Annotated in this window: 55 protein-coding genes, 1 tRNA gene and 1 pseudogene (1 of these 57 cut by a window edge); 31 read left to right on the top strand and 26 right to left on the bottom strand. The window is 56.5% G+C overall.

Annotation, left to right across the window (positions count from 1 at the left end):
- Positions 1 to 100: 100 nt before the first annotated feature.
- A complete protein-coding gene (gene ctaD / locus ACRZ94_RS02225) occupies positions 101 to 1,759 on the bottom strand; it encodes a cytochrome c oxidase subunit I (protein ID WP_480796579.1) in 1,659 nt (552 codons plus the stop codon).
- 308 nt (positions 1,760 to 2,067) lie between these two features.
- Here ctaD and ACRZ94_RS02220 point away from each other — a divergent pair, with 308 nt between their 5' ends.
- A complete protein-coding gene (locus tag ACRZ94_RS02220; protein ID WP_480796578.1) occupies positions 2,068 to 2,487 on the top strand; it encodes an HIT family protein in 420 nt (139 codons plus the stop codon).
- 313 nt (positions 2,488 to 2,800) lie between these two features.
- Here the strand turns inward: ACRZ94_RS02220 and lipB are convergent, their stop codons facing one another.
- Together lipB and ACRZ94_RS02210 are read right to left on the bottom strand one after the other, a co-directional pair.
- Positions 2,801 to 3,457 carry a lipoyl(octanoyl) transferase LipB gene (gene lipB, locus ACRZ94_RS02215; protein WP_480796577.1) on the bottom strand — a complete coding sequence of 219 codons (657 nt, stop codon included), beginning with the start codon at positions 3,455 to 3,457 and terminating at the stop codon, positions 2,801 to 2,803.
- 39 nt (positions 3,458 to 3,496) lie between these two features.
- On the bottom strand, positions 3,497 to 4,156 hold the full coding sequence (locus tag ACRZ94_RS02210) for a DsbA family oxidoreductase (protein WP_480796576.1): 660 nt from the start codon (positions 4,154 to 4,156) through the stop codon (positions 3,497 to 3,499).
- A gap of 143 nt (positions 4,157 to 4,299) precedes the next feature.
- Between ACRZ94_RS02210 and ACRZ94_RS02205 the strand changes: the two genes are divergently transcribed.
- Both ACRZ94_RS02205 and ACRZ94_RS02200 read left to right on the top strand, forming a co-directional pair.
- Positions 4,300 to 4,386, top strand: a tRNA-Leu gene (locus ACRZ94_RS02205).
- A 223-nt stretch (positions 4,387 to 4,609) separates the two neighbouring features.
- Entirely contained in the window at positions 4,610 to 4,837 is a 228-nt protein-coding gene (locus ACRZ94_RS02200; protein WP_480796575.1) for a hypothetical protein, read from the top strand.
- 99 nt (positions 4,838 to 4,936) lie between these two features.
- Here ACRZ94_RS02200 and ACRZ94_RS02195 read toward each other — a convergent pair.
- The 4 genes and pseudogenes from ACRZ94_RS02195 to ACRZ94_RS02180 all read right to left on the bottom strand — a co-directional run.
- Positions 4,937 to 5,908 (bottom strand): annotated as a pseudogene (locus ACRZ94_RS02195) (recombinase family protein); the annotation flags it as partial.
- Complete coding sequence (locus tag ACRZ94_RS02190; RefSeq protein ID WP_480796574.1) at positions 5,896 to 6,168, bottom strand: hypothetical protein; 273 nt, start codon at positions 6,166 to 6,168, stop codon at positions 5,896 to 5,898. The gene ACRZ94_RS02190 and the pseudogene ACRZ94_RS02195, both read right to left, overlap by 13 nt.
- A 254-nt stretch (positions 6,169 to 6,422) precedes the next feature.
- The gene (locus ACRZ94_RS02185) at positions 6,423 to 6,719 is read right to left on the bottom strand and encodes a type II toxin-antitoxin system RelE/ParE family toxin (protein ID WP_480796573.1); all 297 of its coding nucleotides are present in this window, start codon (positions 6,717 to 6,719) and stop codon (positions 6,423 to 6,425) included.
- Positions 6,716 to 6,967, bottom strand: coding sequence for a type II toxin-antitoxin system ParD family antitoxin (locus ACRZ94_RS02180; RefSeq protein WP_480796572.1), 252 nt, complete (start codon positions 6,965 to 6,967; stop codon positions 6,716 to 6,718). Before ACRZ94_RS02180 ends, ACRZ94_RS02185 begins: the two co-directional genes overlap by 4 nt.
- 64 nt (positions 6,968 to 7,031) lie before the next feature.
- Between ACRZ94_RS02180 and ACRZ94_RS02175 the strand changes: the two genes are divergently transcribed.
- The 3 genes from ACRZ94_RS02175 to ACRZ94_RS02165 all read left to right on the top strand — a co-directional run bounded on the left by ACRZ94_RS02175 (position 7,032) and on the right by ACRZ94_RS02165 (position 8,925).
- Positions 7,032 to 7,769, top strand: a complete 738-nt coding sequence (locus ACRZ94_RS02175) for a hypothetical protein (RefSeq protein ID WP_480796571.1) — start codon at positions 7,032 to 7,034, stop codon at positions 7,767 to 7,769.
- Positions 7,770 to 7,921: 152 nt separating this feature from the next.
- Complete coding sequence (locus tag ACRZ94_RS02170) at positions 7,922 to 8,347, top strand: hypothetical protein (RefSeq protein ID WP_480796570.1); 426 nt, start codon at positions 7,922 to 7,924, stop codon at positions 8,345 to 8,347.
- An 8-nt stretch (positions 8,348 to 8,355) separates the two neighbouring features.
- On the top strand, positions 8,356 to 8,925 hold the full coding sequence (locus ACRZ94_RS02165) for a hypothetical protein (protein ID WP_480796569.1): 570 nt from the start codon (positions 8,356 to 8,358) through the stop codon (positions 8,923 to 8,925).
- Positions 8,926 to 8,934: 9 nt separating this feature from the next.
- Here the strand turns inward: ACRZ94_RS02165 and ACRZ94_RS02160 are convergent, their stop codons facing one another.
- Entirely contained in the window at positions 8,935 to 9,903 is a 969-nt protein-coding gene (locus ACRZ94_RS02160; protein ID WP_480796568.1) for a hypothetical protein, read from the bottom strand.
- A gap of 116 nt (positions 9,904 to 10,019) precedes the next feature.
- Between ACRZ94_RS02160 and ACRZ94_RS02155 the strand changes: the two genes are divergently transcribed.
- Positions 10,020 to 12,311 (top strand): AAA family ATPase, encoded by a 2,292-nt coding sequence (locus tag ACRZ94_RS02155; RefSeq protein WP_480796567.1) that lies wholly within the window; start codon positions 10,020 to 10,022, stop codon positions 12,309 to 12,311.
- Positions 12,312 to 12,354: 43 nt separating this feature from the next.
- Here the strand turns inward: ACRZ94_RS02155 and ACRZ94_RS02150 are convergent, their stop codons facing one another.
- Entirely contained in the window at positions 12,355 to 13,194 is an 840-nt protein-coding gene (locus ACRZ94_RS02150) for a hypothetical protein (protein ID WP_480796566.1), read from the bottom strand.
- Positions 13,195 to 14,148: 954 nt separating this feature from the next.
- Here ACRZ94_RS02150 and ACRZ94_RS02145 point away from each other — a divergent pair.
- Complete coding sequence (locus ACRZ94_RS02145) at positions 14,149 to 14,655, top strand: antirestriction protein ArdA (RefSeq protein WP_480796565.1); 507 nt, start codon at positions 14,149 to 14,151, stop codon at positions 14,653 to 14,655.
- An 81-nt stretch (positions 14,656 to 14,736) separates the two neighbouring features.
- Here the strand turns inward: ACRZ94_RS02145 and ACRZ94_RS02140 are convergent, their stop codons facing one another.
- Complete coding sequence (locus ACRZ94_RS02140) at positions 14,737 to 15,564, bottom strand: hypothetical protein (RefSeq protein WP_480796564.1); 828 nt, start codon at positions 15,562 to 15,564, stop codon at positions 14,737 to 14,739.
- Between ACRZ94_RS02140 and ACRZ94_RS02135 the strand changes: the two genes are divergently transcribed.
- Positions 15,563 to 16,231: a recombinase family protein gene (locus ACRZ94_RS02135; protein ID WP_480796563.1), complete on the top strand. Its 669-nt coding sequence runs from the start codon at positions 15,563 to 15,565 to the stop codon at positions 16,229 to 16,231. The genes ACRZ94_RS02140 and ACRZ94_RS02135 overlap by 2 nt on opposite strands.
- A 282-nt stretch (positions 16,232 to 16,513) precedes the next feature.
- Here ACRZ94_RS02135 and ACRZ94_RS02130 read toward each other — a convergent pair whose 3' ends face one another.
- Complete coding sequence (locus ACRZ94_RS02130; RefSeq protein WP_480796562.1) at positions 16,514 to 17,086, bottom strand: hypothetical protein; 573 nt, start codon at positions 17,084 to 17,086, stop codon at positions 16,514 to 16,516.
- Positions 17,083 to 18,177 carry an ROK family protein gene (locus ACRZ94_RS02125; RefSeq protein ID WP_480796561.1) on the bottom strand — a complete coding sequence of 365 codons (1,095 nt, stop codon included), beginning with the start codon at positions 18,175 to 18,177 and terminating at the stop codon, positions 17,083 to 17,085. Before ACRZ94_RS02125 ends, ACRZ94_RS02130 begins: the two co-directional genes overlap by 4 nt.
- Before the next feature lie 96 nt (positions 18,178 to 18,273).
- Between ACRZ94_RS02125 and ACRZ94_RS02120 the strand changes: the two genes are divergently transcribed.
- Complete coding sequence (locus ACRZ94_RS02120) at positions 18,274 to 18,450, top strand: LuxR C-terminal-related transcriptional regulator (RefSeq protein WP_480796560.1); 177 nt, start codon at positions 18,274 to 18,276, stop codon at positions 18,448 to 18,450.
- 162 nt (positions 18,451 to 18,612) lie between these two features.
- On the opposite strand, the gene ACRZ94_RS02115 is transcribed toward ACRZ94_RS02120, so the two are convergent.
- Together ACRZ94_RS02115 and ACRZ94_RS02110 are read right to left on the bottom strand one after the other, a co-directional pair.
- Positions 18,613 to 19,227: a relaxase/mobilization nuclease domain-containing protein gene (locus ACRZ94_RS02115; protein WP_480650658.1), complete on the bottom strand. Its 615-nt coding sequence runs from the start codon at positions 19,225 to 19,227 to the stop codon at positions 18,613 to 18,615.
- Positions 19,224 to 19,580: a hypothetical protein gene (locus ACRZ94_RS02110; protein WP_480650660.1), complete on the bottom strand. Its 357-nt coding sequence runs from the start codon at positions 19,578 to 19,580 to the stop codon at positions 19,224 to 19,226. The genes ACRZ94_RS02115 and ACRZ94_RS02110 overlap by 4 nt, the downstream gene beginning before the upstream one ends.
- Before the next feature lie 284 nt (positions 19,581 to 19,864).
- On the opposite strand from ACRZ94_RS02110, the gene ACRZ94_RS02105 reads away from it, so the two are divergent.
- The 5 genes from ACRZ94_RS02105 (at position 19,865) to ACRZ94_RS02085 (ending at position 25,933) form a co-directional block, all read left to right on the top strand.
- Entirely contained in the window at positions 19,865 to 20,848 is a 984-nt protein-coding gene (locus ACRZ94_RS02105) for a glycosyltransferase family 2 protein (RefSeq protein ID WP_480650662.1), read from the top strand.
- 5 nt (positions 20,849 to 20,853) lie between these two features.
- Complete coding sequence (locus tag ACRZ94_RS02100) at positions 20,854 to 21,795, top strand: hypothetical protein (protein WP_480650664.1); 942 nt, start codon at positions 20,854 to 20,856, stop codon at positions 21,793 to 21,795.
- Positions 21,792 to 23,807, top strand: coding sequence for a tetratricopeptide repeat protein (locus tag ACRZ94_RS02095; protein WP_480650667.1), 2,016 nt, complete (start codon positions 21,792 to 21,794; stop codon positions 23,805 to 23,807). Before ACRZ94_RS02100 ends, ACRZ94_RS02095 begins: the two co-directional genes overlap by 4 nt.
- 112 nt (positions 23,808 to 23,919) lie before the next feature.
- Positions 23,920 to 24,918, top strand: coding sequence for a glycosyltransferase family 2 protein (locus ACRZ94_RS02090; RefSeq protein ID WP_480650669.1), 999 nt, complete (start codon positions 23,920 to 23,922; stop codon positions 24,916 to 24,918).
- A gap of 31 nt (positions 24,919 to 24,949) precedes the next feature.
- Positions 24,950 to 25,933, top strand: a complete 984-nt coding sequence (locus ACRZ94_RS02085; RefSeq protein WP_480650671.1) for a hypothetical protein — start codon at positions 24,950 to 24,952, stop codon at positions 25,931 to 25,933.
- A gap of 3 nt (positions 25,934 to 25,936) precedes the next feature.
- On the opposite strand, the gene ACRZ94_RS02080 is transcribed toward ACRZ94_RS02085, so the two are convergent.
- Complete coding sequence (locus ACRZ94_RS02080) at positions 25,937 to 26,242, bottom strand: DUF6476 family protein (protein WP_480650673.1); 306 nt, start codon at positions 26,240 to 26,242, stop codon at positions 25,937 to 25,939.
- Here ACRZ94_RS02080 and ACRZ94_RS02075 point away from each other — a divergent pair.
- Together ACRZ94_RS02075 and rpoH are read left to right on the top strand one after the other, a co-directional pair.
- Positions 26,241 to 27,296 carry an RluA family pseudouridine synthase gene (locus ACRZ94_RS02075; RefSeq protein WP_480796559.1) on the top strand — a complete coding sequence of 352 codons (1,056 nt, stop codon included), beginning with the start codon at positions 26,241 to 26,243 and terminating at the stop codon, positions 27,294 to 27,296. The two genes, ACRZ94_RS02080 and ACRZ94_RS02075, sit on opposite strands and share 2 nt — an antisense overlap.
- Positions 27,297 to 27,420: 124 nt before the next feature.
- Positions 27,421 to 28,317, top strand: coding sequence for an RNA polymerase sigma factor RpoH (gene rpoH / locus ACRZ94_RS02070; protein ID WP_480650676.1), 897 nt, complete (start codon positions 27,421 to 27,423; stop codon positions 28,315 to 28,317).
- A gap of 48 nt (positions 28,318 to 28,365) precedes the next feature.
- On the opposite strand, the gene ACRZ94_RS02065 is transcribed toward rpoH, so the two are convergent.
- Positions 28,366 to 29,547, bottom strand: coding sequence for a dipeptidase (locus tag ACRZ94_RS02065; protein ID WP_480796558.1), 1,182 nt, complete (start codon positions 29,545 to 29,547; stop codon positions 28,366 to 28,368).
- A gap of 151 nt (positions 29,548 to 29,698) precedes the next feature.
- Here ACRZ94_RS02065 and ACRZ94_RS02060 point away from each other — a divergent pair, with 151 nt between their 5' ends.
- The 3 genes from ACRZ94_RS02060 (at position 29,699) to ACRZ94_RS02050 (ending at position 32,229) form a co-directional block, all read left to right on the top strand.
- Positions 29,699 to 30,676 carry a Gfo/Idh/MocA family protein gene (locus ACRZ94_RS02060; protein ID WP_480796557.1) on the top strand — a complete coding sequence of 326 codons (978 nt, stop codon included), beginning with the start codon at positions 29,699 to 29,701 and terminating at the stop codon, positions 30,674 to 30,676.
- Positions 30,677 to 30,735: 59 nt separating this feature from the next.
- On the top strand, positions 30,736 to 31,005 hold the full coding sequence (locus ACRZ94_RS02055) for a DksA/TraR family C4-type zinc finger protein (protein ID WP_480650682.1): 270 nt from the start codon (positions 30,736 to 30,738) through the stop codon (positions 31,003 to 31,005).
- A gap of 174 nt (positions 31,006 to 31,179) precedes the next feature.
- Positions 31,180 to 32,229 carry a cytochrome-c peroxidase gene (locus ACRZ94_RS02050; RefSeq protein ID WP_480650684.1) on the top strand — a complete coding sequence of 350 codons (1,050 nt, stop codon included), beginning with the start codon at positions 31,180 to 31,182 and terminating at the stop codon, positions 32,227 to 32,229.
- 81 nt (positions 32,230 to 32,310) lie between these two features.
- On the opposite strand, the gene ACRZ94_RS02045 is transcribed toward ACRZ94_RS02050, so the two are convergent.
- The 3 genes from ACRZ94_RS02045 to ACRZ94_RS02035 all read right to left on the bottom strand — a co-directional run bounded on the left by ACRZ94_RS02045 (position 32,311) and on the right by ACRZ94_RS02035 (position 35,467).
- Positions 32,311 to 34,131 carry a M3 family oligoendopeptidase gene (locus ACRZ94_RS02045; RefSeq protein ID WP_480650686.1) on the bottom strand — a complete coding sequence of 607 codons (1,821 nt, stop codon included), beginning with the start codon at positions 34,129 to 34,131 and terminating at the stop codon, positions 32,311 to 32,313.
- 101 nt (positions 34,132 to 34,232) lie between these two features.
- Entirely contained in the window at positions 34,233 to 35,177 is a 945-nt protein-coding gene (locus tag ACRZ94_RS02040; protein WP_480650688.1) for an alpha/beta fold hydrolase, read from the bottom strand.
- Positions 35,177 to 35,467, bottom strand: coding sequence for an SCP2 sterol-binding domain-containing protein (locus ACRZ94_RS02035; RefSeq protein WP_480650690.1), 291 nt, complete (start codon positions 35,465 to 35,467; stop codon positions 35,177 to 35,179). The genes ACRZ94_RS02040 and ACRZ94_RS02035 overlap by 1 nt, the downstream gene beginning before the upstream one ends.
- Before the next feature lie 30 nt (positions 35,468 to 35,497).
- Here ACRZ94_RS02035 and ACRZ94_RS02030 point away from each other — a divergent pair, with 30 nt between their 5' ends.
- From ACRZ94_RS02030 to ACRZ94_RS02005, 6 genes are all read left to right on the top strand, one after another.
- Positions 35,498 to 36,106 carry a tetratricopeptide repeat protein gene (locus ACRZ94_RS02030; RefSeq protein WP_480796556.1) on the top strand — a complete coding sequence of 203 codons (609 nt, stop codon included), beginning with the start codon at positions 35,498 to 35,500 and terminating at the stop codon, positions 36,104 to 36,106.
- Between the two features lie 16 nt (positions 36,107 to 36,122).
- A complete protein-coding gene (locus ACRZ94_RS02025) occupies positions 36,123 to 38,921 on the top strand; it encodes a helicase-related protein (RefSeq protein WP_480796555.1) in 2,799 nt (932 codons plus the stop codon).
- Between the two features lie 6 nt (positions 38,922 to 38,927).
- A complete protein-coding gene (locus ACRZ94_RS02020; RefSeq protein WP_480650696.1) occupies positions 38,928 to 39,296 on the top strand; it encodes an RNA-binding S4 domain-containing protein in 369 nt (122 codons plus the stop codon).
- A 59-nt stretch (positions 39,297 to 39,355) separates the two neighbouring features.
- Positions 39,356 to 39,694: a ferredoxin FdxA gene (fdxA, locus tag ACRZ94_RS02015; RefSeq protein WP_480650698.1), complete on the top strand. Its 339-nt coding sequence runs from the start codon at positions 39,356 to 39,358 to the stop codon at positions 39,692 to 39,694.
- A 286-nt stretch (positions 39,695 to 39,980) separates the two neighbouring features.
- Positions 39,981 to 40,490, top strand: a complete 510-nt coding sequence (locus ACRZ94_RS02010) for a CarD family transcriptional regulator (RefSeq protein ID WP_170381457.1) — start codon at positions 39,981 to 39,983, stop codon at positions 40,488 to 40,490.
- 112 nt (positions 40,491 to 40,602) lie between these two features.
- Positions 40,603 to 41,373, top strand: coding sequence for an ion channel (locus tag ACRZ94_RS02005; RefSeq protein WP_480796554.1), 771 nt, complete (start codon positions 40,603 to 40,605; stop codon positions 41,371 to 41,373).
- On the opposite strand, the gene cobS is transcribed toward ACRZ94_RS02005, so the two are convergent.
- Positions 41,370 to 42,134: an adenosylcobinamide-GDP ribazoletransferase gene (gene cobS, locus ACRZ94_RS02000; RefSeq protein ID WP_480650702.1), complete on the bottom strand. Its 765-nt coding sequence runs from the start codon at positions 42,132 to 42,134 to the stop codon at positions 41,370 to 41,372. The two genes, ACRZ94_RS02005 and cobS, sit on opposite strands and share 4 nt — an antisense overlap.
- Before the next feature lie 79 nt (positions 42,135 to 42,213).
- Between cobS and cobT the strand changes: the two genes are divergently transcribed.
- Positions 42,214 to 43,227 carry a nicotinate-nucleotide--dimethylbenzimidazole phosphoribosyltransferase gene (cobT, locus tag ACRZ94_RS01995; RefSeq protein ID WP_480650703.1) on the top strand — a complete coding sequence of 338 codons (1,014 nt, stop codon included), beginning with the start codon at positions 42,214 to 42,216 and terminating at the stop codon, positions 43,225 to 43,227.
- Positions 43,228 to 43,254: 27 nt separating this feature from the next.
- Here cobT and ACRZ94_RS01990 read toward each other — a convergent pair whose 3' ends face one another.
- Together ACRZ94_RS01990 and ACRZ94_RS01985 are read right to left on the bottom strand one after the other, a co-directional pair.
- Positions 43,255 to 45,135, bottom strand: a complete 1,881-nt coding sequence (locus tag ACRZ94_RS01990; RefSeq protein ID WP_480796553.1) for a monovalent cation:proton antiporter-2 (CPA2) family protein — start codon at positions 45,133 to 45,135, stop codon at positions 43,255 to 43,257.
- A gap of 19 nt (positions 45,136 to 45,154) precedes the next feature.
- Entirely contained in the window at positions 45,155 to 45,610 is a 456-nt protein-coding gene (locus ACRZ94_RS01985; protein WP_480650707.1) for an Lrp/AsnC family transcriptional regulator, read from the bottom strand.
- Positions 45,611 to 45,755: 145 nt separating this feature from the next.
- Here ACRZ94_RS01985 and hppD point away from each other — a divergent pair, with 145 nt between their 5' ends.
- Positions 45,756 to 46,853, top strand: a complete 1,098-nt coding sequence (hppD, locus tag ACRZ94_RS01980; protein ID WP_480650709.1) for a 4-hydroxyphenylpyruvate dioxygenase — start codon at positions 45,756 to 45,758, stop codon at positions 46,851 to 46,853.
- A 44-nt stretch (positions 46,854 to 46,897) separates the two neighbouring features.
- Here the strand turns inward: hppD and ACRZ94_RS01975 are convergent, their stop codons facing one another.
- Entirely contained in the window at positions 46,898 to 48,796 is a 1,899-nt protein-coding gene (locus ACRZ94_RS01975) for a hypothetical protein (protein ID WP_480796552.1), read from the bottom strand.
- A gap of 164 nt (positions 48,797 to 48,960) precedes the next feature.
- Here ACRZ94_RS01975 and ACRZ94_RS01970 point away from each other — a divergent pair, with 164 nt between their 5' ends.
- A complete protein-coding gene (locus tag ACRZ94_RS01970) occupies positions 48,961 to 49,656 on the top strand; it encodes an SIMPL domain-containing protein (RefSeq protein WP_480796551.1) in 696 nt (231 codons plus the stop codon).
- Here the strand turns inward: ACRZ94_RS01970 and ACRZ94_RS01965 are convergent.
- From ACRZ94_RS01965 to ACRZ94_RS01955, 3 genes are all read right to left on the bottom strand, one after another.
- Entirely contained in the window at positions 49,612 to 50,370 is a 759-nt protein-coding gene (locus ACRZ94_RS01965) for a GNAT family N-acetyltransferase (protein WP_480796550.1), read from the bottom strand. The two genes, ACRZ94_RS01970 and ACRZ94_RS01965, sit on opposite strands and share 45 nt — an antisense overlap.
- A 3-nt stretch (positions 50,371 to 50,373) precedes the next feature.
- A complete protein-coding gene (locus tag ACRZ94_RS01960) occupies positions 50,374 to 51,666 on the bottom strand; it encodes an O-acetylhomoserine aminocarboxypropyltransferase/cysteine synthase family protein (RefSeq protein ID WP_480796549.1) in 1,293 nt (430 codons plus the stop codon).
- A 73-nt stretch (positions 51,667 to 51,739) separates the two neighbouring features.
- Positions 51,740 to 52,735, bottom strand: a complete 996-nt coding sequence (locus ACRZ94_RS01955) for a hypothetical protein (RefSeq protein ID WP_480650718.1) — start codon at positions 52,733 to 52,735, stop codon at positions 51,740 to 51,742.
- Positions 52,736 to 52,888: 153 nt separating this feature from the next.
- Here ACRZ94_RS01955 and ACRZ94_RS01950 point away from each other — a divergent pair, with 153 nt between their 5' ends.
- Together ACRZ94_RS01950 and ACRZ94_RS01945 are read left to right on the top strand one after the other, a co-directional pair.
- The gene (locus ACRZ94_RS01950; protein ID WP_480650720.1) at positions 52,889 to 53,521 is read left to right on the top strand and encodes a cupin domain-containing protein; all 633 of its coding nucleotides are present in this window, start codon (positions 52,889 to 52,891) and stop codon (positions 53,519 to 53,521) included.
- 158 nt (positions 53,522 to 53,679) lie between these two features.
- A protein-coding gene (locus ACRZ94_RS01945; protein WP_480650722.1) for an NAD(P)-dependent oxidoreductase crosses the window boundary here: on the top strand, positions 53,680 to 54,877 show its 5' portion. The gene runs 137 nt beyond the window's last position; 1,198 of the gene's 1,335 nt are visible here — the first part of the coding sequence; the start codon lies at positions 53,680 to 53,682; its stop codon lies off the right edge, out of view.

Genomic DNA, 54,877 nt, shown 5'->3' with positions numbered 1-54,877 from the left:
TCACCCACAGGATACCCGATTTTTGGGCATCTGGCGAATGCCTGCGTCACAAAGAAAAAACCCCGCCGGTTTGGCGGGGTTTTCTTTGGCTTTGGCGGGATCAGTGCGCGTGGCCCTTGTCCCAGTCTTCCTGCTTTGGCAGCTGCTCGAACGTGTGCTCGGGCGGCGGCGAGGGCAGGGTCCATTCCAGCGTATCCGCATATTCGTTCCACGGGTTCGGACGCGTCTCTTTCGCGCCGCGGAACAGCGCATAGAAGACAATGCCGAAGAACAGCAGGAACGAAGCGAACGAGATGAACGCGCCAATTGACGACACAAAGTTCCACTGCGCGAAGGCCTCAGGGTAGTCGATGTAACGGCGCGGCATGCCCTGACGACCCAGGAAGTGCTGCGGGAAGAAGGTCAGGTTGGCGCCAATGAAGAACAGCCAGAAATGAACTTTGCCCCAGAATTCCGAGTACTGACGGCCCGTCATTTTGCTGAAGTAGAAGTATACGCCCGCAAAGATCGCGAACACGGCACCCAGCGACATCACGTAATGGAAGTGTGCCACCACGTAGTAGGTGTCGTGATAGGCACGGTCGATACCGGCCTGCGACAGCACCACGCCGGTCACACCGCCAACGGTGAACAGGAACAGGAAGCCGAAGGCGAACAGCATCGGCGTCTTGAACTCGATGGAACCGCCCCACATGGTCGCGATCCACGAGAAGACCTTAACGCCTGTGGGCACCGCGATGACCATCGTGGCCAGCATGAAGTAGGCCTGCTGACGCAGCGACATGCCAACGGTGTACATATGGTGCGCCCACACAACAAAGCCCAGAACACCGATTGCGATGATCGCCCAGACCATCGGCAGATAGCCAAAGATCGGCTTGCGCGCGAAGGTCGCAATCACGTGGCTGATGATGCCGAACCCGGGCAGGATCACGATATACACTTCCGGGTGTCCAAAGAACCACAGGATGTGCTGATACAGGATCGGATCGCCGCCGCCGGACGGGTCAAAGAAGGTGAAACCAAAGTTGCGATCCATCAGCAACATGGTGATCGCGCCCGCCAGAACCGGCAGCGACAGCAGAATCAGCCATGAGGTGACGAAGATCGACCAGCTGAACAGCGGCACCTTGAACAGGGTCATGCCCGGGGCACGCATGTTCAGGAAGGTTGTGATCATGTTGATCGCGCCGAGGATCGAGGAGGCGCCCGATACGTGCACGGCGAAAATCGCAAGGTCCATGGACATGCCGCCCTCGGTCGTGGACAGTGGCGGGTAAAGAACCCAACCAACGCCCGAGCCGAGCTGGTCATTCCCGCCCGGAGACAGCAGCGAGGCCACACCCAGCGAGGTACCAGCCACGTACAGCCAGAAAGACAGGTTGTTCATCCGCGGGAACGCCATATCCGGCGCACCGATCTGCAACGGCATGAAATAGTTGCCAAATCCGCCGAACAGGGCAGGGATGACCACAAAGAACATCATCAGAACACCGTGATAGGTGATCATGACGTTCCACAAGTGTCCGTTGGGGGTGCACGGGTCGGCCATGAAGCCTTCGAGGCACATGTACTGAACGCCCGGGTGCATCAGTTCAAGGCGCATATAAACAGTCATCGCAACCGAGATCAAACCGGCCAGCGCCGAGACGATCAGGTAGAGAATGCCAATGTCCTTGTGATTGGTCGACATGAACCAGCGCTGGAAAAAGCTGCGCTCGTCCTCATGGTCGTGACCATGAATGGCTGCGTCTGCCATTATTAGGTGCCTCCTGTTGCATATGCAGCGCGCATTCGGACCTCTCCGACGCGCGGGTTTCCTGCTGGTTTTAGAATGCGAAAGGGACGCCTTCAATGGTCGAGTTTGATCTGGATCAAGAATAATTGTCGCGGGTCGGAGGAAAACCCGCGAAATCTTGGCCATCAACAGGGTGTATCTGGCAATGAGCCCCCGAATTTCAAGAGGCCCCGAGGGTGATGCGCGCCGCCATCAGCAGAGTTCCGCCTTGACCCTTTGGAATAGGGGGCGCAGAACTGTGCGCAACAGCCGAAATTCGGAGACAGAACATGGCCGCTTATGATCCCGAAAACATCTTTGCCAAGATCCTGCGCGGAGAAATCCCCTCGACCCGCGTCTATGAAGACGATGACACGTTTGCTTTTATGGACATCATGCCAAGATCCGACGGACATTTGCTGGTGATCCCCAAAACGCCCTGCCGCAATCTGCTGGATGCATCACCCGAGCAACTGGCTGCCGTGACCGCGACAGTTCAGAAACTGGCCAAAGCGGTGATCAAAGCATTTGACGCGGACGGTGTCACCGTCCAGCAGTTCAACGAGGCCGCAGGCGGACAAGAGGTGTTCCACCTGCATTTCCACATTCTGCCGCGTCACGAAGGCGTAACGATGCGCCCGCCTGGCAACATGGGAGATTTCGACCTGATTGCAGCTCATGCGGAAAAGATCAAAGCGGCTCTGGGCTGAATTCGGGTCAGGCATGGGCCCTGAAATGGAATTGCCGTTCCGATTTGGGGTCGGAACGGCAGACTCGTAACCAAACACTTGTCCGAATACCCGGTTTACCCAGGATCACCGGTTTAACACACCACTCACTCTAGAACGGTCGTTATAGGATAACGTGAAAGACGCGGCTTGTATCGTTTTGAGTCTGCTTTTCGACAATTTTGCGCAATTTTATAGAGACGGCGGGCGCATTACGGCCAGCTTAGGAAACAAAAGGGTTTTAAGGGCGCGGATTGTTACAGCCTCTTTCGGGGTTTAGCGATTCGATGCTGTCTCAGGCGGTGATGGGCTGGAAGTTTTCGGCAAAGGTTTTTTGCAAGGCAACATCAACATCGTCCAGTGTCACTGGCAACCCAAGGTCAATCAGCGAGGTCACCCCGTGTTCGCTGATGCCGCAGGGAACGATGCCCGAGAAATGCTCAAGATCAGGTTCGACATTGATCGAGATGCCGTGAAAGCTGACCCATTTGCGCAGACGTAGGCCAATGGCTGCGATCTTGTCCTCGGCGGGCTGGCCCGAGGCGGTTAACGGTTTGTCATGACGCTGTACCCAAACGCCCACACGCCCGTCGCGGATTTCGCCCTGAACGTTGAACTCGGCCAAGGCGGCAATCACCCAATTCTCAAGCTGTTTGACGAATCCCCGCACGTCCTTGCCGCGCTTGTTCAGGTCCAGCATCACATAAGCGACGCGCTGACCGGGGCCATGATAGGTGTATTCGCCACCGCGCTTGGCCTCATAAACCGGAAAGCGGTCTGGATCAGTCAGATCCTTGATCCGGGCCGAGGTGCCTGCGGTATAAAGCGGGGGATGCTCCAGCAGCCAGACGCATTCATCCGCCTCGCCCGCAGCGATCGCGGCGACCCGCGCCTCCATAAAGGCGACGGCGTCGGGGTAGTCGACAAGCCCTTCGGTGATCTTCCATTCCATGGCGGTTCCATATCGCGCGGGGTCGCTAAGGAAAAGGGGTCAGGCGGCCTCGGCCAGACAGCGCTGCAGGATCTGGGCATAGGCATCCGCACCTTGCGCGCCGGTCAGCAGGTACTTGCCCCCAAAGACCATCGACGGAACGCCCGAGATACCCCGGCTGGACCAGAACTGCTGCTTTTCCCGCACGGGCGCGACGTGGTCCCCTGAGCTGAGCGCGGCCTTGGCGGCCTCAGGGTCCAGACCCGCAGCCGCCACCGCCTCTAACAGGACATCGTGTTCAGAGACATCCTTTTGGTCGGTGAAGTAAGCATCGAACAACGCCAGTTTCAGCGGGTGCTGACGCCCCTGGCTTTCGGCCCAATCCAACAACTGATGCGCCGCAAACGTGTTCACGATCCGGCTGTCCTCATCGAAATTGAAGGTAAAGCCCATTTCCGCTCCAATGGCCGTCAACCTTTCGCGGGCCTCCTGGCTTTGTTCCGCGGTCGAGCCGTATTTCTCCATGATATGCTCGCGCAGGTTTTGACCTTCGGGCGGCATGGTCGGGTTCAGCTCAAACGGGTGCCAGCGCAGCCGCGCCAGCACGTTTTCCTGCTGCAAGGCCTGATCCAGCTGCCGGAACCCCACGATGCACCAGGGGCAGACCACATCCGAGACAACGTCGATCTGCACAACAGGGCGAGGGTCGGGGGTGGTCATGATTGATCTCCTGGCGTGGGGAAAGGGGTGGAAGACATCCTTACAGATATGAACGTTGGATGGGAATTCAAACCGGCGTGTTTTTGCCTCTTCACATCCGGATCATCACCGTCTATACGCCCCTCTACCAAGTCACAGGCAGTGCGGTCGTGGCGGAATTGGTAGACGCGCAGCGTTGAGGTCGCTGTGGGGTAACTCCCGTGGAAGTTCGAGTCTTCTCGACCGCACCATTTCACATTTTGATGTGAAATCCGTTAAAAACTCAAAGATTACAGATGTTTGCGGAGTTCGATAACCGTTTTGGCGGTCGTATGCCAATGGGGCTTTGAAGGCTGCATTGAGGATGGTTTTCTTCACGACGAGCGATCCGTTTTCATAGATATTCCAAGGGTTTGATAGGAAGTTCCTCAAGAGTTCGATAATTTCACCAATGCTGCGTGTGGGTTTCGTGGTGTGGGACAGCTTATCGGTCAGCAGCAGTTTGTCCTCTTCCAGCTTGGCGATTTTGCTTTCAAGCGCCGCCATCACTTTTGGATTCGAAGTCTCGATCATGCGCTCAACGAGCGCATCTTGTTGCTTGTCCAACTCTTTGTGCTGGCGTTTGATTTCGGCCTTAGCTTGCTTGGCCTGATTACCGCGCTGATCCCATGCGTCTTTCAACATGGACATCGCGATATCTAGCATGTTTTTGCTCGGGGTCAGAGACCGCAAGATCGCCTCAAAGCCTGTGTCGATCTTCTCGGCACGAATGCCTTTGCGATATTCAGAGCACCCCTTCGTCTGACAGTTGTAGTAGGGGTAGCGTCTGCCTGTGGCGCTCCGTGCGTGATACGCGGTCATGGGCTTGTCGCAGCACGCGCAGTTCACCGCACCACGTAGAGGGAAGTCTTCGTTGATGTCAGGACGCTTGGCCGCAACGCTTCTGCCATTTCGTCTCTCTTGAATGAGCTTGTAGGTTTCCAGCGAGATCAGAGCTTCATGATGGCCTTTGCGGCGTGTGATGCCCCAAGGTTCATGCTCAACATAGCCCGCATAGATCACGCGGTTTAGCATGTCCGTGACTTTCTGCTGACGGATTTTCCCATCCGGCAGGTCTTTGGGAAAGTCAGGCTGGCTTTCTAGGAAGCGTCGCACATCCGCCTGTGCCGAGAACCGACCAGAGGCATAGCCTTCCAATGCTTCCTTGATGATGGTGGCAATGGGTTCAACACGGGTGAGAAGCTTGCCGTGTGAGCCTGTCTTCTTGTACTCGTAGCCGATAGGAGCGGCGAAGACGGAATAGCCGTTCATCATGCGACCCTTCATTCGATTTGAGGTTTGTTCCGCGTTCTTCTCGCGCTGGTGCTGCGCGACCGAGGCCAGCATGTGTTCTACAAGACGCGAGTCGCTGTCCTCCCCAAACTCAATGGATGGGCTTTCCAGAATGCCGCCAGCGTCCGACAGAGTTTCGCGCAGGGCAATATGGGCCTGCACGTTACGGGCAAAACGGCTGATGTCGTCAATGATGACAACAACACTGTCTTTGGGGTGCAGACGCAGGAAGGCCAGCATGCGATCCATTGCAGGGCGGCGTTCGAATTTGCCCGACATATCGTCCATGAACACTTCAACCACATCATAGTCTTTGTAAGTGGCGTATTCCCGACAACGGTTTTCCTGAGAGGCGAGACCATCGCCTTCACGCACCTGCTTTGCCCCAGATACACGCGCATAGATCACGGCCTTTGTTGGTTTTGGTGTTACTCCTGCCATTGGTCCTCCTCTGCGCGGGTCTGCGCCCATTTGTTGTTCAACAAGGATACCAAATCCGTGGAATCCTGATCCAATGCTTCCTCATTTTCTCCACAGCTTTGCGGGATGGGGTGCAGGTCGTAACCGAGATCGACAAACATCACGACGATGGACCACAGAGTTTCGATCAGTTCTTGCTGCTGATCCAACGGCATATCGCTGTCTTCCAGCATGGCTGCATAGACTTCCCAGTCCACGGCGAGGCTGGGTCGAATAGGCATATCTATTTTATCTGGCGGACAGGTCATGCACGCGCTCCTTTCTTCAAAATGTTTGGTGATGGGTTCGTTCCACTATGGTCTCGCCATAAATTGGAATGAGAACAAATATAGAACATATAACCACATCATCTTGCACCACGCAAGAATAATTCTTCAATCATCCTATGCGCTTAGATGTGACCTTACCGTGGCAGGCCCACGGTGATCTCAGGTGAAAGGAGGGTGTAAACGGGTGATCGAGAGTACTGAAACGATTACCCAATGGGGTTTTCGGGCCAGTTCTCACGGCCATGACGCACACGCAAAATTCTGACCATCCGGTTATCGTCAACCAGATAGATGATTACATGCGCATGCACCGGATGGACTCGGATGGGTGGCGTGATCTCATCCCGCAAACGTGCCATCTCAGGATTATTCGAGATCAGTTCAATCGTTTGGTCGATCTTGTCCTGATAGGCTTCGGCCTGCACGACGCCAAAGTCTTGAACACCATCAACATAGATTTGGATCAGATCGGCTTCCGCCTTTGCAGAAAGGCGATAGTTCATTCTGAGGCTGTAGTTCCTGCCTGTTGTCTGGCGATGGCACGGATTTCGGCGAGGGATTTACCACTGTCTTCGCTGGCCATAGCCTCATCGACCAGACGTTGCATGGCTGCGATCTTGGAGGCACGATCCTGATCATGGCGGATGAGGTCACGCATGTATTCGCTGGCGTTGTCGTAACGCCCGGATTTCATTTGCTGTTCCACCCAATCCCGCATTGGATCGGGGAGGGAAATATTCATGCTGGCCATATCTGGTCCTCCTACACATAGTATGTCAGAAAATGACAAATATTGCCATAGGAACATAGTCCTCATGTCATTTGACCCAAAGAACAAAGCGCATAAAGCGAAACTTTACAAAGCATTAGTAGCAGCGGCGGAACTGACAAATGAACGATTTGATCAGTTCCTGCAAACGCCGTTCGATCCGCCTTGGAGCTTGGCCGATAACTATCGGCGCAATCTGCAAAGAGGGGAATATTCAGCGATACGGGCGAAAGTCCTGTACGACTTTCTGCTCAATCTTCACTTCAATGTCGCGCATCTGGAAGCACCGGAGATATTCCCACAAACGCCCGAGATGAGGTGGCGAGAGATATTGGATGAAATGGCGACATCAGATCGGTTTCGAGTGGCCATGGTGTCCACGGCGATGGGGATCATTGAACGTGAAAGCCAGTTGAAATCAGCGGACACTGCTATTCGGCTTGGTGAGCGCTTTTGCTTCGAGCTAGATAGTGAGGCTGATGGGCACGTGGTTGCATTCCAAGGTGTGAGGGGTCAATGGCATAACATCCCACTCGGCTCAGACGGTGAACCATGCGCTGAAATTCAAGCGGGTCAAAACCGCCTGCCAAAAACGATGGAAGGGAAACTTGATCCCTTGAGAGAAAACCACGATGAGGGCCTGCACGATTTTGCATTAGTCACTGCGCAGACAGACGACATCCCAACTGATCTAAAAAACCTCATCACTTGGGTTGCTGACAACCCGTGCAACTTGCACCGCGTCACGGTTCAGGTGGTAAGTGGATTTACTGATATCAGTTAACCGATGTCGAACGTTCACAAGACGGCCTTGCCCTCAGTCTGGCCATCAATTTGAAGAGTACCTACGCATGTATGTGAGATTTGCACATATCAACTGAGGTAAGCTAAGCTCCTCGATTGCTCATTCTAAGTGTAAGATTTAAAGGAAGAATAATGCCAGATAGTAAGGTGCAGGAAAAAGAACTGCTCAGGCGTTTTGAAGTCAAAGCCATAGCTGTTTTAGTGATATTGCTAGGGAGTGTAGGTTTCGCTTTTGACTTCCTGCTGCGGGCCAAGGAATACCCGCAATTAGCGCTGGTTATGCTGGGAACGATTGGTTTGGTTATCGGCTTTGTCTGTTTGATTTCCGCCTTCTATATGGCTTTCGTTCTGAAAGTTAGCCTTGATGAAGCCGACGAGGCCACTGCCGAAAACACTCGTTTGATCAAGCTCAAGCGAGGCATCTGGCGCGGCTTCGTGATCGCGCTTGGTTTGTGTTTTCTTATCGCTGGCTATCTGACATGGGATGTAGCATTCCAAAATTTCGGGAAGCACTTGAAAGCTCTACGAGTGCATATTGAAAATCAAATTACTGACTAGAGGCTGCTATGGATACAAAACAAAAATCAGAGCAGGTTCTAACTGTCAAAAACCATATGGAGCGAGACCCAAGGCTCGACGTATGGAGCGTTCATGGTATCGGCCCTTATACCCATCCAACCGAGGAATGGGTCAGGATGTTTCTTTCGGTGACGATTGATGTTGAACTTCCTGAATACTTGCAGGAGATGTTTGACCGTGCTCAAGCTTGTATTGTGTATGGCTGCTATCACTATCCTCTTTTCACACTTGGTATCGAAGAACTGTTTCGTTTTGGCGAGAGCGCTTTTCGCGAGGCGATCAAGGAGACTCGGCCGTCAAAGTCGGTTCTCAGAAGAACTTATGCTGAATTGCAGAAATGGGCATGCGAACAAGGGATACTTGATGATGTTGCCGCCAAACGCTGGGGCGCATCGCGTGATTTGAGAAACTCAGTCAGTCACAAGGACGGACCACACTTACAGGGACCCAACGATGCTTGGTCTCAACTGACGGTCACTAAAGAAATGACCGAAGCGCTCTTTCAAAGCTGTCGGGATCACGCAAATAGAAACCGCGTGTCTCAAAGCGTAGGGTAGACAGAGGCTCTAAGTTCTAAAGTGACCGCCCAAGATCGGTTTGAGAGCTTCATTGCAAGGCCAGAGCTTTGCCCACTCCTGAGCACCTTGGGTTTTAAGTTCGCCATATCGTGAAGGATCGCCCAGTTTGGCGATTTCCAAGTCTTTGAAAAAGTCCTCAGAGTTGCCGAGATCATTTGTGATGGAAACGGCACTAGTCGCTTGCGCCAATCGAACGGCATCAAAAAAACAGGGGATGGTCGCGTCTCGCGAGAATGCTTGCAGTTCTTCTTCTTCGGGGATGAGCGATGAATCGTGATGGACTTGCGCCAGCACCAAAGGCATTTCTGCCACATGCCCCAAAAGCTGGAAAATCCGTGTCGCCGCCTTTGGGTGTGTGTGGCCTTCGAAATCGTTCTTCGCATCTTCAAGTTCGATCAGCATCATCATGCCAGAGATTGCCAAAACCTTCTCACGCAACTCATGCCAACCATCAGTAGAATAAGCACCTAGTAACGTGTCTGTAGCTTCATGATCCGCCTGCATTTCGAGACAATGGGGCGCTAAGTGGCGAAGGTCGTATCGGATGGCATCAATAGTATGGACATCCTGACGGGACCGTTGCGCAACGCCAAATTCGTTCGCCAACTCAAAGTGACCCAAGTCCAAATGGCCAAGCTCATGTAGTATCAGCCAAGTCAGTGAGTGATGCAGTCGCTGTTCGGCTCGATTGGCTGTTTCTGTGAGTGGAACCGTTCCAGAAAACACCTTATGAATGTCGCCACGCCAAAGTCTAAAAGCTAAGGCGATTACTTCTGTACTGAGCCGTAATTCGCAAGTCTTGTGCTGCCATACAACAGAAGCCCAGAAGCGGCTGTCTTCTACCAATTCTACCCGAGGTAAATTGCCGTGCCTTACTTGAGAATCCGCCTTTTGTGCGAACAAAACCTTTTCAATACATGCGTTTGTATGTTCGATGGCGTCGGTCAATGACAGCATACTACCTGCACCTTAATTTTCGGCAACAACGCATCACGACTCTCGCATAAGTAGTTGGCGTTGTGCTGTCACCCTTGTAGTATCGGATTGAGTTAATTGATTTCAAACACGGCAAGATGAGCACTCTTAAAACCCCCAAGCCAACACTTAAGATTCAAGCCCAGCACATAGGGCCAATCATGAGTTTGGATGCGCCCCTATCCAGCGAAAAGCAGAACTTGATCTTTGCTAGGAATGGTACTGGAAAGTCCTTCTTGGCACGTTCACTCCGACTATTAGACGATGAGGCGACCTTAGGGTTGGATGAACACGAGATTCCCAAGCTACTTGTTTCAGAGGAGTCTGCGAACAGACAAGGTTATTTCCAGCTTTACGAAGATACTACGTGCGTTGGTTCTCTTGGTTTGAACGCTCACCTCGACAGCGTGAACAAGTCTCAATCAGCATATATTTTTCACGTTTTTTCCGAAGATTATGTCGATTTCCATTTACGTCAAAAGGGGTATACGCCTGATGGGGACATTAGCCATGAGATCATTGTCGGCCAAGACAACAGCGAGCTAGACGAAAAACAAACACAGCTTAACTCGACGAATGAGCAGTTCGCGCAAAAGCGGTCGACTCTAGATGAGCAGTTCTCTGAGCAAAAGGAAGCATTGAGAAAAGACTTCCAGATCAATAGGCAGTTGGGTGCATATAAATCTTTGTCCAGCAACGCTTTTTTTGAGGTAACGCCCTATGCGGTATCCGAAGACAGCGAAACGGTCAAAAAGCTTCTCTCCGACTACACTGACTTCAAAAGCCTACCGCCAGATGCTGCAGTAGCCGAATTTCCCAAATGGGAAGACCCTTCGTTGAATCTGGAGGCGGTATCCGAATCTCTTGGTCGAGTAACTTCACCATCTGTCGTAGCAGAAGCATTCAAAGAGAAAATTCAGACTGACCCAACTTTCTTTGAGCTTGGCGCTGCTAGGTACCAAGAAAAATCGACGGAATGTCCATTCTGTACCCAAACTCTCTCATCCAACGCACTCCAAGCCGTGAACGCCTATGTGGACTATTTCAACGATGCCGAGGCAAAAGAGAAGTCCAACATAGAACGTTTGATTAGGAAAATCGACGCTGAGATTGCCGCTTTGGATGGCTGGCAAAATAGGTGCTTGGCAGCCAAAGAGAGTTTTGATGACCTAAAGCAATATTTTCCTTCGATGCGGGACAAACAATATTTGGAGGTCTCATCTCATTGCGGGCAGGTTAGTGAGTATTTTGAGGACCTTAAGCGAGAGCTTCAAAAGAAGTTGAGCGACCTTACACAAGTTCTCACACTTCCTACCGACACGTCCGCTGTGGCGGTAAGCGCGATTGAGACCGCTGCAACAGGGAACAGATCGATTGCCTCAGATGTCGCAAAACTGATTGATGACTCCGGAGCCGAACGACGACGTATCCAGAACGCAGCCTGTATTGCGTTTGAGATAGAATTTGCACGGACAAAGGACGCGGAGGTCTTGGAAGTGCGTGAATTGTCCTCGCAAGCGGCCTCTCTCGAAGCCGAGATTGTGGAGCTGAAGAAGACACAAGGCGACAAAGCGGACGCTCGCGCAAGAGTGGCAGATACATTTAGGGAACTGCTCAAGCGTTTCTTTGGAGACAAGTATGTCTTCGATGACAAAACCTTCGTCGTATCACGCGGCGATACGGCGGCGTTGCGGAAAATTGATCGCACGCTCTCAGATGGTGAGAAGGCCGTTATGGCGTTCTGCTATTTTCTGGCTCAATCGCACCTTCGAGTAGAGAGCAACGAGGACTATGAACGCCTGTTCTATGTGTTTGACGATCCGGTAACCTCTATGTCGTCCGATTTTGTTTATACGATTGTTCAAACACTCAAGTATCTTAGGGTCGGGCCATTGGGAGAAATCGTGTTTGACCCGAACTCGCCCCATCCTCGACCAAGAATGTTGATCCTTACTCACAACAACTATTTTTATAACGTGGCAAGCAGCAATCGAGCTATTAAGCCAAGTGGGTTGTTTCAACTCGTGCCAAACGCGAGCGGTCATATCCTGTCCAGTCAAAAGGGATTTGCAACGCCACATCAACAGCAGCTAAAACATGTGCTTGCTGTTAGTGAAGGCAAAGAAACTGCGGACTATCGGACCCCAAACTGTATTCGATCTGTGATTGAGGGAATGTGGAAGTTTTGCCGTCCTGATCTGGTGGACTTCGGAAGGTTTACCGAGGTGCTTATCAACGATTACAACATCGAAATTAAGAGTGTGATGATCAACGACCTTTCGCACGGGGGCAAATTCGATGATCCGCCTCACAAGGAAGAGGATATCGTCCTTGCCGCAAAAGAAGCGATTGATTTTGTCAGGTGCTTCGCTGCTGGACAGCTAGTTTAGGTTTTACTTACGGACTCGTCAGCTCAGCCTATGTTTGAGCGGATTAGAAAATTAGGTAGAAAAGAAAGACCCCAAACGCTCCCCAGCCAACAATGCTAAATAAGGAGGTCGAATCGTTTTGCGTGTCAGGTGGAATGCCTTTTTCTAGAGATTTGATAACACGCCCCACGCGTTTGTTCCAACCGTCAGGTAGTTCGAACACTATTTGATGGGTTATCACAAGTGTTTCATCTGAATCCGACTCTGAATGCTTAAAAGCTTGTTCAAGTGCGTTGTCTAACATGTCTGGAATCGTCGCTAGCCTTAGTGCCTGTGAGCCCAGAATACCTGTTACAACGTCTTTACATTCCTGATAGTCGTTAGAAACAATAGTCGCATACAAGCGTTCTTCATATTCGGCAATCTGGTGAATCCACCGTTCTAATAGCAAGCATGTGTGATGGATTTCATCAATATCACCTGCCTCGCCTGGTTGCCCCCAACTGTTCGTGAGGCGTTCAAGCAGCTTTGTTGCTGGTTCCACCATCGTAGACATCTCACGGACGCGAACTCTTAACCAATCGAGTAAGTGATCATCGTGGATATACTCGCCAACGGTGTTGTACATACCGTTTTGCAAATCATGTAGTTTTCGAAAATCACCTTCTGTGAGGTGTCGGAACAACTCAGCCGTGAGTAAAAACTCCCATCCCTCAGGTTTGTCTAACACGATACGTCTTACTATTGCTGGATACTTGGAAAACTGGCTGACTTCTTCGCTGTCTATCTCAGCCTGAATTCGATCAGTTTCTGATCCTAGTTCTCCCAGAATTTTCTGTTCGTGCCGCTCCCTCCAAATGTAGAGCAGTTCTGCTGAATACCTGTCCGCGTCGGCATCGATCATTTTATGACAGTTCCGACAAAGCCATATACTGTTGGTGACCGCTGATCTCGCAGAGTCGGTCTTGCTTTCGTCATATCGTGGGGATCCCAAGCGAGCGCCAGATATGTGTGCGGCCTCTCCTATGACCGTGGCTTTGTCGATACTCAAATTCGGGCCGACGGTCGCAACTCTACAATCTGGATTGGAGCATCTATAGCCGGCTCTCTTGGCGACGGTATCTACTGTTTTCTTTGAAAAATCGGGTTTCATTGATAGTCAAGTTACTGCTCTGTTTTTCTAACTATACCGAACTCAATGCCAGTAGTCGTTGACGATTGGAACTCTATCCAAAGAAAACTTGCGCGACCTGACAACTAAGTCATGCCGCGAGATGTGGTTCATCCCGACCCGATACTGCTGCGACCCATTCGGGTACCTTACGGCATTGATGAATACCGCAAGATGTGTGCGGTAGTACCGCACATCTTGGCAAGGGGGTCCGCTGCGCGCCCCCGTTGCATCCCCCTAGGCCGTGGCTGGAGCAGGGCATTGAACCCTAATCCAGCCAGCAAACATATCGGTGTTTGATCCCTCGTCAGGGAGAAGTCATCTCTCCCCAACACCCCATAAATCAACCCTACGCGGTTTGAATGCCGCCAGCTTGTCGAAGCTGAACCCGAGCAGAGAGATTTCGCTCTCCCTGCACCCATCGACTTGAGAGGCTTTCCTGCCCCCAAGACCCCAGACCATGTTCATGGAGACCAAACGGTTCATCCCGTTGGATTGCTGTCTCAGGGCTGCCGCCCCCAGCGCGGCACAAAGGGTGGGTCCTCGCCATGCTCGCTTCATCTGCATTGCAGCTGCGCGTGGCTCTGGTCCCGCGTAACCGCGCCTTTGTTCCTTGCACCCCCGCTCCTCGGCGGAAGCCAGACGGTTGCATGCGCAACCCGTCATGAATGAGAGGAGAAAAAGACAATGCCGCAACTATACGCACAACCATACGATATTTCCGCCACTGGGTTCTATTTTGAGAGTTTGGACGAATTCAGGGGGAAGGCTAGGGCAAACAAAAACGGCCACGGCGATACTGTCGAGGAATACGAAATCCAGTTCATTGATGGGGAACGTATCGACTGTGATCTGGCTAAGGCATGGGGGATCAGTCAGGCCAACACCGGGTCATATTTCGATGCCTGTGACGATTGGGAACCATTCCAGAAGATGATCTTTATCATCGCCGTAGGTGAAGTTGGATACAGCTTCGACCCTGACGATGTACATCCAGAAGAGTTTGACGTTGAACTGTATCATGTGGACAGCATGAAGGAGCTAGCCGAACAAATGATTGATGAAGGGCTCTTTGGGGACATACCGGATCATTTGGAGCGTTACATTGATTTTGATGCTATCGCCCATGATTTGTCCCACGACTACACAGAAACTGAAATTGCTGGAGAATATCTGATCTATCGAGCGGCGTAGTGCATTCCATATACGGCTTACTTGATAATAGCTGGAATGCCCCCAATTTTGGGGCATTCTATGAAGGCCTGATGGATTCAATCACTGCTGGCGTTTGGTCTTTTTCCAGCGTGACAGGCTGAGACATCCAAAGAGGATAGCCAGAGCCAGGAACACAAAGAATCCTGCCTTGTCCTCGGGAAACGCGTTCTCAAACCCGCCGTGGCGTTCTGTGAAGGAATAGACGTTGTGTGCGAGGAACCCGAAACCACCACACAGCACAGCCAGCGTACCGGGATGTTTGAAAAACCGTGCCAATGCTTCCCCGGGATCACCCTCAATCAATGTCTTTGATTTATCCGACCTTGGACTGGCTGACGTATTTTGCATGTAGTGTGGAAAGTCGATCTTACGCCCCTCGACCTTGCCCATTTCAAAAAACTGGCTGACGGCCTCGAAGGCTTGAACGCGACTGACATCTTCGGGGATTGGAATGAACACCTCGGGATGATCCAGAGATTTCAGCCGAATACGAAGACCAGACCCTTTCTTTGCTTTGCGTTTGGCGAGGACATTTGCAATGCCTGTGCCTGCTGCATTGCCGACGCTCTCACTGGATGCCAACAAACCACGCCCCAAATAGGCGGGCGATTTGATGATCGCATCCGGTTCGATCAAGCTCACGTCACGACAATCTTCATACGCCGCCTCAATCATGGTCCATGACCCATCACGCTCTTTCGAAAAGATCATGAGTGTTGATGTATCGTTGCGAATGGCCAACCCACCAGTCTTGCGAACAACGGCATAGTCACGCGCGGTGACGGTGTGGAAATCGAATTTACGATGAATGTTCAAAGCAATCCCTTTCGTCGCTTGAGTCGTCGGATTGCCGGGGCCGAAAGGGGTCCCTTTTTCTACATTTATCATGACTGACGCGCCAAATCACTCAGGCGTTGATTATCCACAGAAATCTCAGATCAATGAGATCACCAAACTCAACCTCAGAGCGGCTTTGCAAAGGGACCCCTTAAGACAAGGACTTTTTGCCATGAAAACCGCTTGTTCGATGGATTTCACCTGTCACACTGGGGAGGTGAAACGGATTAAGCCAAAGAAAAATGTACCCCTTCAATATGAAACCCAGCAGGGAGTTAAAGTTGGTTATGTTCGCGTCTCTGATGCGGACCAGTCAGAAGCCCTTCAGATCGATGCGCTGAAAACTGCGGGCTGTGCGAGGCTCTATACGGATCACGGTGTATCGGGGGGCGAAGCAGCACGACCTGCGCTCGATCAGATGCTGAGCGATCTGAACAGGGGAGACACCCTAACTGTCTGGAAGTTGGACAGGTTGGGTCGATCAACGATCCATCTGCTAACGATCTTGGAAGAGCTACAAGCTCGCGGCATCTACTTTCACGCCATCACTCAAGGTATCGACACAACAACAGCAGTGGGGCGGATGATCTTTGGTCAACTCGCAGTTTTTGCAGAGTATGAGCGGTCTCTGATCTCCGAGCGCACGAAGGCAGGAATGAAAGCCGCAAAGGAGCGTGGTGTCCATTTGGGAAGACCCAAAAGGTCTCCCCAAACGTAGATCGTTTGAACGTATCACAGCTCTGTCCGCTCAGTTGTTTCCGTGGATTTTTCCGTCCGGTGTCTGAACTTGACCTTTCCCAACGTTGATACCCTGCACAACAGTTCCCCCAATGTTAACGTGCCCAGTTCCACCGTTGATACGCTGTTCCCCCGGAATCGGTAGGGGGGTTCCAGTGCCTTTGCTGCTCATCGCTTTGTCTCCACTATAGGACACGGCACCATGCCGAGCCTTAGAAGACCTGATAAATCACTTTTGCCACAAAGTCAAACAGTAACGTTTTTATTTATCCAAGCTTCGAGAGCGCAGGTGTTTCCTTGTTCGTTCTCGTTGCTTCTCTTTTCGCAAAGTAAGGATTTCGCTGTCTGACATGCCCACGTAACGAGCCGCCTTGCCGCGTGCAGTAGGGAGCGCGGTGTCTAAGTCAGCAGGGATCCCGTGCTTGTATAATGCCCGATAGGCGGATTCATCGACAATGCGTAGCACCGGTCTTGGTAGCCCGCCGGGTTGACTCAGCCATGGTTTGTAAACGCGGCGCACAAACGCATCTGGCTTTTCCTTTCGATCTTTTCGGTTTTTGTAGAGTTCAGGGGCGACTTCGGGTAACGGAAGTTTCGGTTTGCTCAATCGCTCAAAAATGGCTTGAATTGCTTGAGTACGATTTGAGCCACTGATCGCATTGTCGTCTAATTTGCTCTCCGCAAACTCTATAATTTCTTGAATTACCTTATCTTCCAAATCCCAATCAGTATAATATTTCTGACTAAAATAGTCAAATTTAGGTTTCTGATCCAAGGAAGCTTCGGTATCCTCGGTGATCAAAGAAGAAGGCTGGGTGTTTTCTGTCGGCTTCATAGGGGTTGGATTCCTCTTTGATAAGCTTCAAATTGAGCAACGCTTTCGGGTTTTGATTTCCGAATTAGCCGTTCGACAATACGCAGCCCACCTTTGACGCCCGAGTCTCTGTCAGCTTGGGGCACAATGAACCGAGACAAGTCTTGCATCTGGGGGTAGCCCGGATAAACCTCTTCTAAATTTTCGCGATCTAACAAAAGATTGTGAAAGTGCCGCCTCAAAGAGTCATGAAACATGGTGTTGTCAGCAATGCGCCCCCCTACAACAATCTTTACGGGCGATGTCATAAGCACGAAATCTGAGAGCATTTGTGCAACATAGAAGGCAATCAAAGAGACGGCATGAAAGTCGTCAGTGCCAATAAACACATCAGAATTCATGTTTGGCCATCGTTGTTTTATCGCTCTCAGTGACGCTAAGCTATCCAGGCATGGGCGATTTGGGTGCGCGGCACATATGGCGTAATCTGACAATGCAAACTCGTCCCTCGGAGCGGGGAGAACTGCATGATGACCAGTGTTAATAGTCGATAACCCGTGAAAAGGTTCGCCTTCTACTATCAGCCCCGCTTGTATTGACCAATCAGCTATTACAAACAGATGATTTCCTATTTTCTTGAGTTCGCTCCCTAGAGTTCCAGCCTCACGTGCTGCAAGCATTCTAGATTGGTACATAGTTGAGAACTCACCGGTAGCTGTAGCACCACCTTGATTGTAGAGGTAGATTACAACCTCATCCGCGTTTTGGCTTTTCGCAGCCCTAAGATGCTTCCGGAACATAGTGATAGCGTTTTTGTTTCGCCAATGCGGGACTTCTGCGTTGCGCCCTATGAGGCCGTATTTCGGGTCATCTTTGTCAATGGTACGAAATGGCCCCGGGCAGATTAACCCAACACCCTCCAGTGTTGCTCCGTCCGTAAGCGCAGCTATTCCAAGTGCAGCTTGCCGGAGATCGCGGTCCATTTTCTTTGTATCTGGACCTGTTGATGCATCAACACGGTCCACGTGAGTACAGGAGGGGTCGTCGCGGTCACGAACCGCAAATATTACATAGTCAGCCGCGAAATAGGCTGAAGCAATTGCACGTTCCATAGTGGTTTGTCGATGCCGTTTCAAAAAAAGTCAACACAGAACGCGTTTTGTTTTCTGCTTTGTGAATAGTTACCTTGATCTCACCAGTCATCTGCCATGCGAGCGCGTATGGACACGTTCAACACAGATCGTCTGGCCGACATAGCAGACAGGCTCAAGATCAGTGACTCAGCCGTCAATCTGTATCTCGCCAATCTGCGCAACAAACTGAACGTCAAAACCAAAGAACAAGCGTTGGCGATGGCCATCTCCAACGGATGGATTGAGCCCTGAGACGTGACCAATATGGAGAATTCTCCATATTGAAGTCATACGCTTTGAAGCCTTTTCTGGAAGCCACGTAAGGTCTTAGCGAGAGGTTCGGTCAACCTTTGATGCAGAAAACTCAACTGCTATCTCTGCCGTTTCCTTTCGCGTTCTTCGTGAAGAAACGCCTTATTTCCTTACAGTTTTCAAAGAACGGAACTCTCTATGTTTAATTCCGGTTACCTGCTGGAACGCTTGCTTGATCTCGCGTGGGTCAAGATTCTGGTGTTTAGCTTGCTGCCATTCTTCCAATGTGAAGTTTAGGGGGGACTTGTTCCCATAGGTTGCCAAACCATCAGGCAAGTTCCATCCATGATCCAGAAACAGGTCTCGCGACACATCCCGCAGCTTGTTCTTGAAATGGGGCAAGTTGATTGCCTTCATTTCGTCCGCGTCAATGCGTGACCACACCACATGAGCGTGGCGGCGGCCTTCTTTATCATGGAGGATGATTGCGCGGGGTTGGTTGCTCAGGCCAAGCTGTTCTTCGGCGCGATCCGCCGCGTTGATAAACGCATCCTCAGTGACGTCATGCCCAGTAGGTGGGTTTAAACTCAGTGAAAACATAAATTGCTTGCATTGGGTTGCTTTGGAAATCGCGTGTGTCTCGGACAAGGCACCATGAAGTTGTTCAGATAGAAATCCCCTCAACTCTAAGCAAAAGACATGATCATTGTCACGGTCGTTCATCAGATGATCGGCCAGAGCTATAGCGCCACCGCGTTGGGAGCCTTTGAGGATCATGATTTGACCCCCAATGCTTCAATCAACCTAGCCCGCATCCACGCGACCTCAGCGACGGCGCGCTTGAGGTCATCCTCCAATTCCTCGTCAAGAATCAAAGTCCCTTGGTTCAGATGTTTGGCGATTTGATTGAGGTTGCTGGATGTGCGGGTTTGGCCAAGACGTGCAAGAACCTCGGCCAAGAGCTGTTGCTCCGCAACAGGTGGTTTTTTCCGCCTACGGTATTTGGGGGCCTCGTCGGCAAAAACCACAGACTTGATGTATGATGCCAGCGGCATAGACCCAGCTTGGGATTCCAGTCGCTTGCGTTCAGCATGGGTCAATCTCAAAGAAAACGGGGCAGGGCGTGTCATGGGCGCGGCCCCCGCAGAAACGATTTGTCGTGATCTTTCAGGATGTCATGCCAGCGCTCTAGCTCGTTGAATACCTCATCCAGATCAGGGGTGTTTTTGTCATCAGAACAGTTCGAAGTCGCTCTTTTCGAGCGCACCATTTTCCCGAAAGCCGAAGTTTCGCCACAGCCTTCTGGGGCTGTCCTGCACCAGTTAGTGTGCTGTTGACGATAGACGCAATTCCGATCTCGCCCCTTCCGAATAGGTTGTGTATGACGAAGGGCAACGAAAATCGGGAAATATCGATGTCGCAGGCCATTACCGTATTCACCACGATGAAAAACGAAGGCCCCTATATGCTCGAATGGGTCGCGTTTCATAAGACGTTGGGGGTCGATCATTTTGTGATCTTCACCAATGACTGCGATGACGGCACCGATGATATTGCCCTCCGGCTGCAAGAGTTGGGGCTGGCCACGCATGTCTCGAACGAAGTGAAAGAGGGAGGCAACCCGCAGCATCAGATGCTGCGCCGGGCAAGGCGTCAGCCAAAGGTGAAAGAGGCTGATTGGTTGCTGTGTCTGGATGTGGATGAGTTCTGGAACATTCGGCATGGGGATAACAGTTTCCACGCACTGATCGACGAGGTTGAACACCGGGCAGGGCAGCCTGTGGACGCGATCTCATTCGCTTGGAAACTATTCGGCAGCGCCGGGAATATCAGCTTCGAAGACCGGCCCGTGACCGAGCTGTTCGGGATGGGTGATCAGGAATTTCCCTATCACTCAAGCCGGGCCTTTGGGCTGAAGACACTGTTTCGCAATAACGGAAAATTCACGCGTTTCGGGCCTCATCGACCGAAAGGGATCGAAGAGGGCAAGGAAGGCGACATCGCCTGGTCGGATGCAGGCGGCAAATTGTTTCCGGCCCAGGATGTCGGATGGCGGGCCTGGCGCGGGTTTGACCACTCGTTGGGGCGGTTGCATCATTACTCGGTGCGCTCGATGGACGGGTTCCTGATTAAGCGGGACCGGGGGCGGACAAACCACATCAAGGTGGATCAGGGACAGTCCTACTGGCTGGACATGAACGTCAACAAAGAGGCCGATAGCTCCATCCAGCCCATTGCCGGGCGCGCGGCCCCGCTGCTGGCGGAGTTGAAGGGCGACCCGAAACTGGGCGAGTTGCATGCGCGAGCCTGTGACTGGCACAGGGCCAAGGTTGCTGAAATCAAACTGCGTCGGGATTGGGTGGATTTTCGGATGTGGCTGGCGGATAATCTTATCTGAGGACCATGGCAAACGACCTATCGAAAGAACAGCTGAAGCCCGAGCACCCTGATCGCAAGACAGGGTATGAGCGTATTCTGACCGACCCCGCGCCGCCGTGGTTTGTCGAGCTGTATCCCGGTGGGGACGGGGCCGGGTTTCTGCAAAAGCTGGAGCGGCATTCGGTTCTGTTTCACCAGCGGGCAACCTCTCAACTGGTTGTCAGTTTTGACAATATCGCTAATGCGAACGACCTGTCCTTTGCCCGCGAACCCTGGGGGTGGAAGTTCTTTCGCGATGAAGGTTGGTCACATATGGGGGTCTTTGCGCGCACAAAGGCCTGGTATCGCGACCCCGAAATTATCTCATATTTACAGAATCGCGCGGCCGAAGGGTTTTTCGATCAGTTCGATCAGGTTGCATTTGCTGGCGCCTCAATGGGTGGCTTCGGGGCGTTGACCTTTTCCGCGCTTGTACCCGGTTCAACGGTCGTCGCCTTCAATCCGCAGACATCATTGGATGAGCGTTTGGTGCCGTGGGAAACCCGCTATCGCTTTGGGCAGGTTCAGGATTGGGATCTGCCGCTGAGCGACGCCGCCCAGACGGTCAGAAAGGCGGGCAGGGCCTATGTGTTTTATGATCCGCATTTTGAATTGGACCGGATGCAGGTCCAACGCCTGCAAGGGGACAATGTCCTTTTGCTCAAGACCTGGCATGCCAATCACTTTGCGGCCCCCATGTTGCGCAAGATGGATATCCTCAAGCCGGTCATGAAAACAGCAGTCAAGGGTGAACTGGAGGCCACGGATTATTACCGCATGGCCCGCGCGCGTCGCGGTTTGCCCATGGTGATGCGCGGCATCGAGGCGCTGGCAGGTGAGCGTCATCCTACGCTGACACAACAGGCGCGCCGAAGGTTCCGCCGTATGCGCCGGGCCGCGTTGGCCGAGGCCGAGAAATCCTCATGACGGGGTCAAAGGGCGTGTTCATCGGGCAGCGCAAAGACCGAATGGGCGCGCGCCTGCTGATGATGCTGACCTGCATCCGTCTCGCCGAAGATTTTGACACCGGCTACAAGGTGAACTGGTTTCCGCAGGGGGCGGATGCGCCCGAGTTGGACGAGCCTCGGGAATTGTTCACGCAAAGCTGGATGGACGAGCATTTCCTCGGCGGTAAGGCCTTTGACAAGCTCACCAAGGGTGCGCTGCCGATCTGGTCCTTTCAGGGGGACAAGGCCCCCGACCGCCTGATCGCCCATTTGAATGCGGGCCGCTCGGTTTTGGTTGAGGAAGGATTCGAGGTTCTGGCTTTTCCGTGGGAGGATATCGAGGCCATCCGCCCGCGTTATCGCGATTTCATTCACCAGATCGGGTTCACGCCCGAGATTCGGTCGATCATGGATCGTGCCGATGAAAAGCTGTCGGGGCAGGGCGTGTCGGCCTACCACATCCGGCGCGGTGATATTTTGAACACGGCCCCGTGGAAGCACACCACCTGGCCAGCCAAGATCGAACCAGAAGAGCTGTACGAAGCCCATCTTGCGAAAAACGCGGGGCAAACAGCGATCATGTTTTCTGATCAGCCGGAACTGATCAGCCGGTTTCAGGAAAAGTTCCCGCAATTGCTTCGGATGTCGGATATTGCCGATGTCTCGGGCATGACCCGCGCAAAGCGAGACTTTCTTGAACTCTATACGATGTCGCGGGCAGATCAGGTCATTGCGCCTTTCATTTCAGCGTTTTCAATGGCCGCGGCACGCATCTCGGGGCGACAACGCTTTGTTTTCAGGGATGTGTTATCCGAGGAAGAAATGGCGCAAGCCAATGAGCGGATGATTGATCGCTTGCGGGACGGGCCAGATAGGTATTTGAACCCGTCAGAAGCCGCCCATGTATACTCAAAGGCTGCTTTTGTTCTGCACGGTCTTGGTGCTGGGGATCGGGCTGAGGAGGCACTGAATCTTTTACAGCCGATTCTGGAGACGGGTGCCGATAACTCGTTTCTGCCTTTGCTGCAGGCGCTGAACTACTTCTATCTCAGACGCTGGCCCGAGGCGCTCGGGTTGATTGATGAAGCGCTAGCCAACCCTGGGCTTTGGCCCGAGGATTACGCGGTCGCCACTGCTATTCGGGCAGCGGTTTTGGGCGGCATGAAAAAACGTTGGATCGCTGCTCAGACCTTTAGTCGGGCGTATTGGACAAAACCGATGCGCCCTGATGTTATCATCTTGGGTTCAAGACTGGTCTATCGCGATCAGATTTCCCATCGCGCGTTGCCTCCTGTTGATTGGGTTATGTTGAAGAGCGTTCGGCGACCCTGGTTCAACTACAATGCGCATATTGCACAGCGAAAGGTTCTTGTGCGGCTGCCCTGCAACTTTGATTTGATATTGTTGGATTGGTCGTCGCTGTCGATTGACCAGAAAGCAAAGCGGCTGACGGCAAATTCTGCGCGAATGTCCACGCTTTTGGATGGGCTGCACAGCTCAACCCAACTGCCCGAGGATGTGGCCCTTTCGGAAGATTCTCCGGGATTTCAAAGCGTGAAGTCACTTTTGAAACTAAGCATTGGCGAGATTCCGGTTCACAACGCGATAGATACCGCCAGACATGCAGTGCGGGCGGTTCCAGATTATCCTCTTTTTCACAAACGGCTGGCAGAGATGTATGAAAAGGAAGGGGATTTTGCGAAAGGACGGCTGGCCATGGCTGATGCCTTGTCTTGCGATCCGGGCAATCCGTTCTTGGTCTTTGCCATGGGCGACTTCCTCGCGCGAAATGGGGCCGAAGATCAGGGGCAAACTCAAATCATTCAGGCTGCGGATATGGATGATGGCACCGCTGCAATTCAGGGTGAGGCCGGGCGAGTCCTGTTGCAGAGGGGCGAAAAGGAAAAGGCGAGGGGCTATCTTCAAAAAGCGCGCGACCTGTGCCCCACCTACAAGCGCTTTTCAAATCAGTTAGAACGGGCAGGTGGATAAGCGGTGGAATTTACTTGGTTGCGCGGGCAAAAGAACGTAATTTAGCCGCGATATTCGAGCGTTATCCTCCGTTGGTTTGGGGGCAACAACAAGACGGACAGAGCAGTCAATCATGAGCGAACAAGACCCCCGATATATCAGCGTGACCCCGATGAAGAACGAAGGTCCTTTCGTTCTGGAATGGGTCGCCCATAATCGCGCCATCGGTGTCGATCAGATCGTGGTGATGACCAACGATTGCACAGACGGCACGGATGCCTTGCTGCAGCGGTTGGATGAGCAGGGGATCGTCACCCATGTCGACAACAACTCGCGCCGCCCCACGAGCCCGCAAAAACGTGCCTACAAGAAATTCCTCAAGATGGAGGTCGCGCGGCCTCAGGACTGGGTGGTTGTGATCGACGCGGATGAGCATATCAACATCAAGACGGGTGATCATACGCTGCGTGCGCTGACCGATGCCATCCCGGATGCAAAAACGATCTCGATGACATGGCGTTTGTTCGGAAACGCGGGCGTTGTTCGCTATGAGGACCGTTTTCTGTCAGACCAGTTCCGCCGTGCCGCCGAAGAGCAAAAATACCGCCCTCCGCAGGCCTGGGGTTTTAAGACCATGTTTCAGCAAGAGGTTTGGGGTGCGCTGGGCGTTCACCGCCCCAAACGCCCGACGGTTGAAACCATGGCAGAATGCCATTGGTACAATGGATCGGGGCAACTGATGCCCGAGCGGTATTTCAACGCCAGCTGGCGATCGGCGCGGGATTCCATCGGGTATGATCTGGTGCAGGTCAATCATTATGCGCTGAAGTCCTGTGAAAGCTATCTGGTCAAGAAAATGCGCGGGCGGGCCCACCATCTGGGGGAAAGCCTGGGCATGGACTATTGGAACATGATGAATCACAACGCCGAAGAGGACAGCTCGATCGACGTTGTGCTCGATCGCAAGCGTGAACACTATTACGACATGCTGTCCGATCCTGAAACGGCTCGTCTGCATCATGCGTGCTGCGACCTGCATAGACAAAAGATCAAGGACCTGCGCGAGCAGCCCGAGATGCAGACCCTGATGCAAGAAATGACAGCAGGTTTCGCGGCCAGCCATCAGGAATGAGCGCGACCCGATCTGATACAGGAGACCTCTGATGCTTTGGCTGCATATGGGCATGCCCAAGACCGGCACGACCGCGCTGCAGGCATATGTGCGCAAGAACAAGGACCCGCTTGCCAATAGCGGTCTGCGCTATCTTGAGGCCGGCCGGCGCAGGCTGGGGGGTAAGGGACGGTTGGCGATCAGCCACAACATCATCGCCTTTCACATCAACCAGACAGACGAGCCCATGGACACGCTGCGCGAGGCTGTGGCCCTGGAATATGACGCGCATAGGGACCAGAACTGTCTGATGTCATCCGAGATGTTTCTGTCGTGCGACCTGAACAGGCTGGCTGAGGTTTTTGCCGAGATTCCCGCGCGCGACTTGAGGATTCTGTTCTATTGCCGCCGGTATTCCGATTTCTTTGAGGCTGATTACAAACAGCGCGCCAAGAATGGGCGGCTAAAGGTCGGCGCTTCGGAATATGTCCGGGATCGGCTGTCCCGCATAGAAAGCGATCCCTCATCATTTTCTTTCACTGAGAAAACCCATCGCATTCGGCAGGCCTTTCCCGGCGTTCAAGTGATACCGATGCTGTATGATCGATCCTCAATGGTGAACGGACATGTGGTTGACGATTTCATGTCTCATATCGGGGTGTCTGTTCCGCAGGACGCTCAGGCGGACCGGCCCGCGAACACGTCGCAATCCCGTGCGGCCAGCGAAGCGTTTGGCATTGTCTCTCGCGCGATGGGTCGCAAGGAAAGCCGCAGGCTGCGCCGTATAGTCAGTGATGATCCGGTGATGATCCGACGCCGCGACGTTCTTGAAGCGGATGAGAGGGTCTGGCTGGATTCGCATATGGCAGTCCATGATGCCCCGTTCCAGCAGGAGTTCTTTCCTGATCGCCCCCAGCTTTTTACCCCTGTCGATCTGAGCGACGACGATCGCGCGTTCCGCCGCGACACAGCAGAGGAATACTTAGCCCTGCAGCGCGCCACCGAGATCGTTTTTCGAATGGCGCTGTCCGCCTAGATTTCAGGGTGCGATCTGGACTTCCTGACGCTGGCGGCCGGTGGTTTTATCAAAGATCAGCACACGGTTGTCATCCGTGACCACCGCATACCAGTTGCTTCCGATCGTCACTGCCTGTGCCTTGGCGCCATCGGGCAGCTGGATCTGATCGGGCAGGGTGGGGGTTCGGTCCGATAGCCGGATGACAATCAGTGCGAATGTCACTAGAACCCCGCCAATCATCACCGCGGTCAGCAACATGACCATGCGCCGCAGCAGTCGAAGCTGTGGCGTTTCCTGCGGTTCTTGGGGTTCGGAAGGGACAGTCATGGGCACCCGTCAGATTGAGTTTCAGATCGCGGCCGATCCGCCGCCACGCCTTGATAAGGCGCTTTCGCGGGATGTGCCAGCGGATGAGAACCTGTCGCGCACACGTCTGGCCCGGCTGATCGAAGAGGGCGCTGTGCAGATCAACGGCGCGGTGGCAAGCGATCCCAAGGCAAAGGTGGCCGAGGGCGTGTCTGTCACAATCACCGTGGCCGAGGCTGAGGACAGCCATATCGGCCCTGAAGACATCCCCTTGGAGGTGGTCTACGAGGATGCCGATCTGATCGTCATCAACAAACCGGCGGGTATGGTGGTGCACCCCGCGCCGGGCTCGCCGAACGGGACGCTGGTCAATGCGCTGCTGCATCATTGTGGCGCGGATCTGTCGGGGGTTGGTGGGGTAAAACGCCCCGGCATCGTGCACAGGATCGACAAGGAAACCAGCGGACTTCTGGTGGTGGCGAAATCGGATGCCGCGCATCACGGGCTGGCTGCCCAATTCGAAGCGCACACGGTCGAACGCTATTACCGCGCGATCTGCTATGGTGTTCCCGATGCGAATGACCCGCGCTTGCGTGGGGTGAAAGGCGTCAGCTTTGAACCGGGCAACATCATGCGCCTGACGACCCAACTGGCCCGGCACAAGACGGATCGGCAACGACAGGCAGTTTTGTTCCATGGCGGGCGCCACGCGGTCACGCGCGCGCGGTTGGTTGAGACGTTCGGCAACCCAGCCGGGCTGGCCCTGATCGAATGTTGGCTGGAGACCGGGCGCACCCACCAAATTCGCGTGCACATGGCCCATGCCGGGCACGGGCTGGTGGGCGATCCGGTCTATGGTGGCAAGCGCAAGCTGGCGGGCAAGGCCTTTGGCCCCGTCACTGCCGAGGCGGTTCGCGCCTTTCCAAGACAGGCGCTTCATGCAGCGGTTTTGGGGTTTGAGCACCCGGTGACAGGTGAAAACCTGCGTTTTGAGGCCGCTCTGCCAGAGGATATGCATAATCTGATTGATCAGCTGCGCGCGCCGCTGACACAATGCGCAAAGTTACGTGAATAAGATTTTCTTAGGTTTCCTTTATCTATCGTTAATTTCACACTGTTAACGGTACCTCTTGAACGGAATGGGTAGGCTCCCCATATCCATGTTAACGACTTAAACATTTGTCGGAGGGACAAGAAACATGGCAAATTACGCAAATCTCCCCGCGCCGACGCCGGAAGGCGGCCTGAACCGCTATATGCAGGAAATTCGCAAGTTTCCGCTGCTGGAACCGGAAGAAGAATACATGCTCGCCAAGCGTTGGGTGGAAGAGCAGGATACTGAGGCCGCGCATAAAATGGTCACGTCGCACCTGCGTCTGGCGGCCAAGATCGCTATGGGCTATCGCGGCTATGGCTTGCCGCAGGCCGAAGTGATTTCCGAGGCCAACGTGGGTCTGATGCAGGCCGTGAAACGGTTTGACCCGGAAAAGGGCTTCCGGCTGGCCACCTATGCGATGTGGTGGATTCGTGCCTCGATTCAGGAGTATATCCTGCGGTCCTGGTCGCTGGTGAAATTGGGCACGACCTCGGCGCAGAAAAAGCTGTTTTTTAACCTGCGTAAGGCCAAGGCCCGTATCGGCGCGCTGGAAGAGGGTGATCTGCGCCCTGAAAACGTTGCCAGAATCGCCAATGATCTTGGCGTGACCGAAGAGGAAGTCATCAGCATGAACCGCCGGATGTCCGGTGGTGATGCCTCGCTGAACGCGACCGTCGGGTCCGAGGGCGAAGGCACCATGCAATGGCAGGACTGGCTTGAGGATGAAGATGCCGATCAGGCGGGCGACTATGAGGCGCGCGATGAGCTGGACGCGCGGCGCGAATTGCTGGCGGCGGCCTTGGACGTTCTGAACGATCGCGAAAAGGATATCCTGACCCAGCGCCGTCTGATGGATCAGCCCGTCACGCTGGAAGAGCTGAGCACGCAATACAATGTCAGCCGCGAGCGTATTCGCCAGATCGAAGTGCGTGCGTTTGAAAAGCTGCAAAAGAAGATGCGCGAGCTTGCCCGCGAAAAAGGTATGCTGGGCACCGTCTGACGGGCCGCGCTTTGAACCGAAAAGCCCGCCAATCCGGCGGGTTTTTTTTTATTGCGCCAGTTGCTGTCTGAAAACGCGCACCATGTTTTCGCCCATCACCTTGCGCACCTGCGCCCCAGTCAGCCCCTCGGCCAGCAGGGCAGAGGTCAGCGCCGCAAGCTCTGACGTATCAAAGGCAGTCTCAACCGATCCATCATAGTCGGACCCCAGCGACACGTGATCTTCGCCCACCGTGGCTATGGCGGCCTTGATCATCTGCGCGATCCCGGCCGGAGAGGTGTTTCCGCATGTCACAGCCGCCCAGTACCCCATGCCGATCACGCCTCCGGTCGCGGCGATGTCTTGCATCAGATCATCGGGAAAGTTGCGTTTGACCGGGCAAAACCCGTGCAGACCGCCATGGCTGACGATCAGGGGCACGTCGGTCATTGCGATAACCTCGCGCGCGACCCGGGGGCTGGAATGGGCCAGATCGATGACAACGGGGCGCTGGTTCAGTTCGGTGACAACCTGACGGCCAAACTCGGTCAGGCCGGTATCGCCCAACCCGTGCAGAGAGCCACCCAACTCGTTGTCAAAGAAATGATGCAGCCCGTATACACGGTGGCCCGCATCGAACAGCGCATCCAAATTGGTCAGATCGCCCTCTAACGCATGGGCCCCTTCGATACCCAGAATCCCGCCGACCATGGGCTGGCCTGCGGCGCGGGCGGCTAAGACCGCCTCCAGATCGGACCGGGATTTGACGACCTTCAGCTGCCCGTCTGACGCGGCCTCGAACTGGTGCAGTTTTTCAGCCTGATAGAGCGCGCGCTCTTTCAAACTGTTCCAGGTGCGCAGGGGCCAAAGCTGCCCGATGGCCAGCAGGGTGATGTTGTCAAATGCCTCGGCCGAGTTTGCCTCATAATTCTGACCGGCAGGGGATTTTGTAACAGCAGTAAAGACTTGTAGTGCGACGTTGCCTTCGACAAGGCGCGGAATGTCGACCTGGCCCCGGGTGCCGCGTTCGGTCAGATCCCGGCTCCAGAGCAGCGGGTCCGCGTGCAGATCACCGACGATCAGGGTGTCGTGCAAGGCGGCGCCGCCCTCAGATACCTCGAACGGGTCATGTGCGATAACGTTGTTGCGCTGCGCTTCGATATAGGGTGGCAGAACGCCAAAGAACACAACCGCGCCCACAACCAACGCCAAGGCCAACAGGCCGCCGATCCACTTCAAAACCCGTTTCATTCCCGCTCTCTCGCAAAGTGTTGAAGGCAGGCTAGAGGGATTTCAGGGGGATAAAAGCCTGACTTAACGTCGGATGGCTGTTAGAAGGTCATCAACAGAATCGTTAGCGTTAACGGGGCAGGGCAATACCCTGCCGAAGTGGGAGGATCACATGCAGAAACCGGTTCAATGGGGCGTTCTGGGCGCCGCTAACTTCGCGCGCGGTATCATGGCCCCGGCGATCCATGCAGCCCACGGGGCCCGGTTTGCCGGGCTGGCGACATCGAACCCAGCCAAGGCCGAGCCCTTTCAAGCATTTTGCCCGGATTTGACTGTGTATGACAGCTATGACGCGCTGTTGGCAGATCCCCAGATTGAGGCGGTCTATATCCCGCTGCCCAACCATCTTCATGTGGAATGGAGTCACAAGGCGCTGGATGCCGGTAAACATGTGCTGTGCGAAAAGCCCATGACCATGACTGCCTCGGAATTCGACGGGTTGATCGCAAAACGGAATGAAACCGGTCTGTTGGCTGCCGAAGCTTACATGATCGTCCACCATCCACAGTGGCAGTTGGCACAGAAATTGGTGGCCGACGGGGCGATTGGCAAGCTGCTGCATGTGACCGGGGCGTTCAGCTATGACAACCGCACTGATACCGGCAATATCCGCAACCGGGCCGAGACGGGCGGCGGAGCGCTGCGCGACATTGGTGTCTATGTGATTGGCGGTGCGCGCTTTGTCTCGGGTCAGGAACCCGAGCAGGTTGAGGCTTCAATCCGCTGGGAAAACGGTGTCGACGCCTTTACCGAAATCCGCGCGCAGTTTCCGGGCTTTACCTACACCACCTATGTCTCGACCCGCATGCATCCGCATCAGGAAATGGTATTTCACGGCGAAGGCGGAGTAATCCGCCTGACGGCCCCGTTCAATGCCCGCGTATTTGGCGAGGCGCGGGTCGAGCTGCACCGCCCGGGGCTAGAGCTGCAGGTGACGCGCTTTCCCGGCGATGATCAGTACAAACTGCAGGTTGAGGCGTTTGGCCGTACAATCCGCGAGGGGGCGCACTACCCATGCCCGCTGGAATTCTCGCGCGGGACACAAGAGATGATCGACCGGGTGTTCGACATCGCCAAACCGCTGCCCTGACTTGTCAGGCCCCAACCGGGCGCGCTAGTCTGACCGGCACCTGATCAGGAGGACAGCCCATGGCAGGCGGTTGGGCGCGCGATGGCGCGGTGAGCGAACAGATCGAAGCATCGATTTCCGATGAACTGGCCCGCATGCAGGCGCAAAAGCGCCCTGTGGGGGACAGCCTGACCCATTGCGCCGAGTGCGAAGAACCCATCCCTGAAAAGCGACGCCTGGCCCTGCCGGGGGTCAAGCTATGTCTGGACTGCCAGCAAGAGCGCGATGGCACGTTCAAGGCGCGCAATGGCATCAACCGGCGGGGATCGAAGGACAGTCAATTGAAGTAGTATTGATCTGTCTGGAATCCGGGCAACAGACAGGATCAGGTCATCAGCGAACGGTCACACACATCACAATTATGATATTTGTAATGATTCTAATTTAGAATTGATCTAAATCAGAAAATCCAATTCTTTTCTCCCCTACAGAAAGGGTGCGCGCGAGCGTCGTAGGAGAAAAAAATGCTCAAACCACTGACACTAGCAAGTGCCTTCCTTGTTTCTGTAGCGCAGATAGCGGTTGCACAGGACTTGCGAACGGATGCCCTTGATATATTCAAACCGCTTCCGTCAACCGTACCAGCGGTCAACGACAACCCAATTACTGAAGCCAAAATCGAACTGGGCAAAGCGCTGTTTTTCGATCCGCGGATGTCGGCGTCGGGGGTCTTTTCCTGCAACTCCTGCCACAACCTTGCGACCGGAGGGGATGACAACCTTGAAACCTCGATTGGTCATGGCTGGCAACGGGGGCCGCGGAATGCGCCAACGGTGCTGAATTCGGTTTTCAATGAGGCTCAGTTCTGGGACGGGCGCGCGGCCGACTTGGCCGAGCAGGCAAAGGGGCCGGTTCAGGCGGGCGTCGAAATGGCCAATACCCCAGAGAACGTTTTGGCGACGCTGAATTCTATGCCGCAATATGTCGATTGGTTCGGCTCTGCTTTTGAGGGAGAGGCAGAGCCCGTGACCTTCGACAATTTCGCCAAGGCGATTGAGGCGTATGAGGCCACGCTGATTACCCCGGCACCGTTTGACGCCTGGTTGAACGGGGACGAAAAAGCGATGACCGAACAGCAACTGGCAGGCTTGCAAAAATTCATGGATATTGGCTGCGCGGCCTGCCATTCCGGGGTTAACCTTGGAGGCACCGGGTACTACCCATTTGGTTTGATTGAAAAACCGGGCGCGGATGTCTTGCCCGAGGGGGACAAAGGACGGTTCGCCGTGACCGAAACCGTGGATGACGAATATGTATTCCGGGCCGCCCCTTTGCGAAACATTGCGGTGACCGCGCCTTATTTCCATTCCGGCAAGGTCTGGGATTTGCCCGTGGCCGTTCAGATTATGGCCGAGTCGCAGCTGGGCGAAGAGTTGGATGACCAGAGCGTCGCCGAACTCGTCGCGTTTCTGGAAAGCCTGACCGGCGCGATGCCCGAAGTTACCTATCCGGTGTTACCTGCTGAAACCCGCACAACGCCCCGCCCTTCGAGTGAGGTTGTCTCAGAAGGTTAACTAACAGGAACAATAAAATGAAAACGGGCTGGAGGTTCCAGCCCGTTTTCCTTCCTATTCATGGTAAAGACGGGAAAGCCGTCAATCTTCCATCGCTTCCAACTCGTCGATGAAGCCCGAGATCATCGACAGGCCCTTGTCCCAGAATTTCGGGTCGCTGGCGTCCAGCCCGAACGGCGCCAGCAGGTCTTTGTGGTGCTTCGACCCACCTGCGCGCAGCATCTCGAAATACTTGTCCTCGAACCCTTCAGCACCGGCCTCGTAGACCGAATAGAGCGCGTTTACTAATCCATCGCCAAACGCATAAGCATAGACGTAGAAGGGCGAGTGGACGAAGTGCGGGATGTAAGACCAGAAGGTCTCATACCCGTCCATGAATTCAAATGCGGGGCCAAGGCTTTCGGCCTGAACGCTCATCCACAGGGCGTTGATGTCGTCGGGCGTCAGCTCACCTTCGCGGCGGGCGGCGTGCAGCTTGCATTCAAAGTCATAGAACGCGATCTGGCGGACCACCGTGTTGATCATGTCCTCGACCTTGCCGGCCAGCAGAACCTTGCGTTGTTCCTGCGTTTCCGCCTGATCCAGCATTTTGCGGAAGGTCAGCATCTCACCGAAGACCGACGCCGTTTCGGCCAGGGTCAGCGGGGTCGAGGACAGCATTTCACCCTGATCGGCGGCCAGCACCTGATGGACGCCGTGGCCCAGCTCATGCGCCAGGGTCATCACGTCACGCGGTTTGCCCAGATAGTTGAGCATCACGTAGGGGTGCACGTCGGTGACGGTCGGGTGGGCAAAGGCTCCGGGCGCTTTGCCGGGTTTCACCGCCGCATCGATCCAGCCTTTTGTGAAGAACGGGGTCGCGATCTCACCCATGCGGGGATCGAAGGCGTTGTAGGCGTCCATCACGGTCTTTTCGGCCTCGTCCCAGCCGACGACCCGCGTGTCCTCCATGGGCAGCGGTGCGTTGCGGTCCCAGACCTGCATCACGTCCAGACCCAGCCACTTGCGTTTCAGTTCGTAATAGCGGTGGCTCAGCTTGGGGTAGGCGGCGACCACCGCGTCGCGCAAGGCCTCGACCACTTCGGGCTCAACGTCGTTTGACAGGTGACGTCCGGTTTGCGGCGTAGGCACGTTGCGCCAACGGTCGACGATTTCCTTTTCCTTGGCCTGTGTATTGTGAACACGGGCAAAGGTTTTGATGTTGTCCTGAAAGACGCGGGCCATCTCGCGCGAGGCGGCCTCGCGCACGGAACGGTCCTGTTCCGTCAGCAGGTTGGCGGTGGCCTCAAAGTTCAGCTCTTCACCGTTCACGGTAAAGGTCAGCCCGGCGATGGTTTCATCGAACAGCCGTTCCCAGGCATCGCCGACCACGCCCAGATCATGCAGGAACTTCTCAAGCTCATCGGACAGTTGATAGGGCTTCATCGCACGGATACGACGGAACACCGGGGCATAGCGGGCCAGATCGGCATCCGCATCAAAACGCGCTTTTAGGGCGTCGTCGTCCAGACGGTTTATTTCAAGCGTGAAGAACACCAGCGGCGTGGTGAAGATGGTGATTTTTTCCTGCATGTCCGACAGGAACTTGGCGCGTTCTGCATCGGTGGTCAGCTGGTAATAGCGCAGCCCGGCAAAGGACATGATGCGGCCCGCGATGGCATTGATCTTTTCGTTGCGCTGCACGCAGGTCAGCAGGCCCGCCGCATCCAGATCGGCCAGTTTACCTTCGTAATCTGCGGCGAAGGCGGCGCATTCGCCCTCAAGCCACTCAAGATCGCGCGCCAGCTCGGGCGCGTCTTCCGAGGTATAAAGGTCGGTCAGGTCCCATTCCGGCAGGTTGCCAAGGTTGTCGGCCCCGCCAATTGCATTTGCGTCACGGACGGGAAAGGGAAGGTTGCGCATGGATCACCTCGGAATATCTGCTTTGGCAAACATCTAGGCGCGGGTGGACCGGATCACAAGCCGCCTTTGCGCAGGTGCAGGGTGGCGGCAGGAAATGCCGCCTATTGCGCTGCCAGAAAATGGGCTTCTAGCTGATCATAGACGGGGCCGCGCACGTTGGGGGGCTCCATCAGAACTTCGTGTTCGCCGTCGGGAATTTCGACCAGCGTGCCACTGGGCCAGTTGGCCATGCGGGACCGGATCGCTTTGCGGTCGACGATTTGTTCGTGGCTGCCCAGGAAGGTCAGGGCGGGGGTCGCCGGTGCGGTCTGATCCATCAGCCAGGCGCATTCATCCAGCGCCTCGCGCAGCCAGATCGTCGACGGCGCGCCAAGGGCAAGCTCGGGGTGGGCGGCCAGTTGATCTTTCATCATCTGATACATAGCCGGATCACGGGTCAGTACGTTGCCCTCAAAAGGCTGAGATACAACATAGCTTTCCAGTGACGTGGTCGGAGGGGTCTTTTCCCCCAACCCGATCCGCGGCCCCCAATAGGCCGTCAACCGGCTGAGCGGCTTCATGATCGGCGTAAAGAAGATGCCCCACATCGGCCCGGAAAAGGCGCAGGCGGCAAAGCAATCCCGTTCCAGCACCGCGCGCAGCCCGATGGCGCCGCCCATTGAATGGCCAATCACGAACCATGGCTTGGGCAGGTTCAGCTGTTCCGCCAGATCAAGCGTCGCCTGCACATCGTGCTGATAATCGGTGAACTGTTCCACATGCCCGACGCGCGGGTCGTCCAGCAGGCGGTCGGCCAGCCCCTGACCCCGCCAGTCAACCGCGGCAAAGGCGAAACGGCGGCGCAGAAACTCTTGCGCTGCATCGCCGTATTTCTCGATATATTCCGTGCGCCCCGGGAACATCAGCACTGTTCCGTTTTGGGCGTCTTCGGGATGCCAAAGGCCGACACGTATGCGGACATCATCCGCTGTGGTCAGCCAAAAAGCCTTCCCGCCGGCTGGTACGCCGACCGCATCTTCGAACAAGGGGGCCGGCGACACGTCCATCAGGCCAGCGCCGACGCCAGTTGCATGGCGACGCCCATATCGCCGTCCACGGTCAGTTTGCCGGACATGAAGGCACCTGTCGGGTTCAGCTCACCGCTGAGGATCTGCTCGAACGTATCGGCATCCGCGCTCATGGTGACGTCGGCATCATCATCGCTGACACGCGCGCCGCTGCCATCCAGCACAATCGCGCCCAAACCTTCGATGGCAAACTTGGCAGATGCGCCAAAGCCGCTGTCGGCCAGTTTCTCGTTCAGCGCCGCTGCGGCTTTTTCCAAAGTGTCGCTCATGTCTTTCCTCATTTTGTTAGTGCGCCGTGAATGGACATCCCCGGTCGCAACGCTACACTGAACATTGTTATGGGCATTGCAATAAACAATCTCAAAGGTACCGTTGCGGCATTTTTTGTCACGGTCATGTTTTCCACCAGTTCCGCCGCGCAACAGGCGGACCTGCGGGATGAGGCCGCGCTGCTGCAGCAACTGGCGCAATCAACACCGGAACAGGCGACTGGTCTGGATCGGCAACTGAAAGCGCTGTGGTCGCAATCCGGGTCGGCCTCTGCCGATCTGCTGCTGGAACGCGGGCGTGAGGCGCTTGAGGGTGGCGATACCAAGGCCGCCATCGATCACCTGACCGCGCTGACCGATCATGCTCCGGGTTTTGCCGAAGGCTGGCACCTGCGCGCCTCGGCGTTCTTTGGGATTGATCGCTTTGGTATGGCAGCAGCGGATCTTGAGCACGCGCTGACGCTGAACCCCAATCATTACGAGGCGATCTATGGTCTTGGCCTGATCCTTGAGATCACGGAACAACATGACAAGGCGCTTGAAGCGTATGAGCGCGCATTGGCTATACATCCTCATCATGAAGAAGTAACCAATGCGGTGAATCGACTGAAGCCTCAGGTCGAGGGCTCGGCCCTCTAAGGGGCAGGGGGCAAGAGTGAGCGGGTCATCCCGAATCGTGGCCGTACTTGGCCCGACCAACACAGGCAAAACCCATTACGCGATCGAGCGGATGCTGGGGCACCGGACCGGTGTGATCGGTCTGCCGCTGCGTCTGCTTGCGCGTGAGGTTTACGACAAGATCGTCGCTATTCGTGGCCCGTCCGTCGTGGCACTGGTCACGGGTGAGGAACGGATCGTGCCGCCGCGCACCCAGTATTGGGTCTGCACGGTCGAGGCGATGCCCGAGGGGATGGGCGCGGATTTCGTTGCCATCGACGAAATCCAACTGTGTACCGATCCCGAACGCGGCCATGTCTTCACCGACCGCCTGTTGCGGTCGCGCGGCACAAGCGAGACGCTGTTTCTGGGCTCGGACACCATGCGCGGTCCCATTGCGGCGCTGGTGCCCGAGGCGCAGTTCGTCCGGCGTGAGCGGATGTCGCAACTGGTCTATGCGGGATCGAAAAAGATCAGTCGAATGCCCCCGCGCAGTGCCATCGTCGGGTTTTCGGTCGATAACGTCTACGCCATCGCGGAACTGCTGCGCCGTCAAAAGGGCGGGGCGGCGGTGGTCATGGGCGCGCTCAGCCCGCGCACGCGGAATGCTCAGGTGGACCTCTATCAGAATGGTGAGGTGGATTATCTGGTCGCCACCGATGCCATCGGCATGGGGTTGAATCTCGACGTGAATCACGTGGCGTTTTCCTCGCTGACCAAATTCGATGGTCGACGGATGCGCCCTTTGGCCCCCAACGAACTGGCCCAGATCGCCGGCCGCGCTGGGCGTGGCATGTCGGACGGTACGTTCGGTGTCACCGGTGAGGCGCCGCCGCTGGATGATGGCGTGGCGCAGGCCATCATGGACAGCCGCTTTACGCCGATGAAAAAGCTGAACTGGCGGAATGCTGCCCTGCGGTTCGGCTCGATCGAGGCGCTGATCACATCGCTTGAGGTCAGCCCCAATGACGAGCACCTGATCAAGGCGCGCCCCGCCGACGACCTGAACGCGCTGAAGTCTCTGTCACAAGTGACCGAGGTGATGGCCCGCGCCAGCGACCCGCAATCGGTTCGTCTGCTGTGGGATGTGTGCCGAATCCCTGATTTTCGGGGTATCAGCCATGCCGAACATGCCAGCCTGCTTGAGGTGATCTACGGTCATTTGCACGAACGCCAGTCCATCCCGGATGACTTCATGGCGCGGCAAATCCGCCGGATTGACCGCACGGATGGGGATATTGATGCACTCTCCAAAAGGTTGGCATATATTCGCACCTGGACATATGTTGCGCAGCGAAATGGCTGGGTGCGTGACGAATCACATTGGCGCGCGGAAACGCGCATTGTAGAAGACAGGCTGTCGGACGCTCTGCACGACCGTCTGACCCAACGATTTGTGGACCGGCGCACATCTGTGTTGCTGCGCCGGCTCAAACAGAAGGAGGCCCTTTTGGCCGAAGTAAATGACAAGGGTGAAGTGACCGTCGAAGGCGAATTCGTCGGTCGTCTGGAAGGGTTCCGGTTTATCCCGGACAAAGCTGCGCAGGGGACTGAGGCGAAAGCTCTGAAATCGGCCTCACTGCAAGCCCTCGCGCCGCAATTCCATCTGCGTGCCGACCGCTTCTACAACGCGCCCGATACCGAAATTGATTTCACCGAACAGGGCGGCCTGATGTGGGGCGAATATGCCGTCGGCAAACTTGTTGCCGGGGCTGAACCGCTCAAACCGATGGTCGAGGTTTTCGTGGACGAGGCCGCCGGGCCGGATGTCGAACAGAAAGTGCAGCGCCGGTTGCAGCATTTCATCGACCGCAAGGTCGCCGCGCTGTTTGAGCCGCTGTTGAACCTGTCGCGCGACGAAGAACTGAGCGGCCTGGCCAAGGGATTTGCCTTTCGCACGGTCGAGGCGCTGGGCGTGTTGCCTCGCGCTGGTGTCGCACAAGAGGTCAAGGATCTGGATCAGGACGCCCGCGGCGCGCTGCGCAAGCACGGTATCCGGTTCGGCCAGTTTACCATCTTCATGCCGCTGCTGCTGAAACCCGCACCGACGCGCCTGCGTCTGGTTCTGTGGGCTCTGGCAAACGGCCTGCAGGAATTCCCCGAGGCACCGCCTCCGGGCCTGGTTACCGTACCGGTCGCCAAAGACGCGCCGCAGGGCTATGATACCATGTGCGGCTACCGCGATGCGGGCGAACGTTCGATCCGGATCGACATGTTGGAACGTCTGGCCGACATGCTGCGCGCCGAAGACAGCCGTGGCGGGTTCGAGGCCAAGCCTGACATGCTGTCCATCACCGGCATGACGCTGGAACAGTTTGCCGATCTGATGCAGGGTCTGGGCTACAACGCCGAACGTGGTGAGCGTGAAAAGGTCAAGGCCGCGCCGGCCGAGGCCACTGAAGCGCCCGAGCAAGCGGTGAGCGAAGTAACTCCCGCGCCCGAAGCCACACCGTCAGAGGATGCCACACCCGCCGAGGCGTCAGCCGAGGCCACCGAAAGCACCGAGGCGGCAGCCGAGGCTCCGACAGCGGAAGAGCCCGAGGTTGAGGTGTTCTATACATTCACCTGGGGGCGTCAGCGCCAGCAGAACCGTGGCCCGCGCCGGGAACAGCGGCAGGGGCAGGGCAAGGGTAAACCGCGTGGCAAACCTCAGGATGGACGCAAGCCGCAAGGCAAGAAGGGTGGCAAGCCGCAGGGCGCAAAGTCCTTCTCATCACGTCCGCCCAAGAAAGAAAAAGCCATCGATCCCGACAACCCCTTCGCTGCGGCGCTGATGGGTTTGAAGGACGGTAACTGATCCTCGATGGCCGAGGCCAAGCTGCGGATCGACAAATGGTTGTGGCAGGCGCGGTTCTTCAAGACCCGTAGCCTGGCCGTCAAACAGGTCGGCGGCGGCCACGTCCGCCTGAACGGAAACCGGGTGCTTAAACCGGCGCAGACCGTCGGCCCCGGTGATGTTCTGACCTTTCCACAGGGACGCATCGTGCGTGTGGTTCGGGTCGAAAAACTGGGGGAACGCCGCGGGCCAGCCCCCGAGGCGCAAACACTTTATTCGGATTTGACGGAAAAAAGGGACGCCCCTCCGAAAAATCCGGGTTTTGAAGGAAAAGGTCGTCCGACCAAGAAGGATCGGCGCGCGCTTGATCTTTCTCGCACCCAAAGCGACGACTGACCTTGAAGCCGGACCCTGACTGAATTAGCTAAACGCCAAACCTGAATGGGAATCTGAATATGACCTACGTCGTCACGGACAACTGCATTGGCTGCAAATACACCGACTGCGTCGAAGTATGCCCGGTAGATTGTTTCTATGAGGGCGAAAACACGTTGGTCATTCACCCGGATGAATGCATCGATTGCGGCGTCTGCGAACCGGAATGCCCAGCCGACGCCATCCGCCCTGATACTGAGCCGGGCATGGACGAGTGGGTTGAGTTCAACCGGAAATACTCGGAAATGTGGCCAGTGATCGTGACCAAGAAAGATCCTTTGCCCGAGGCCGAAGAACGCGACGGCGAAGAGGGTAAGTTGGAGAAGTATTTCTCAGAAGCCCCCGGCGAGGGCGGCTAAGCGATTCGCACTCTGAACCCTTTGGTTCACCTGTATGGGGCTCTTGTATCGACCTGAAAAACAAAGGCTTTTGCGTCCTTTAAAGAGGTCGATCTTTCAGGTGTCGCAATTTTGTGATATACTCTCTAACTGAATGATGAATGAGATGGGGATGTGCTCCGTAAGTATGATTGCTTTGGAGTTCTGATTTTTTGACAAGCCAGCCACCTGACGGTGCCGATTGAGGCTCCGGCTTGGGTGTTTTTGTTGTCCCGAATCTCGCTGTCGTAACCAAGGATGAACCTGTATGTCTAAGTCGAAAAAGCTTGAGTTCCGCCCGAATGACTATGTGGTCTACCCGGCGCATGGCGTGGGTCAGATCATCTCGATCGAAGAGCAGGAAGTCGCGGGATATTCACTTGAGCTGTTCGTTATCTCGTTTGAAAAAGACAAGATGACCCTTCGGGTGCCGACCAACAAGGTGACCGAATCCGGCCTGCGCTCGCTCAGTTCGCCTGATGTGATCAGCCAGGCGATGAAGACCTTAAAGGGCAAAGCCAAGGTCAAACGCGCCATGTGGTCCCGCCGGGCGCAGGAATACGAACAAAAGATCAACTCGGGTGATCTGATCTCGATCGCCGAAGTGGTTCGCGACCTGCATCGCACCGACGATCAGCGCGAGCAGAGCTATTCCGAGCGTCAGCTGTATGAGGCCGCTCTGGAACGCTTGACCCGCGAAGTGGCCGCCGTGTCCGGCGCGGGCGAGGTTTCGGCCGCAAAGCAGGTGGATGAGGTTCTGACCTCGCGCGCCGCCTGATTTCTGACAACAGCATTTTCTGGGCCGCTCCTGCAGGGGGCGGCCTTTTTCGTTTGTGGTCTTGGTGCGCGCGGCGTTTGCGGCTAATTTCCTTGCAGTCAGAGGCGGATAGATGGTCAGGATAAAGCAAACTGTTAAGTTTCTGTACGTCGCCCATGAACCGGTTTCGGTCTGGTTCCGCTATGGTCTGATCCTGTTTGATGCGGCGTCGATCGTGTTTTTTGTGGCCGCAGCCAACGTCCCGCACGGACCTGGGTTGACGCTTGCCAGCCTGTGCGTGGGCTTTGTCATCCTGCTCGATTTCCTTGCCCGTCTGTGGATCGCGAAAGATCGGGGTAAGCTGCTGCGTCAGATCTACACGCTGGCCGATATTGTAGTGATCGTCTCATTGCTGCTGGAGCCGTTTTTGCCGGGAAACCTGGCGTTCGTGCGGATATTACGAGCTTTGCGATTGATCCATTCCTATCACCTTCTGCGTGATCTCCGGCGTGACAGTCAGTTTTTCCGCACCCACGAAGACGCTGTTATCGCGGCGATCAACCTGATGGTTTTTGTGTTTGCAACGTCGACAGCGGTTCTGGTGTTCTTCATTCCCGACAATAGCCAGACCGCCTATATCGACGCGCTCTACTTTACTATGGCGACGCTGACCACGACCGGGTTTGGGGACATCACCCTGACAACACCGGGCGGCAAGCTGTTTTCGGTGTTTATCATGGTCGTCGGGGTGGCCTTGTTCGTGCGCTTGGCTCAGGCGATCTTTATGCCACAGAAAGTCCGCCACAAATGCCCAAGCTGCGGTCTTTATCGGCACGACCCCGATGCGGTGCATTGCAAACACTGCGGCGAGACCCTGCGGATCGAAACCGGCGGCACGACCTAAAGCGCCGCCGCTATGGCTGCGAGAAAGACCAATTCGGCCACTTGCTGCGATGCGCCCAGGATATCACCTGTCTGACCGCCGATTTTCACCTTGGCCACGGCGGCTAGTGCAGCGACAGACAAAGCAGCGACCAGCACCGACAGGATGGCTTTGGCCCCCAGCAAGAGAAGGGCGCAGACAAGGGCCAGCGTCAAACCTGTGATCACCGACGCGCCCGGGGGGCCTCCGACCGAGTGGCTCAGGCCGCTTTTGCGTGCGTTGGGCAGTGCGGTCATCAGAACCGGCATAAAGGCGCGGGATGTGATGCAAGCGGCAAGGATTGCGGCGAAGGCCCCGGCAGACAAAAGGGCGGCGATCAGGGCCACCCGCAGCAATTGGCTGAAGATCAGAGCAAGAACGCCATAAGCCCCGATGTGGCTGTCCTTCATGATCTCAAGCCGACGCTCGCGCGTGAACCCGCCCCAAAGACCGTCGGCCGTATCGGCCAGCCCGTCCTCGTGCATCGCACCAGTGGTGACGACCAGCGTGACGGTGACACACACGGCGGCCGCCATTGGGGGCAGGCCGACGGCCATGGCGATCCAGCCCACTGCACAGGCCAGCGCGCCTACCACCAGCCCGACAATGGGAAAGGCCCAGGCCGCATCGGCCTGCCGGGCAAAGGACTGCTGGGGCAGGCGTGGCAACGGCAGACGCGTCAGCAGGACCAAAGCCAGCGGAATATCCCGTGCGGAAATCAGTTTGGTGTCGTTTTTATGCACTCCCGCGCCTTTCGGGGTCTTGTTGGATCGGTCGCTTCGGTTAAACACACAGGACCACTCTGATGCAACGAGGCTTTGGATGCTGCCCGAACTTAATGATCTGAAAACACTCCGTGATGCTCTGACACAGGCACCGGGACCGGATGAGGCCGCGCTGACCGGGGCGGCTGACCGCAATGGACAATTGACCAAACCTCCGGGCGCATTGGGGCGGCTTGAGGATCTGGCGATCTGGTATGCAGGCTGGCGTGGGGATGCCCGCCCGCAGATCGCGGCGCCGCAGGTGATCGTGTTCGCAGGCAACCACGGTGTCACCGCGCAGGGCGTTTCGGCCTTTCCGCCCGAAGTGACCGTGCAGATGGTGATGAATTTCGAACATGGCGGCGCGGCCATCAACCAGTTGGCCAGGGCCGCCGGTGCCACGATGGATGTGCACGCGCTGGATTTGGACCGCCCCACCGCCGATTTCACCGCAGGCCCGGCCATGTCCGAGGACGAACTGTTGCAGGCCCTGCGCACCGGGTGGCAGGCCGTCGACCCCAACGCTGACCTGTTGGTTGTGGGTGAGATGGGGATCGGAAACACCACCCCCGCAGCGGCCATCGTCTGCGCCCTGTTCGGAGGTGAGGCCGCCGACTGGACCGGGCGTGGCACCGGGGTGGATGACGCCGGGCTTGCCAATAAAACCCGCGTTGTGGCCGAAGGTGTGGCCCTGCACGCAGGGGCAGGTGACGGGTTGGATGTACTGCGGTGCCTTGGCGGGCGCGAGATCGCGGCCATGGCAGGTGCTATCGCCGCCGCGCGGGTTCTGCGCATTCCGGTCATTCTGGATGGCTTTATCTGTTCAGCCGCTGCGGCCTGTCTGGCGAATGTGTCGGACGGGGCGCTGGATCACGCTGTTGCCGGGCACCAAAGCGCCGAGGGCGCGCATGGCGCGGTGTTGCAGAAACTGGGCAAAGAGCCGCTGTTGTCGCTTGGCCTGCGTCTGGGCGAAGGGTCAGGCGGGGCGCTGGCCATCAACATCCTGAAAAGCGCGGTGGCCTGCCATTCCGGCATGGCCACCTTTGCCGAGGCGGGCGTCTCGGACGGGTAAACCCAAGGGCCTGATCCAAATGTCGGATCAGGCCGATTTCTTGGCGTGTTTCTCGGCCAGTTCCAACAGCTCGGTCTCAAGCTCTTTTTCGAACTGCTGCGCGCGTTCGATGTATTTCTTGTTCTCTGCGGTGGGCATGCCCGGTATCCACAGCTCGGCCAGCTCGCGAATAGAGGCCCGGTCGTGTTGATAAAAGGTCTGCTCGGCCTGTGCGGCCTCATACTCGCTGAGGCCGATGTTTTCGAGCACATAGCGCCCAGCCCGCAGCGAGCTGTCGAACATCTCACGCACGATGTCATTGGCCCCGGCCTGATACAACTCGTACACATGGGTTCGGTCATGGGCGCGGGCGATGATGTGCAGATCGGGGCGCTGCCGCCGGGCAAAGCTGACCAGACGAGTGACCTGTTTGCGGTCGTCCATAGCGGCAACCAGAACTGACGCTTTTTCAAGTCCCGCGGCCCGCAGCAATTCAGGCCGGGTCGGGTCCCCCAGAAAGCCTTTCACGCCAAAGCGTCGCATCAGTTGGATCGTTTCGATGTTGTGGTCCAGAACAATGGTCTTGAAACCGCTGGCGCGCACCAGACGGTTCACGATCTGACCAAAGCGGCCGATACCGGCGATGATCACCGGGCCCTGCTCATCAATCTCATCGGGTTCGTGCTGGGTGCCGCTGTCTCCAATCCGGCGGGACAGGACGTCATAGATGATGAACAGCAGCGGCGTGATCAGCATCGTCAGCGCGATGATCATCAGCAGCTTTTGCGACAGGTCCGGCGGGATGACGTTTTGCTGCGTGGAAAACGCCAGCAGGACAAAGCCAAACTCACCTGCCTGTGCCAGACCCAGCGTGAACAGCCAGTGATCGCGGCCTCGCAGTTTAAACGCCCGCCCGACCAGAAACAGGATGATCCCTTTGGTCAGAATGACCAGCAGGGCCAGCCCGATCAGTTCCAGCGGATCGTTAAAGAAATAGGCTACGTCGATACCGGCGCCGACAGTGATAAAGAACAGGCCCAGAAACAGCCCCTTGAAGGGTTCAAGGTCGCTTTCCATCTCATGCCGGAATTCCGAGCTGGCCAGAACAACCCCCGCCAGAAAGGCCCCTAAAGCGGGTGACAGGCCGACAAGCGTCATCAGGAAAGAAATCCCCACGACGATCATCAGCGCCAGCGCCGTATACATCTCGCGCAGGCGGGTGGCGTGGATAAAGCGGAATAGGGGGCGGGTGAGGTAGACGCCCGCCAGGATCACAAAGGCAATCGCACCAAGGGTGACCAGCGTAACCGCCCAGCCCGGCAGCCCCTCGACCAGCGACAGGCTGTGATGGGCAGCACCGTGCAGATCATGGCTGCCCCGATCAATCGACCCATCGCTGGACAGATGCGGAACCACGGGTAGCGCCAGCAACGGCAAGAGCGCCAGAATGGGGATCACCGCGATATCCTGCGTCAGCAGAACGGAAAAGGTCGCGCGCCCGCCATTCGTTTGCATCAGGCCCTTTTCCGACAGCGTCTGCAAGACGATCGCTGTCGAGGACAGCGACAGCGTCAGCCCAACCGCCAGCGCCACCGACCATGGGTGGTTGGCGTAGATGGCCACACAGGCAATGGCCGCCGTGGACAGGCCCACCTGCAACCCGCCCAGCCCAAGCAGCCTGTCCCGCATGTCCCACAAGGCGCGGGGCTCAAGCTCGAGCCCGATCAGGAATAGCATCATGACGACGCCGAACTCGGCCACGTGCTGCAGGCTTTCAGTTTCTGCACCAACCAGTCCCAGCACAGGCCCAATGACAATGCCGGCGGCCAGATACCCCAGCACGGACCCCAGACCCAATCGCGCCGATAAAGGCACGGCGATCACGGCAGCAGCCAGATAGATCGAAGCCTGGTAGAGGAAATCGTCCATTTTTGTCCTTTCGGTCGCGTCAGGTGGGCAAAGGGGCGTCGCGCTTAAGCTGGTCCATCACGATCTGGCTTTGGACCCGCGCAACGGCAGGATGCGGCAGTATCACTTGATGAAGCAAGCTGTTGAGCGCTGATAGATCATCACAAAAAACATGCAGCAGATAATCTGCCTCTCCGGTCATCGTCCAGGCGCTTGTGATCTCGGGTCGCGCATCGACAAGGCGGGCAAAGCTTTGGGACTGATCGGGTCCGTGGGTGCCCAGATGCACCTGAACGAATCCCTGCACATGCAGTCCCAGCTTTAGCGGATCCAGCCGCGCGGCATAGCCGGTAATATAGCCTTCGGCCTCAAGCCGCTGCCGCCGCCGACCGGCCTGACTGGGCGACAGGTTCAGCATCTCACCCAGTTGATGCGCCGTCAGATGTGCATCCTTTTGCAAGGCGGACAGCAGGCGCGTGTCGGTGGCATCCAGCATGTGCGGCATTTCTCCGGAAAATGGCGGTGTCGTGCGTGATTTGCGCGTGCGATCCTAGTTTACACGAAAACAATGCGCAGAAACAGCGCCATTTAAGGCGTATTTTGGAATCAGCAAAGAAATTCCTGTTTTGAGGAGACGCGCCATGGGTCCTTTCCCGCATACCGCCCCGAAATCCGTCATCAGCAAAGAGAATCCCGCCGGTACAGACGGGTTCGAATTTGTGGAATTCGCGCATCCTGAACCGCAAGAGCTGCGCGATCTGTTCGCCAAGATGGGTTTCGAATGTGTGGGCCACCGTGCGGACAAACCCACAATCGAACTGTGGCAGCAGGGCGATGTCACCTACATCCTGAATTCCGACCCCGACAGCTTTGCCGCGCGCTTCGTCGAGGACCACGGGCCCTGCGCCCCTGCGATGGGCTGGCGTGTCGCGGATGCGCAGAAAGCGTTTGACCACGCTGTGGCAAAAGGGGCCGAGCCCTATGAGGCGGCGGACAAGACGATGAATGTGCCTGCGATCAAGGGGATTGGCGGGTCGTTGATCTATTTCATCGACCAGTACCATGACACCTCGCCCTATAATCAGGAATTCACCTGGACCACGCAATCCAAGCCGCGCGGTGACGGTTTCTATTACCTCGACCACCTGACGCATAACGTCTATCGCGGAAATATGGACAAATGGTTCAAGTTCTACGAGGACCTGTTCAACTTCCGCGAAATCCGTTTCTTCGACATTCAGGGCAAGTTTACAGGGCTTTACAGCCGTGCCCTGACGTCGCCCTGCGGTCGCATCCGTATTCCGATCAACGAAGACCGGGGCGAGACCGGCCAGATCGTGTCCTACCTGAACAAGTATAATGGTGAGGGCATTCAGCACATCGCCGTAGGCAGCGAAGACATCTATGCCTCAACCGATGCGATTGCTGAAAAGGGGCTCAAGTTCATGCCGGGCCCGAACAAGGCTTATTACGAGATGTCCCGCGACCGTGTGGCCGATCATGATGAGCCTTTGGACCGTATGATGAAGCACGGCATCCTGATCGATGGCGAGGGCGTTCTGGACGGCGGCGAAACGCGCATTCTGCTACAGATCTTCTCAAAAACTGTGATCGGACCGATCTTTTTCGAATTCATTCAACGCAAAGGCGATGATGGATTTGGCGAGGGCAACTTTCAGGCCCTTTTCGAATCCATCGAGCGTGAACAGATCGAAAGCGGTGAAATTTCAGCGGCTTGATCTTCTAAGCTCATTCGGTCAGGGCGGGCAGTCTGCCCTGATCATCAACCGCGTGGCATTTTCAGCGTCAGGTTCCGGCCCTTTTTCTGATATCGCAATTCGCTGTCACTGATGGCGATGACTTTGCCGCCATCCAGCCGGTCGCCCACTTTCAGCTTTTTGTAGCGGCCACTGGGCAACCGCACCAACGCCCTGCGGTCCGCCGGTGCGCCATAGACACCAATCAGGTTCAGTTTGCGCAGGTTCAGTGCGTTGTCGATCGTGGCCTGCCGCGCGACCGAGGCCGACGACGGGATTTTCGGCGCAACGGCCTTGGGCTGGAACGATCCGGTTTCAACCTGTTCAATGGCTGCAGTCGAGCCCAGATTGGCCGCGCGTGCAGTGGATGAGGGCGCAATCCCCGCCGGTCGCGGTTTAGGGCGCGGAACGCGCACAACGGCTAAAGCGGTCGGCGTTTCATCAATCTGCGGTTGCTGTTGCAGCGAGGCTGGGCGCAGTTTGGGCCGCAGCACCGCAAGTTCCTGACGTGTGCGACCGCCAAGCTGGAGGCGTTCGAACTGTTCAATCAGATTGTCCGGGCGCACTCTGGCGCGCCGTTCGGCCAGCCTGTCTGTGGGCTCTTCCAGCGTCGGTTCCTCTTCGAACCGTACGGGTGGTTCCGGTGGAACCTTCGAGGGGCGACCCAGATAGACAACCACACCATCGGGATTCAGCGTACCCTCGGTGCTGGGGGTCACAAGGCCGCGCTCATCCAATTCAAACCGGGTGCCTGACGTGCCGGGCAGGGCCACCTGTTCCAAGGGCGCATCTGTAGCAAAGCTTTCGATCGGGGGCAGGGCGATCGCATCTGTCGACAGATTGGAATTGTCGACCGAGGCCAGATAGAGGTCATCCTGCTCAGGTTGGTCGGGGGGCACCAGAGGCTCAGGCGTTGTGATTGTGATCCCCGCTTGCGGCGGAGTGTCCTGCGGATCGGGCGCGCGCGTGATCTCTTCCACCGGTGTCGGGGCGACGTTCAGCGCCTCAAGAATTGCGGCATCTGTTGGCGATAAGGCCGGATTGTCCTCGGTGGTCCCGTCTTCTGCAGGCTCGACCTTCTCGGGCTGCTTGGCTTCGGGCTCTATAGCGGCGATGTCCGTCGGCTCTTCCGGTTCTGCGGGAACGATGTCCGCTGGCACCTCCGGCTCTGATATCTCAGGCTCGGCGAGGTCGACCAACGCTTCGGGTTCGATCCCCACGTCGGATTTCACGGCCTCTACGACTGTTCCGTCGTCGCCGCCAGAGGGATTCAGAGCCCATGCGCCCAGCACCAATGCGACAGCAACACAAGCCGCAATGGGGATTGTGAGTTGCCCGCCGCGCTTTGCAGGGTTTTGGGGCGCGCTCGCAGGGGCAGGGGGCGCTCGGAACACATCGGGGGCCGCTGTGTCGGCTATGGCATGAACACTTGACGGAGGCTCTTTCGGCGCGTCCTCTGCCTTCGCGTTTTCATCTAGCTCTGCGGCAAAGCGGGGTTCAGCGGGGAATTGATCCGTATTAGTCTGAGCGGTGACCAGAACTGGTATGAACCCGTGGCTGATTGCAAAGGTTCGGGCCTCGTCCAACGTCTCTTTGGCGATGGCGGCGACATAGGTGGTCGGTCCGTCCGTTGCCGTGTCAAAAATCAGGTCCTGCAGGGAATAGGGCGTTTCATCCGCCAGCGCCTGCTGCGCCGACTCGGCGTCGGTTTCGGTCGTCAGGTACCGCACCTGCTCTGTCGGAATCACCAGCTTGCAGCTCAGGTTGTTTTCCAGCGCAAAGGCCCGGTCACGCAGGGCAAAAAGCTGATCGTTCAGGTCCGGCGCATCCAGCGCAACCTCACCAATACAGAACCAGTCATCATCCGACTGGTGATGCACAGTTATTCCGGTCGCAGAGAAAGACAGCGCAAAGGCGGGTTTCATATTCCCGAGGAACCATATTTGTCAGCATCAATGCAAACGACGTGTCGTCCGCAGACCGACATTAAAGCAGGTTCCCGCCGAGGGAAAGAAAAAGCCGGGGGTTCCTCTTGCCGTAACACCCCTTTGATCACCATGTTGGCAGTGAAAAGACCGGAGGGAAGACCTTGAAGAAAATCGCTTTTCTGGCCGCACTGCTGGCCGTGACAGCCGTTGGTATGGCCGATGCGGAAGAACGTCGCATCACGGTGGATGCCGTCGGAACCGTTCAGGCCGCGCCTGACATGGCGACCATCACACTGGGCGTGACAAACGAAAATGCCGAAGCGTCGAACGCGATGCAGGCAACTTCTGATGCGGTCGCGCAGATCCTCAAACGCCTTGAGGATATGGGCGTCGAATCCCGGGATGTGCAAACCCGGGACGTGTCCCTGTCGCCGGTTTGGACCGGACGCAACGGGAACAATGGCCAACGCCCCGAGATTTCGGGATTTGTCGCATCGAACAACGTGCAGGTGCATGTGCGTGACCTGACCAAGCTGGGATCGATCATGGATGCGGTCATTCAGGACGGCGCCAACGATTTCGGTGGTTTGCGGTTTGGCGTACAGGATCAGGCCCCGCTGCGGGCGCAGGCGCGGGCCAAAGCTGTGGCCGAGGCAACGGCCAAGGCCGACCAACTGGCGCAGGCCGCCAACGTGACCTTGGGCCCGGTTCAGACGATCAGCGAACAGACGGGCGGTGGTTTTCCGGTGCCACAGATGCGGGCTGCGGCCTTTGATGAAGCGGGCGGTGTGCCGGTTGCGGGGGGCGAGATCTCAGTCTCGGTCAACGTGACGATGGAATTCGGGATTTCCGACTGATCCAGTCCCATCAGCACGGGCTTGCAGCACTTGGCGCTGCTGGCCCGACGCGTCGAAATTCTCCGGTGACAGCCAGCTTTCGAATGCGGCCTTGATATGCGGCCAATCGGTATCGAGGATCGCATACCACGCGGTATCCCGGTTGCGGCCCTTGTAATGGGTTGCCTGACGGAAGATGCCTTCGAACGTGAAGCCCAACCGCTCAGCCGCACGACAGGACGCGGCATTCAGCGCATCGCATTTCCATTCATAGCGGCGATAGCCCAGCTCCTCGAACACGCGGCGCATCATCAGATACATCGCTTCGGTCGATTTGGGGCTGCGCTGCAAGAGGGGTGAGAAGTGGATGTGGCCCACCTCGATCACACCCGCCGCAGGTTGCAGCCGCAGGAATGAGGCCATGCCAATCGGGGTATCGTCGCTGTCCAGAACGGTGTGGAACATGGGATCGGCATCCATGCAGGTCGCGCGGACCCAATCGTCAAACCCCTGTTCCGAGTTGAACGGCCCATAGGGCAGGTAGGTCCAATTGAGACCGTCCGTGTCATTGGCAAACGCCCGGAACAATCCGGGCGTATGTCTGTTCACATCCAGCGGCACGACCGAGCAATACTGGCCTTCCATCGGCGTGTAGGGCGGTGTCGGGCGCGGAAAGTCGCCCTTGACCGGCTTGCCGATGGGTTGGCCCAGATCGTTGGTGTCGTGCCCGGCCATTGGTCAGGCTGAGGCTTTGGCCAGTGCCTGATCCAGATCGGCGATCAGGTCGTTTGCATCCTCGATCCCGATGGACACACGCACAACGCCGGGACCTGCGCCTGCAGCCTCTTGCTGTTCCGGTGTCAGCTGACGGTGGGTGGTCGAAGCCGAGTGGATGATCAGCGACCGCGCATCGCCCAGGTTGGCCACATGGCTGAAAATCTCAAGCGCGTTGACCAGTTTGACGCAAGCGTCGTAGCCGCCCTTGACCGCAAAGGTGAACAGGGCACCGGCGCCCTTTTTGTACTGCGCCTTGACCCGGTCGTGATAGGGCGATGAGGGCAGGCCCGCATAGGTCACGTAGTCCACGCGATCATCGGCCTCCAACCACGCGGCGATTTTCTGGGCATTCTCGACGTGACGTTCCATCCGCAGCGACAGGGTCTCGATCCCCATCAGCGTGTAATGCGCCGCTTGCGGGTTCATGGTCATGCCCAGATCGCGCAGACCGATGGCGATGCCGTGGAAGGTAAAGGCCAGCGGGCCGAACGTCTCGTGGAACTTCAGGCCGTGATAGGCGGGCTCGGGCTCGCTGAGCGAGGGGAACTTGTCATTGGCAGACCAGTCGAACTTGCCCGAATCCACGATGCAGCCGCCGGTGACGGTGCCATTGCCCGTCAGGTATTTCGTGGTCGAATGCACCACCAGTGTTGCGCCCTGTTCGATGGGACGGCACAGGTAGGGCGTGGCCGAGGTGTTGTCGACAATCAGCGGAATGCCAGCTGCATCCGCCACATCCGCCAGCGACCGGATGTCGGTGACATAGCCGCCGGGGTTGGCAATGGACTCACAGAACACCGCGCGGGTGTTTTCGTCGATCGCGTCCTTGACGGCGTCCAGATCGTCGGTGTCCACAAATTTGGCCGACCAGCCGAACCGCTTGATGGTCTGGCTGAACTGGGTGACCGTTCCGCCATACAGCCGGGTTGAGGCCACAATGTTACAGCCCGGTCCCATCAGCGGGAACAGCGCCATGATCTGTGCCGCGTGGCCCGAAGAACAGCAGACCGCGCCCACGCCGCCTTCCAGCGTGGCAACACGTTCCTGCAGCACCGCCACGGTCGGGTTGGTCAGGCGGGAATAGATAAAGCCCACCTCTTGCAGGTTGAACAGCGCTGCCGCGTGATCGGCGTCGCGGAACACATAAGCGGTGGTCTGGTAGATCGGCGTCTGACGCGCACCTGTTGCCGGGTCGGGCCGTGCGCCCGCGTGAATTTGAAGCGTGTCAAAACCGTAAGTGGGGCCGTCAGACATCGTTGAAATCTCCTGTTGGAATGTATGTTGCCCGAATCTCTAGGCGATCCGGCGCGTGGGCACAACAATCCTGTCAGCGCATCCAAAGGCCCTTGCTGCGGATCGTATTGCGAATGGCCTGCTCGCGCTGGGGCAGGTTGTTGCGGTCGAACAGGTCCCTGATCTTGTGGCCCTTGCGCTGCAGAACCAGCTTTTTGATCGGGTCATAACCTTTGAGCACCTTCTTGACCCGATTAGGCGCAACGACCGTTTCCAGCACCTCGACCACATGATCGCTCTCGCGGGCATAGAGCAGGGGGAACAGGCGGTAATGACAGCTAACCTCATCATCCAGCAACCCACCTGGCAGCGCATCCCGACTGCCGCCAAAGGAATGGATCACCAGCGGCAGAGCGGCCTGATCCAGCCAGGGATCAAGGTTTTGTCCGGCAAGTTCGGGAATCTCTCCGTCCCGTATCGTGCGGGCGTAGTCCAGAAACCGCTCTCCGAACCTGCGGGGGCAGGAATAGAAGAAATAGCCCGCGTTGAAATACAAATACCGCCGCCAGTAATCCTTGGGCTGGCTGGTATCCAACGAGCTTTCGAAATCCAGCCCAAAGCGGTCGTAAAGCGCGCTCCAGATGCCATCAAAGCCGGGACCATAGAGGGTGGGCTTGGGCCATGTGCCTTCCACCTTTAGCGACGCGCCGGGCCGGTCGAAATCGAAAGGGACCGAGGACACGTCGCCAGTGATCAGCGTATCGCTGTCGAAGAACACAAAGGGTTCCCCCTCGGGCAGGGTCAGCAGGGCTTCGATCTTGTTGCCGTAAGGATAGCTGCTGCCGAACACAGTGTTGTCAAAGGGCAGTATCTCGGCATCCAACTGGTGGAGCGCCTTGAGTAGATCCTCGTTCTGGATGCTTGGGTCTTTCGGCCAACAAGGACCGGGCTGTGGCACAGCTACAAATAGCCGACCGCTGAATTCCGGCGCGCTATGGCGCAGGGAGGCCGCGAACAAAAGCGCCTCATATTGCAGGCGGTTGTTCTGTCCGATGATGACAATATTGAACTTGGACGGGGTGGCCTGCATCGTTTAGCGCTTTCTGATCGGGCCGGTATTTGGCACCTGCCTGAACTGGACGTACAACAAGCCGTGAAGGGCGTCAAAACCCCAATAAGCGAACGGTTTGAAAATCGTGGCTGCGGACCCATGTAGATATCCAACAGCGCAGGAGGATAGCAGATGCGGGTCAACGCGGATTTCAGCCAACGGGTCGCCGTTCACTTCAAGGATACCGAATGGGTCGCATCCCCCGCCGCAGGGGTCGAGCGGAAGATGCTGGACCGTATTGGTGAGGAAGTCGCGCGGGCGACAACCATTGTCCGCTTTGCCCCCGGCAGCGCCTTTGCCGCCCATACACATGATGGGGGCGAGGAATATCTGGTATTGGACGGCGTGTTTCAGGACGAAACCGGCGATTTCCCGGTTGGCAGCTATGTGCGCAACCCTCCGACCTCATCGCACACGCCCTCGGCCAGTGAAGGCGCGACCATTTTGGTCAAGCTCCATCAGTTCGATCCCGAAGACCGTACCGAAGTGCGACGCTCAATCAACGGCGGCGGGAATATCGATTTGTTCCGCGATGCGCATGAAGATGTCAGGGTGCAAAGCTGGGCTGCCGGGGAAATCGTTGATCTGGACGCCAGCCGGGGGCTGGAGGTATTCGTGATCGAAGGCAGTTTTACCGAAGCGGGTGAGGATTTTGGTGTCTGGGATTGGCTGCGCTTGCCGCCCGGTGCGCGTTCTAAGGCGACGGTCGGCGAGGGCGGAGCCCGCGTATGGGTGAAATCCGGACACCTGAACGGGATGATCTGACACCTCGGTTGCTGGGAAAACATGCAGTTTCCAGAGAAATCCGGGTCAATCGCCCGGATTTTGCATTTTTTGGCGTTTTTCTAAATTTTACCAATTGATAAAAAATTTGATTGTGGCAAGCTGAGACCATAACGAACATATCTACAGGGAGTAGAGCGATGGCACAGGGCCAGATGGTCCCCGGCATTGTTTCCGGGCGGCTTTCCAGCGATGAGCTGACCTCGAATTTCACGGATCTGCATCCACCACTGGCCGCGCATGAGGCCGCAGTTGCCGCAGATCGGTGCTATTTCTGTTATGACGCGCCATGTGTGACGGCCTGTCCGACGGATATCGATATTCCGCTGTTCATGCGCCAGATTCAGGCGGGCCAGCCCGAAGCTGCGGGCGAAACGATCCTGACGCAGAACATTCTGGGCGGTATGTGCGCTCGCGTGTGCCCGACTGAGACGCTGTGCGAAGAAGCCTGCGTGCGTGAGGCTGCCGAGGGCGCCCCGGTCGAGATCGGCCGGCTGCAGCGCTATGCGACCGACAGCGTGATGGTGTCCGGGGATCATCCCTTCCAACGTGCCGCGCCAACGGGCAAGACTGTGGCCGTGGTGGGTGCAGGGCCTGCGGGTCTGGCCTGCGCGCATCGGCTGGCAATGCTGGGGCATGACGTGGTTATCCACGAAAGCAAGCCCAAGCCCGGCGGTCTGAATGAATATGGAATTGCAGCCTATAAATCGACCAATGATTTTGCGCAGGCCGAGGTGGACTGGCTGCTGAAAATCGGCGGTATCACGATTGAGACCGGCTCGGCGCTGGGCGAGGGGCTCTCGCTTGAGGGGTTGGTTGAGACCTATGATGCGGTGTTTCTGTCTATCGGGCTGGCTGGGGTGAATGCCCTGCGCGCAGGCGGTGTGGATAAGGACGGGGTGCGTGCCGCGGTCGATTTCATCTCGGACGTGCGGCAGGCCAGCGATCTGTCGGATTTGCCGGTTGGCCGGAACGTGGTTGTGATCGGCGGCGGCATGACTGCCGTGGATGCAGCTGTCAAATCCAAGCTGCTGGGGGCCGAGAATGTGACCATCGCCTACCGTCGGGGACGCGATGCCATGGGGGCCAGCCGGTATGAACAGGATCTGGCGGCCTCGCACGGCGTCAAGATCATGACAAACGTGCAGCCCGTGGCCGTGCACGGGAATGGCGCGGCGGTGGAAATTGAGTTGGAGTATACGTCCAGCCAGAATGGGCAACTGGCCGGTACAGGCGAGACGATCCGCTTGGCTGCGGATCAGGTGCTCAAGGCGATTGGTCAGAAACTGGAAGGCGCGCCCGAGGGGCTGGAACTGGATGGTAACAAGATCGCTGTGA

The organism is Ruegeria sp. CH10 (assembly GCF_056537125.1).
Note: the sequence above shows the minus strand (reverse complement) of the source record. Positions and strands in the feature narration are given on the sequence as shown.

Coding starts and splice junctions, on each gene's coding strand:
- ctaD (WP_480796579.1), bottom strand. CDS start 1,759: ATGGCAGACGCAGCCATTCATGGTCACGACCATGAGGACGAGCGCAGC.
- ACRZ94_RS02220 (WP_480796578.1), top strand. CDS start 2,068: ATGGCCGCTTATGATCCCGAAAACATCTTTGCCAAGATCCTGCGCGGA.
- lipB (WP_480796577.1), bottom strand. CDS start 3,457: ATGGAATGGAAGATCACCGAAGGGCTTGTCGACTACCCCGACGCCGTC.
- ACRZ94_RS02210 (WP_480796576.1), bottom strand. CDS start 4,156: ATGACCACCCCCGACCCTCGCCCTGTTGTGCAGATCGACGTTGTCTCG.
- ACRZ94_RS02190 (WP_480796574.1), bottom strand. CDS start 6,168: ATGCCTATTCGACCCAGCCTCGCCGTGGACTGGGAAGTCTATGCAGCC.
- ACRZ94_RS02185 (WP_480796573.1), bottom strand. CDS start 6,719: ATGAACTATCGCCTTTCTGCAAAGGCGGAAGCCGATCTGATCCAAATC.
- ACRZ94_RS02180 (WP_480796572.1), bottom strand. CDS start 6,967: ATGGCCAGCATGAATATTTCCCTCCCCGATCCAATGCGGGATTGGGTG.
- ACRZ94_RS02175 (WP_480796571.1), top strand. CDS start 7,032: ATGTCATTTGACCCAAAGAACAAAGCGCATAAAGCGAAACTTTACAAA.
- ACRZ94_RS02170 (WP_480796570.1), top strand. CDS start 7,922: ATGCCAGATAGTAAGGTGCAGGAAAAAGAACTGCTCAGGCGTTTTGAA.
- ACRZ94_RS02165 (WP_480796569.1), top strand. CDS start 8,356: ATGGATACAAAACAAAAATCAGAGCAGGTTCTAACTGTCAAAAACCAT.
- ACRZ94_RS02160 (WP_480796568.1), bottom strand. CDS start 9,903: ATGCTGTCATTGACCGACGCCATCGAACATACAAACGCATGTATTGAA.
- ACRZ94_RS02155 (WP_480796567.1), top strand. CDS start 10,020: ATGAGCACTCTTAAAACCCCCAAGCCAACACTTAAGATTCAAGCCCAG.
- ACRZ94_RS02150 (WP_480796566.1), bottom strand. CDS start 13,194: ATGATCGATGCCGACGCGGACAGGTATTCAGCAGAACTGCTCTACATT.
- ACRZ94_RS02145 (WP_480796565.1), top strand. CDS start 14,149: ATGCCGCAACTATACGCACAACCATACGATATTTCCGCCACTGGGTTC.
- ACRZ94_RS02135 (WP_480796563.1), top strand. CDS start 15,563: ATGACTGACGCGCCAAATCACTCAGGCGTTGATTATCCACAGAAATCT.
- ACRZ94_RS02140 (WP_480796564.1), bottom strand. CDS start 15,564: ATGATAAATGTAGAAAAAGGGACCCCTTTCGGCCCCGGCAATCCGACG.
- ACRZ94_RS02130 (WP_480796562.1), bottom strand. CDS start 17,086: ATGAAGCCGACAGAAAACACCCAGCCTTCTTCTTTGATCACCGAGGAT.
- ACRZ94_RS02125 (WP_480796561.1), bottom strand. CDS start 18,177: ATGGAACGTGCAATTGCTTCAGCCTATTTCGCGGCTGACTATGTAATA.
- ACRZ94_RS02120 (WP_480796560.1), top strand. CDS start 18,274: ATGCGAGCGCGTATGGACACGTTCAACACAGATCGTCTGGCCGACATA.
- ACRZ94_RS02115 (WP_480650658.1), bottom strand. CDS start 19,227: ATGATCCTCAAAGGCTCCCAACGCGGTGGCGCTATAGCTCTGGCCGAT.
- ACRZ94_RS02110 (WP_480650660.1), bottom strand. CDS start 19,580: ATGACACGCCCTGCCCCGTTTTCTTTGAGATTGACCCATGCTGAACGC.
- ACRZ94_RS02105 (WP_480650662.1), top strand. CDS start 19,865: ATGTCGCAGGCCATTACCGTATTCACCACGATGAAAAACGAAGGCCCC.
- ACRZ94_RS02100 (WP_480650664.1), top strand. CDS start 20,854: ATGGCAAACGACCTATCGAAAGAACAGCTGAAGCCCGAGCACCCTGAT.
- ACRZ94_RS02095 (WP_480650667.1), top strand. CDS start 21,792: ATGACGGGGTCAAAGGGCGTGTTCATCGGGCAGCGCAAAGACCGAATG.
- ACRZ94_RS02090 (WP_480650669.1), top strand. CDS start 23,920: ATGAGCGAACAAGACCCCCGATATATCAGCGTGACCCCGATGAAGAAC.
- ACRZ94_RS02085 (WP_480650671.1), top strand. CDS start 24,950: ATGCTTTGGCTGCATATGGGCATGCCCAAGACCGGCACGACCGCGCTG.
- ACRZ94_RS02075 (WP_480796559.1), top strand. CDS start 26,241: ATGGGCACCCGTCAGATTGAGTTTCAGATCGCGGCCGATCCGCCGCCA.
- ACRZ94_RS02080 (WP_480650673.1), bottom strand. CDS start 26,242: ATGACTGTCCCTTCCGAACCCCAAGAACCGCAGGAAACGCCACAGCTT.
- rpoH (WP_480650676.1), top strand. CDS start 27,421: ATGGCAAATTACGCAAATCTCCCCGCGCCGACGCCGGAAGGCGGCCTG.
- ACRZ94_RS02065 (WP_480796558.1), bottom strand. CDS start 29,547: ATGAAACGGGTTTTGAAGTGGATCGGCGGCCTGTTGGCCTTGGCGTTG.
- ACRZ94_RS02060 (WP_480796557.1), top strand. CDS start 29,699: ATGCAGAAACCGGTTCAATGGGGCGTTCTGGGCGCCGCTAACTTCGCG.
- ACRZ94_RS02055 (WP_480650682.1), top strand. CDS start 30,736: ATGGCAGGCGGTTGGGCGCGCGATGGCGCGGTGAGCGAACAGATCGAA.
- ACRZ94_RS02050 (WP_480650684.1), top strand. CDS start 31,180: ATGCTCAAACCACTGACACTAGCAAGTGCCTTCCTTGTTTCTGTAGCG.
- ACRZ94_RS02045 (WP_480650686.1), bottom strand. CDS start 34,131: ATGCGCAACCTTCCCTTTCCCGTCCGTGACGCAAATGCAATTGGCGGG.
- ACRZ94_RS02040 (WP_480650688.1), bottom strand. CDS start 35,177: ATGGACGTGTCGCCGGCCCCCTTGTTCGAAGATGCGGTCGGCGTACCA.
- ACRZ94_RS02035 (WP_480650690.1), bottom strand. CDS start 35,467: ATGAGCGACACTTTGGAAAAAGCCGCAGCGGCGCTGAACGAGAAACTG.
- ACRZ94_RS02030 (WP_480796556.1), top strand. CDS start 35,498: ATGGACATCCCCGGTCGCAACGCTACACTGAACATTGTTATGGGCATT.
- ACRZ94_RS02020 (WP_480650696.1), top strand. CDS start 38,928: ATGGCCGAGGCCAAGCTGCGGATCGACAAATGGTTGTGGCAGGCGCGG.
- fdxA (WP_480650698.1), top strand. CDS start 39,356: ATGACCTACGTCGTCACGGACAACTGCATTGGCTGCAAATACACCGAC.
- ACRZ94_RS02010 (WP_170381457.1), top strand. CDS start 39,981: ATGTCTAAGTCGAAAAAGCTTGAGTTCCGCCCGAATGACTATGTGGTC.
- ACRZ94_RS02005 (WP_480796554.1), top strand. CDS start 40,603: ATGGTCAGGATAAAGCAAACTGTTAAGTTTCTGTACGTCGCCCATGAA.
- cobT (WP_480650703.1), top strand. CDS start 42,214: ATGCTGCCCGAACTTAATGATCTGAAAACACTCCGTGATGCTCTGACA.
- ACRZ94_RS01990 (WP_480796553.1), bottom strand. CDS start 45,135: ATGGACGATTTCCTCTACCAGGCTTCGATCTATCTGGCTGCTGCCGTG.
- ACRZ94_RS01985 (WP_480650707.1), bottom strand. CDS start 45,610: ATGCTGGATGCCACCGACACGCGCCTGCTGTCCGCCTTGCAAAAGGAT.
- hppD (WP_480650709.1), top strand. CDS start 45,756: ATGGGTCCTTTCCCGCATACCGCCCCGAAATCCGTCATCAGCAAAGAG.
- ACRZ94_RS01975 (WP_480796552.1), bottom strand. CDS start 48,796: ATGAAACCCGCCTTTGCGCTGTCTTTCTCTGCGACCGGAATAACTGTG.
- ACRZ94_RS01965 (WP_480796550.1), bottom strand. CDS start 50,370: ATGGCCGGGCACGACACCAACGATCTGGGCCAACCCATCGGCAAGCCG.
- ACRZ94_RS01960 (WP_480796549.1), bottom strand. CDS start 51,666: ATGTCTGACGGCCCCACTTACGGTTTTGACACGCTTCAAATTCACGCG.
- ACRZ94_RS01955 (WP_480650718.1), bottom strand. CDS start 52,735: ATGCAGGCCACCCCGTCCAAGTTCAATATTGTCATCATCGGACAGAAC.
- ACRZ94_RS01950 (WP_480650720.1), top strand. CDS start 52,889: ATGCGGGTCAACGCGGATTTCAGCCAACGGGTCGCCGTTCACTTCAAG.